The sequence below is a fragment of the Stenotrophomonas sp. 05N37 genome (assembly GCF_056397365.1).
In genome coordinates this window covers 849637-905864 of sequence record NZ_JBFTNG010000001.1, presented here as the reverse complement: position 1 = coordinate 905864, position 56228 = coordinate 849637, and the positions used below count along the sequence as shown (strand labels likewise).

The 56228-nt window shown below is 68.2% G+C and carries 52 protein-coding genes and 1 tRNA gene (2 of these 53 only partly in view); 32 read left to right on the top strand and 21 right to left on the bottom strand.

The annotated features are described in order from the left end of the window. The 3 genes from AC1DGC_RS03990 to AC1DGC_RS03980 form a co-directional block, all read right to left on the bottom strand. Positions 1-1487 carry the 5' portion of a secretin and TonB N-terminal domain-containing protein gene (locus tag AC1DGC_RS03990; RefSeq protein WP_478047259.1) on the bottom strand. 1282 nt of this gene lie to the left of the window's left edge, so the window shows 1487 of its 2769 coding nt (coding positions 1-1487); the start codon lies at positions 1485-1487; the stop codon falls past the left edge of the window. Between the two features lie 87 nt (positions 1488-1574). Beyond that, the gene (locus AC1DGC_RS03985; RefSeq protein ID WP_478047258.1) at positions 1575-2546 is read right to left on the bottom strand and encodes a FecR domain-containing protein; all 972 of its coding nucleotides are present in this window, start codon (positions 2544-2546) and stop codon (positions 1575-1577) included. Beyond that, a complete protein-coding gene (locus AC1DGC_RS03980) occupies positions 2536-3030 on the bottom strand; it encodes a sigma-70 family RNA polymerase sigma factor (protein ID WP_259206384.1) in 495 nt (164 codons plus the stop codon). Before AC1DGC_RS03980 ends, AC1DGC_RS03985 begins: the two co-directional genes overlap by 11 nt. A 182-nt stretch (positions 3031-3212) precedes the next feature. Here AC1DGC_RS03980 and clpB point away from each other — a divergent pair, with 182 nt between their 5' ends. Then, complete coding sequence (gene clpB, locus AC1DGC_RS03975; RefSeq protein WP_259206383.1) at positions 3213-5798, top strand: ATP-dependent chaperone ClpB; 2586 nt, start codon at positions 3213-3215, stop codon at positions 5796-5798. A 267-nt stretch (positions 5799-6065) separates the two neighbouring features. Here clpB and AC1DGC_RS03970 read toward each other — a convergent pair whose 3' ends face one another. Further along, positions 6066-6716 carry a hypothetical protein gene (locus AC1DGC_RS03970; protein ID WP_478047257.1) on the bottom strand — a complete coding sequence of 217 codons (651 nt, stop codon included), beginning with the start codon at positions 6714-6716 and terminating at the stop codon, positions 6066-6068. Between the two features lie 229 nt (positions 6717-6945). Between AC1DGC_RS03970 and AC1DGC_RS03965 the strand changes: the two genes are divergently transcribed. From AC1DGC_RS03965 to AC1DGC_RS03955, 3 genes are all read left to right on the top strand, one after another. Beyond that, complete coding sequence (locus AC1DGC_RS03965; RefSeq protein ID WP_478047256.1) at positions 6946-7518, top strand: hypothetical protein; 573 nt, start codon at positions 6946-6948, stop codon at positions 7516-7518. Between the two features lie 123 nt (positions 7519-7641). Then, positions 7642-8955: an O-acetylhomoserine aminocarboxypropyltransferase/cysteine synthase family protein gene (locus AC1DGC_RS03960; RefSeq protein ID WP_478047255.1), complete on the top strand. Its 1314-nt coding sequence runs from the start codon at positions 7642-7644 to the stop codon at positions 8953-8955. 252 nt (positions 8956-9207) lie between these two features. Further along, positions 9208-10101, top strand: a complete 894-nt coding sequence (locus AC1DGC_RS03955) for an AraC family transcriptional regulator (RefSeq protein ID WP_394161177.1) — start codon at positions 9208-9210, stop codon at positions 10099-10101. 83 nt (positions 10102-10184) lie between these two features. On the opposite strand, the gene ybaL is transcribed toward AC1DGC_RS03955, so the two are convergent. Both ybaL and AC1DGC_RS03945 read right to left on the bottom strand, forming a co-directional pair. Next, entirely contained in the window at positions 10185-11885 is a 1701-nt protein-coding gene (gene ybaL, locus AC1DGC_RS03950; RefSeq protein ID WP_259206378.1) for a YbaL family putative K(+) efflux transporter, read from the bottom strand. A 218-nt stretch (positions 11886-12103) separates the two neighbouring features. After that, positions 12104-14497 carry a TonB-dependent receptor plug domain-containing protein gene (locus tag AC1DGC_RS03945; protein ID WP_259206377.1) on the bottom strand — a complete coding sequence of 798 codons (2394 nt, stop codon included), beginning with the start codon at positions 14495-14497 and terminating at the stop codon, positions 12104-12106. A 356-nt stretch (positions 14498-14853) separates the two neighbouring features. Here AC1DGC_RS03945 and AC1DGC_RS03940 point away from each other — a divergent pair, with 356 nt between their 5' ends. Next, entirely contained in the window at positions 14854-16710 is a 1857-nt protein-coding gene (locus tag AC1DGC_RS03940) for an ABC-F family ATP-binding cassette domain-containing protein (RefSeq protein WP_259206376.1), read from the top strand. A 117-nt stretch (positions 16711-16827) separates the two neighbouring features. On the opposite strand, the gene AC1DGC_RS03935 is transcribed toward AC1DGC_RS03940, so the two are convergent. Further along, a complete protein-coding gene (locus tag AC1DGC_RS03935; RefSeq protein WP_478047254.1) occupies positions 16828-17700 on the bottom strand; it encodes a LysR family transcriptional regulator in 873 nt (290 codons plus the stop codon). A 206-nt stretch (positions 17701-17906) separates the two neighbouring features. Here AC1DGC_RS03935 and blaL2 point away from each other — a divergent pair, with 206 nt between their 5' ends. After that, positions 17907-18809, top strand: a complete 903-nt coding sequence (blaL2, locus tag AC1DGC_RS03930) for a L2 family extended-spectrum class A beta-lactamase (protein WP_478047253.1) — start codon at positions 17907-17909, stop codon at positions 18807-18809. 39 nt (positions 18810-18848) lie between these two features. On the opposite strand, the gene ggpS is transcribed toward blaL2, so the two are convergent. Next, the gene (gene ggpS / locus AC1DGC_RS03925; protein WP_478047473.1) at positions 18849-21134 is read right to left on the bottom strand and encodes a glucosylglycerol-phosphate synthase; all 2286 of its coding nucleotides are present in this window, start codon (positions 21132-21134) and stop codon (positions 18849-18851) included. A 23-nt stretch (positions 21135-21157) separates the two neighbouring features. Beyond that, a complete protein-coding gene (locus tag AC1DGC_RS03920; protein ID WP_478047252.1) occupies positions 21158-22423 on the bottom strand; it encodes an MFS transporter in 1266 nt (421 codons plus the stop codon). A gap of 222 nt (positions 22424-22645) precedes the next feature. Here AC1DGC_RS03920 and AC1DGC_RS03915 point away from each other — a divergent pair, with 222 nt between their 5' ends. Next, on the top strand, positions 22646-24217 hold the full coding sequence (locus AC1DGC_RS03915) for an ArnT family glycosyltransferase (RefSeq protein WP_478047251.1): 1572 nt from the start codon (positions 22646-22648) through the stop codon (positions 24215-24217). 61 nt (positions 24218-24278) lie between these two features. After that, on the top strand, positions 24279-24908 hold the full coding sequence (locus tag AC1DGC_RS03910; protein ID WP_478047250.1) for a hypothetical protein: 630 nt from the start codon (positions 24279-24281) through the stop codon (positions 24906-24908). 69 nt (positions 24909-24977) lie between these two features. On the opposite strand, the gene AC1DGC_RS03905 is transcribed toward AC1DGC_RS03910, so the two are convergent. After that, positions 24978-25931: a DUF3011 domain-containing protein gene (locus AC1DGC_RS03905; RefSeq protein WP_478047249.1), complete on the bottom strand. Its 954-nt coding sequence runs from the start codon at positions 25929-25931 to the stop codon at positions 24978-24980. 204 nt (positions 25932-26135) lie between these two features. Here AC1DGC_RS03905 and aspS point away from each other — a divergent pair, with 204 nt between their 5' ends. The 20 genes from aspS to AC1DGC_RS03805 all read left to right on the top strand — a co-directional run bounded on the left by aspS (position 26136) and on the right by AC1DGC_RS03805 (position 42962). After that, entirely contained in the window at positions 26136-27887 is a 1752-nt protein-coding gene (aspS, locus tag AC1DGC_RS03900) for an aspartate--tRNA ligase (RefSeq protein ID WP_478047248.1), read from the top strand. 30 nt (positions 27888-27917) lie between these two features. Next, positions 27918-28253, top strand: coding sequence for a DNA primase (locus AC1DGC_RS03895; RefSeq protein ID WP_259206364.1), 336 nt, complete (start codon positions 27918-27920; stop codon positions 28251-28253). Between the two features lie 19 nt (positions 28254-28272). Beyond that, positions 28273-28797 (top strand): GNAT family N-acetyltransferase, encoded by a 525-nt coding sequence (locus AC1DGC_RS03890; protein ID WP_259206363.1) that lies wholly within the window; start codon positions 28273-28275, stop codon positions 28795-28797. A gap of 142 nt (positions 28798-28939) precedes the next feature. Continuing rightward, a complete protein-coding gene (locus AC1DGC_RS03885; RefSeq protein ID WP_394161161.1) occupies positions 28940-29572 on the top strand; it encodes an esterase/lipase family protein in 633 nt (210 codons plus the stop codon). Between the two features lie 82 nt (positions 29573-29654). After that, entirely contained in the window at positions 29655-30386 is a 732-nt protein-coding gene (locus tag AC1DGC_RS03880) for a YebC/PmpR family DNA-binding transcriptional regulator (protein ID WP_478047247.1), read from the top strand. Positions 30387-30515: 129 nt separating this feature from the next. After that, the gene (ruvC, locus tag AC1DGC_RS03875; RefSeq protein ID WP_259206357.1) at positions 30516-31037 is read left to right on the top strand and encodes a crossover junction endodeoxyribonuclease RuvC; all 522 of its coding nucleotides are present in this window, start codon (positions 30516-30518) and stop codon (positions 31035-31037) included. 10 nt (positions 31038-31047) lie between these two features. After that, complete coding sequence (ruvA, locus tag AC1DGC_RS03870) at positions 31048-31638, top strand: Holliday junction branch migration protein RuvA (protein WP_259206356.1); 591 nt, start codon at positions 31048-31050, stop codon at positions 31636-31638. Between the two features lie 49 nt (positions 31639-31687). Next, positions 31688-33607, top strand: coding sequence for a potassium transporter Kup (locus tag AC1DGC_RS03865; protein ID WP_449334629.1), 1920 nt, complete (start codon positions 31688-31690; stop codon positions 33605-33607). A 550-nt stretch (positions 33608-34157) separates the two neighbouring features. Further along, a complete protein-coding gene (gene ruvB / locus AC1DGC_RS03860) occupies positions 34158-35198 on the top strand; it encodes a Holliday junction branch migration DNA helicase RuvB (protein ID WP_478047246.1) in 1041 nt (346 codons plus the stop codon). Continuing rightward, complete coding sequence (gene ybgC, locus AC1DGC_RS03855) at positions 35188-35619, top strand: tol-pal system-associated acyl-CoA thioesterase (protein WP_478047245.1); 432 nt, start codon at positions 35188-35190, stop codon at positions 35617-35619. The genes ruvB and ybgC overlap by 11 nt, the downstream gene beginning before the upstream one ends. 10 nt (positions 35620-35629) lie before the next feature. After that, positions 35630-36409 (top strand): protein TolQ, encoded by a 780-nt coding sequence (gene tolQ / locus AC1DGC_RS03850; RefSeq protein WP_259206347.1) that lies wholly within the window; start codon positions 35630-35632, stop codon positions 36407-36409. 24 nt (positions 36410-36433) lie between these two features. Further along, complete coding sequence (gene tolR, locus AC1DGC_RS03845; RefSeq protein ID WP_259206344.1) at positions 36434-36862, top strand: protein TolR; 429 nt, start codon at positions 36434-36436, stop codon at positions 36860-36862. Beyond that, complete coding sequence (gene tolA, locus AC1DGC_RS03840) at positions 36852-37913, top strand: cell envelope integrity protein TolA (RefSeq protein ID WP_394161152.1); 1062 nt, start codon at positions 36852-36854, stop codon at positions 37911-37913. The genes tolR and tolA overlap by 11 nt, the downstream gene beginning before the upstream one ends. A gap of 45 nt (positions 37914-37958) precedes the next feature. Next, complete coding sequence (locus AC1DGC_RS03835; protein ID WP_478047244.1) at positions 37959-38381, top strand: hypothetical protein; 423 nt, start codon at positions 37959-37961, stop codon at positions 38379-38381. Positions 38382-38501: 120 nt separating this feature from the next. Then, positions 38502-39821, top strand: a complete 1320-nt coding sequence (gene tolB / locus AC1DGC_RS03830; RefSeq protein WP_259206339.1) for a Tol-Pal system beta propeller repeat protein TolB — start codon at positions 38502-38504, stop codon at positions 39819-39821. Between the two features lie 65 nt (positions 39822-39886). Then, positions 39887-40405 (top strand): peptidoglycan-associated lipoprotein Pal, encoded by a 519-nt coding sequence (pal, locus tag AC1DGC_RS03825; protein WP_259206338.1) that lies wholly within the window; start codon positions 39887-39889, stop codon positions 40403-40405. A gap of 3 nt (positions 40406-40408) precedes the next feature. Continuing rightward, the gene (gene ybgF, locus AC1DGC_RS03820; protein ID WP_259206337.1) at positions 40409-41218 is read left to right on the top strand and encodes a tol-pal system protein YbgF; all 810 of its coding nucleotides are present in this window, start codon (positions 40409-40411) and stop codon (positions 41216-41218) included. Between the two features lie 132 nt (positions 41219-41350). Continuing rightward, complete coding sequence (queE, locus tag AC1DGC_RS03815) at positions 41351-42049, top strand: 7-carboxy-7-deazaguanine synthase QueE (RefSeq protein ID WP_259206336.1); 699 nt, start codon at positions 41351-41353, stop codon at positions 42047-42049. 96 nt (positions 42050-42145) lie between these two features. Continuing rightward, positions 42146-42811 carry a 7-cyano-7-deazaguanine synthase QueC gene (gene queC, locus AC1DGC_RS03810; RefSeq protein WP_259206335.1) on the top strand — a complete coding sequence of 222 codons (666 nt, stop codon included), beginning with the start codon at positions 42146-42148 and terminating at the stop codon, positions 42809-42811. A gap of 75 nt (positions 42812-42886) precedes the next feature. After that, positions 42887-42962: transfer RNA gene (locus AC1DGC_RS03805), tRNA-Lys, on the top strand. Between the two features lie 91 nt (positions 42963-43053). On the opposite strand, the gene AC1DGC_RS03800 is transcribed toward AC1DGC_RS03805, so the two are convergent. Both AC1DGC_RS03800 and AC1DGC_RS03795 read right to left on the bottom strand, forming a co-directional pair. Further along, on the bottom strand, positions 43054-43881 hold the full coding sequence (locus AC1DGC_RS03800; RefSeq protein WP_478047243.1) for a hypothetical protein: 828 nt from the start codon (positions 43879-43881) through the stop codon (positions 43054-43056). 282 nt (positions 43882-44163) lie between these two features. Beyond that, a complete protein-coding gene (locus AC1DGC_RS03795) occupies positions 44164-45036 on the bottom strand; it encodes a hypothetical protein (RefSeq protein ID WP_478047242.1) in 873 nt (290 codons plus the stop codon). 138 nt (positions 45037-45174) lie between these two features. Here AC1DGC_RS03795 and AC1DGC_RS03790 point away from each other — a divergent pair, with 138 nt between their 5' ends. Then, on the top strand, positions 45175-45612 hold the full coding sequence (locus tag AC1DGC_RS03790) for a hypothetical protein (RefSeq protein ID WP_478047241.1): 438 nt from the start codon (positions 45175-45177) through the stop codon (positions 45610-45612). Positions 45613-45706: 94 nt separating this feature from the next. After that, positions 45707-46597 (top strand): NAD-dependent epimerase/dehydratase family protein, encoded by an 891-nt coding sequence (locus AC1DGC_RS03785; protein ID WP_259206324.1) that lies wholly within the window; start codon positions 45707-45709, stop codon positions 46595-46597. Positions 46598-46608: 11 nt separating this feature from the next. Here the strand turns inward: AC1DGC_RS03785 and AC1DGC_RS03780 are convergent, their stop codons facing one another. Then, on the bottom strand, positions 46609-48051 hold the full coding sequence (locus AC1DGC_RS03780; protein WP_478047240.1) for a S41 family peptidase: 1443 nt from the start codon (positions 48049-48051) through the stop codon (positions 46609-46611). Positions 48052-48344: 293 nt separating this feature from the next. Further along, entirely contained in the window at positions 48345-48500 is a 156-nt protein-coding gene (locus AC1DGC_RS03775) for a hypothetical protein (RefSeq protein WP_259206320.1), read from the bottom strand. Between the two features lie 279 nt (positions 48501-48779). On the opposite strand from AC1DGC_RS03775, the gene AC1DGC_RS03770 reads away from it, so the two are divergent. Further along, complete coding sequence (locus AC1DGC_RS03770) at positions 48780-49454, top strand: MliC family protein (RefSeq protein WP_394161135.1); 675 nt, start codon at positions 48780-48782, stop codon at positions 49452-49454. A gap of 28 nt (positions 49455-49482) precedes the next feature. On the opposite strand, the gene AC1DGC_RS03765 is transcribed toward AC1DGC_RS03770, so the two are convergent. The 3 genes from AC1DGC_RS03765 to AC1DGC_RS03755 all read right to left on the bottom strand — a co-directional run bounded on the left by AC1DGC_RS03765 (position 49483) and on the right by AC1DGC_RS03755 (position 51859). Beyond that, positions 49483-50145, bottom strand: a complete 663-nt coding sequence (locus tag AC1DGC_RS03765) for a DUF3011 domain-containing protein (RefSeq protein WP_478047239.1) — start codon at positions 50143-50145, stop codon at positions 49483-49485. A 462-nt stretch (positions 50146-50607) separates the two neighbouring features. Then, positions 50608-51009 (bottom strand): response regulator, encoded by a 402-nt coding sequence (locus tag AC1DGC_RS03760; protein WP_394161131.1) that lies wholly within the window; start codon positions 51007-51009, stop codon positions 50608-50610. 85 nt (positions 51010-51094) lie between these two features. Then, positions 51095-51859, bottom strand: coding sequence for a CPBP family glutamic-type intramembrane protease (locus AC1DGC_RS03755; RefSeq protein WP_478047472.1), 765 nt, complete (start codon positions 51857-51859; stop codon positions 51095-51097). A 161-nt stretch (positions 51860-52020) separates the two neighbouring features. Between AC1DGC_RS03755 and AC1DGC_RS03750 the strand changes: the two genes are divergently transcribed. Further along, positions 52021-52320, top strand: a complete 300-nt coding sequence (locus tag AC1DGC_RS03750) for a TFIIB-type zinc ribbon-containing protein (protein ID WP_259206312.1) — start codon at positions 52021-52023, stop codon at positions 52318-52320. A 21-nt stretch (positions 52321-52341) separates the two neighbouring features. Here the strand turns inward: AC1DGC_RS03750 and AC1DGC_RS03745 are convergent, their stop codons facing one another. From AC1DGC_RS03745 to AC1DGC_RS03730, 4 genes are all read right to left on the bottom strand, one after another. After that, positions 52342-52854 (bottom strand): N-acetyltransferase family protein, encoded by a 513-nt coding sequence (locus AC1DGC_RS03745; protein WP_478047238.1) that lies wholly within the window; start codon positions 52852-52854, stop codon positions 52342-52344. A gap of 269 nt (positions 52855-53123) precedes the next feature. Further along, on the bottom strand, positions 53124-54299 hold the full coding sequence (locus AC1DGC_RS03740; RefSeq protein ID WP_478047471.1) for a copper resistance protein B: 1176 nt from the start codon (positions 54297-54299) through the stop codon (positions 53124-53126). Between the two features lie 20 nt (positions 54300-54319). Next, complete coding sequence (locus tag AC1DGC_RS03735) at positions 54320-56119, bottom strand: copper resistance system multicopper oxidase (RefSeq protein WP_394161125.1); 1800 nt, start codon at positions 56117-56119, stop codon at positions 54320-54322. A 96-nt stretch (positions 56120-56215) separates the two neighbouring features. Beyond that, positions 56216-56228: the end of a CopL family metal-binding regulatory protein gene (locus tag AC1DGC_RS03730; RefSeq protein ID WP_449334618.1), read on the bottom strand. 380 nt of this gene lie beyond the right edge of the window; only the last 13 of its 393 coding nucleotides appear in the window; its start codon lies beyond the right edge, outside the window; its stop codon occupies positions 56216-56218.

The window sequence follows — 56228 nt, the reverse complement described above, 5'->3', positions numbered from 1 at the left end:
AACACGCCGGCACCGAGGCGATGCTCCCCGCCGAATGCCTGGAGGGCATCGGTCTTGAGGTCGAGCTTGTACTGGAGTCGCTTCTGGCGCTGTTCGATATCACCGAATTCACCTTCGAGGGTAAGCGCGGTGGTTCCCCAGTCCTTGCTGGTCGAGCGCGACCAGGTCATGTAGTCGTCCTGCTCGGCATCGCGCGATTGTTCGGTGTCCGACCAGCCCAGTTGCTGTGTCACGGTGCCCCAATCCGTGGTCCATGCCGCGCGCAACGACGCCAGGGTGCCGCCTGTCTCGATCCGGATGCCGGCATGGCGGATGTTGGAGCGGAAGAACTGGTTCTCCGTTGGCGTGTGGGTCAGCGTGGCATCCACGGTCAGCCGTTCGTTGACGTCCCATACGCCTTTCAGCAGCGATTGGGTGGTTTCGCGCCGCTGCATCGCCTTCTCGCGACCGTAGTCGTCCACGAGGTGGGACGAATAGAAGTACGTCGGGATGGTGGAGCGCTTGCGGGTGACATTGGCGAGCAGGCCGACACGCTCGCTCGGGTGGCCTTCCAGCGTGATGCGGGTGATGGCCTTGTCGAACTCGGGCTGGCCGTCGCCCCACGACGAGGCGTTGGCATAGTTCTCCGCGTCCGCTTCGGCGATGTGGTAACGCGTCCATGCCGACCGCGTGATCTGATGCGAAATGCTGCCCGACAACGCGTCGCTGGGGCGGCGCAGCCTGGCGTCGACCACGCCCCCGGAGAAGCCGCCATAGGCGGCCGGGACGTTGCTGTCCAGCACCGTCAGCGTGTCGAGCAGGTCGGTATCGAGGGCCAGCGCCTGGCTGCCACCGGGCGCGGCGAACAGGCGGTAGGGCGACCCTTCCTGGCCAGGATCGATGTCGTTGTTGAAGCTCATGCCATCCACCAGGAAGCTGTTCTGGTAGAACTGCGCTCCGTTGATGCTGATCTCGGCCGGGCTGATGTCGCCCGGCGTATAGCTGCTCAGCTGGGCGTTGTCGAACTGCACGGCGGGGTTGATGCGCAGCATGCTGCCGATGTCGCCGTTGCCCGCGACCTGCGCCTGCAGGTAATCCGCTTCCAGGGCCAGGCCCTCGCTGTAGCGGAACGCCGGCTGGGTGAGTCCGCCGACCTTGAGCGCCGGCATCCGTCCGCGCGGCGCTGGCACTGCGGCGGCAGGCTCCAGGGCGTAGCTGCCATCACGCCGCCGTACCGCCTGCAGGCCGGTGCCATCGAGAAGGCGGGCGAAGCCTTCCTCCAGCGTCGTCCCCGCGGTCAGCGCGGGCGCCTGCCGCCCGGCGGTCAGTCCCGGGTCGAACGCGAGCGCCACGCCGTGCTGGCCGGCCCACCCGGACAGGGCGCGGCCCAGCGGCACCGCGGCGTGGGCCTGGCCAGGCGGCGTGGCCTGGGCATGGACGAAGATCGGGGTGGCCATCAGGGCCAAGGACAGGGCGCTGCGGGCAATCAGGGCAGGACGGGAGGTCATGGAGGGCGATGGAATGAGAAGGATTCCCCTACTTGCCCCGCGAACACGGAAAAAGTGTCACCCGGCGCAGGAACCAGCCGCGAACCCTCAACGCGGTGCGAACATGACCCACCACCCGCCGGCGCTGCGGTGTATCCGCACGGGGTAGGTGGCTTCGAGCAGGCCGAGGCTGCGCTCGCTGTCGTCCAGCGGGTAGGCGCCGGAAACCGGCATCGCCGCAATCCGGGGGTCGCAGCGCAGGACGCCCCGGCGGTATCGGGACAGCGCGGCGAGCACCTCGCCCAGCGGCCGGGCATCGACCTCGAGCATGCCTTTGGTCCAGGCGGCGACGCTGGCATCCAGCGCCTCGCTGGCGTGGCGGCCCGCGGTGTCGAACCAGGCTTGCTGCCCGGATGCCAGCCGCCACGCAGGACGGGTACCTGCGTGGATTTCAAGCACGCCGTCGAACAGGGCAAGGCGGGTGCGGTGTGGCGACAGGCGAACGTTGAAGCGCGTGCCGAGTGCACGTACCCGACCGTGTACGGTAACCACCTCGAACGGACGCGCGGGCGCATGACGATCCACGGCGGTGTCCACCTGCAGCTGGCCGCGCTCGAGCCGGAGCCGACGGTGGAGCGGATCGACCTCCACGCGCACCTCGGTGTCGGTGTCCAGCCATAGCGCGCTTCCGTCGGGCAGGATCACGCGACGCCGCTCGCCGATGGCGGTCCGTTCGGCCTGCCCGGGCGAGGGCCGCGCAACCATCTGCCACCCGAGCCAGGCGCCCGGCACCAGCGTCATCCACAGGCCAATGCGCTTGATCGCTGCGCGACGCTGCCGATCCTGCGGCCGGCCCAGTACCGGCAATGCCCAGTCGCCGGGTACCTGCGCCACCAGCGCTTGCAGGCGCCGTGCGCGCTGCCAGGCACGCGCATGGTCGGGGTGTTGCGCACACCAGCGTTCGCAGGCGGCGCGCGTGCCCGGGCTGTCATCGTCATGCAGGCGCAGCAGCCAGTCGGCGGCCTGTTCGAGCGCCTCGCGCGGGAGGGGCTCGCCGCTGCCAAGGTGTTCAGCCGGCATGGGCAAGGCAGCCGACCAACGCCCGCTTCATGTGCCGCTTTACCGTGCTCAGCGACAGGTGCAGCCGCTGTGCGATGGCCTCGTAGCGCAGTCCCTCGAACTGGGCCAGCAGGAAGACCTGGCGCGCCGCCACGGGCAGGCCATCGAGCATCGCATCGATCTGCTGCAGCGCTTCACGCACCAGCGCCTGGTCTTCCAGCGACGGCACCACCCCCTCCGGCAGGGCGGCCAGTTGGTCCAGGTAGGCGCGCTCCAGCGATTGCCGGCGGAACCAGTTGGCGGCCAGTCCGCGTGCCACGGTGGTGAGGAACGCGCGGGGTTCGCGCAGGGCGGCCAGGTCGCGGTCCTGGAGCAGGCGGATGAAGGTGTCCTGGGTGAGATCGGCGGCGGTCTCGCGGCAGCCCACGCGCCCGCTCAGCCAGCCATGCAACCAACTGCGGTGGTCCCGGTAAAGGGTGACCAGGTGCTCGCGCTGTGCCTGCATGGGAGTGCCTTGGGAGCGCGGACGGCGCCGCACCCGTATTGATGGGAATGAGAATGATTCGCAAGTATGGCAATACCGACGCTGTATTGCCAGTGCCGATTTGTCTTGAATCACTGCGCGACAACCGCATATCCGTTACATCTGCCAGCCACGCTGGCCATGACACGAAAGAGGAACTCCCCATGCGGATGGACAAACTCACCTCGCGTTTCCAGCAGGCGCTGGCCGACGCGCAGTCGCTGGCCGTGGGCCGCGACCACAACATCATCGAGCCGGTGCACGTGTTCACCGCCTTGCTGGACCAGCAGGGCGGCAGCACGCGCCCGCTGCTGTCCCAGGCCGGCGTCAACGTGCCGGTGCTGCGCGAACGCCTCAACGAGGCGCTCGATGCGCTGCCGAAGGTCTCCGGGCAGGAAGGCAACCTGTCCATCGGCAACGACCTCAACCGCCTGCTCAACAACACCGACAAGCTGGCCCAGCAGCACGGCGATGCCTTCATCGCCAGCGAGTGGTTCGTGCTGGCCGCACTGGACGACAGCGGCACGCTGGGCATGGCGCTGCGCGCCGCCGGTGCCGACAAGACCCGCATCGACGCGGCGATCGACAAGATCCGCGGCGGTGAAAGCGTGCAGTCGGAAAACGCCGAAGAACAGCGCCAGGCGCTGGAGAAGTACACCATCGACCTGACCGCGCGCGCCGAGAGCGGCAAGCTGGACCCGGTGATCGGCCGCGACGAAGAGATCCGCCGCACCATCCAGGTGCTGCAGCGCCGGACCAAGAACAACCCGGTGTTGATCGGCGAACCCGGCGTGGGCAAGACCGCGATCGTGGAAGGCCTGGCCCAGCGCATCATCAACGACGAAGTGCCCGAAGGCCTGCGCGGCAAGCGCGTGCTGTCGCTGGACATGGGCGCGCTGATCGCCGGCGCCAAGTTCCGCGGCGAATTCGAAGAGCGCCTCAAGGCCGTGCTCAACGACCTGGCCAAGAGCGAAGGGCAGGTGATCCTGTTCATCGACGAGCTGCACACCATGGTCGGCGCGGGCAAGGCCGATGGCGCGATGGATGCCGGCAACATGCTCAAGCCGGCGCTGGCCCGTGGCGAACTGCACTGCGTGGGTGCGACCACCCTGGACGAGTACCGCAAGTACATCGAGAAGGATGCCGCGCTGGAGCGCCGCTTCCAGAAGGTGCTGGTGGGCGAGCCCAGCGTGGAGGACACCATTGCGATCCTGCGCGGGCTCAAGGAAAAGTACGCCGTGCACCATGGCGTGGAAATCACCGACCCGGCGATCGTCGCGGCCGCCACGCTGTCGCATCGTTACATCGCCGACCGCCAGCTGCCGGACAAGGCCATCGACCTGATGGACGAAGCCGCCTCGCGCATCCGCATGGAAATCGACTCCAAGCCGGAAGAGCTTGATCGCCTGGAGCGTCGCGTGATCCAGCTGAAGATCCAGCGCGAGATGCTCAGGAAGGAAAAGGACGAGGCCTCGCGCCAGCGCCTGGCCGACCTGGAAAGCGATATTGATGCGCTGGAGCGCGAGTTCTCTGACCTCAACGAAATCTGGAAGTCGGAGAAGGCCACGTTGCAGGGCGCCACCCGGATCAAGGAGCAGATCGAGCAGGCCAGGCTGGAGCTGGAATCGGCCCAGCGTCGGCAGGATTTTGGCCGCATGAGCGAGATCCAGTACGGGCAGTTGCCGCAGCTGGAGAAGCAGTTGGCCGCGGCGCAGCAAGTGGAGACCACCGAGTTCAAGCTGGTCCAGGACCGGGTCACCGCCGAGGAGATTGCCGAAGTGGTCTCGCGCTGGACCGGCATCCCGGTCAACCGCATGCTGGAAGGCGAGCGCGACAAGCTGCTGCGCATGGAAGACATGCTGCATGACCGCGTGGTGGGCCAGGAAGAGGCGATCAAGGTGGTGTCCGATGCCGTGCGTCGTTCGCGCGCCGGGCTCTCCGATCCGGATCGTCCCAGCGGCTCGTTCCTGTTCCTGGGCCCCACCGGCGTGGGCAAGACCGAGCTGTGCAAGGCGCTGGCCGAGTTCCTGTTCGACAGCACCGACGCGATGATCCGCATCGACATGAGCGAGTTCATGGAGAAGCACAGCGTGGCCCGCCTGATCGGTGCACCCCCGGGCTACGTGGGCTACGAAGAGGGCGGCTACCTCACCGAGGCGGTGCGCCGTCGCCCGTATTCGCTGATCCTGCTGGATGAGGTGGAGAAGGCGCACCCGGACGTGTTCAACATCCTGCTGCAGGTGCTCGACGATGGCCGCCTCACCGACGGTCAGGGCCGCACCGTGGACTTCCGCAACACCGTCATCGTGATGACGTCCAACCTGGGCTCGCACCAGATCCAGGACATGAGCGGCGATGACAGCCCGGAGGCCTACACGCAGATGAAGGCCGCGGTGATGGGCGTGGTCCAGGCGCACTTCCGCCCGGAGTTCATCAACCGCCTGGACGACATCGTGGTGTTCCACCCGCTGGACAAGGTGCAGATCAAGCAGATCGCCCGCATCCAGATGCAGGGCCTGGAGAAGCGGCTGGCCGAGCGCAACCTGCGCATCGAGGTGAGCGATGCGGCGTTCCAGCTGCTGGGCAACGTCGGCTTCGATCCGGTCTACGGCGCGCGCCCGCTCAAGCGTGCGATCCAGTCGCAGCTGGAAAACCCGCTGGCGCAGAAGATCCTGTCCGGCGAGTTCCTCAGCGGCGACGTGATCCAGGTCGATGCGGCCGAGGGCAAGCTGGTGTTCGTGAAGGGCTGAGCCCGGCGCCCGTGAACAAGCCCCTGCCTACGGGCGGGGGCGTACTTCGCGGTACGGGCCCTCGGTGCCGAATCCGCGCCCGCGCGACCATGAATGTCTTTGTTGCGGCGCTCTGATCTCTCGCTCCCTTTTCTCCGCAGCAGGTGTCTCTGCGTGCGATGGCTTTCTACGTGATGCCATCCACTTTGACGGGAGCGTTTTTCCCATCGTGGCCCATGGTCGGTGAGGTATGTGCGACGTCGGATAGTTTGACGTGGGTCCTTGGATTCATTTCAGGCGTGCTTTGCTGGCTGCAGCCATGTGAATGCTGAAGGCTTCTTGCTTGAGCGCTTGTGCAAGCGAATCGAGCTCGTCTTCGCTGATGCTGTTCGCCAGGTAGGGCCTTCCATTGTCCTGTGCATGGACATGCCTTGGCAGGTAGCGTGTCACCACGCCTTGCTCCAGCGCTTCACTTGTGGAGCTCGCGCGGAAGTAGACGCGCTCATTGACATCGGGTAACTCGAAATCGGCCCAGGCCAGCGCCAGCTCCCAGCGGCAGGGGCCACGCCCGTAGTAATCCTTCTCGGACATCCGATCGAGAAACAGGACGAAAGAATACTTGCCATCACCCAGGTCCCTGACCGGCAAGGTGACCGCGTAAGTTGCTGGCGCCCGCTGCACACCTTGAAGGTTGGTGACCTCCGGCAGACAGTTCTGGTTGGCCACGTGGTAAGAGGCGCGTGCTTGATGTGCCTCCAGGCCGTTGGGCCCGTTATCCACGTTGATGAGGATTTCAACCGCATCCTTCGGGAGCGGATCAAGCGCATAGGGTGGATACGTTGGCTCAGAGCAGCCTGCTAGCAGAAGAGCGGCCAACACGACTGCGCCCGTGCTCAGGCGGCGCCGCACTCTTTGAACCACTGGGGCAGTTGCGTTCATTGCCACTCCGGGACGGGGCTGTGCCCACCCTGTTCGATGTCAGGCTTGTCGAGAGAATTGTGCGCGATTCCAAGCCGGCAGAAGGGTAGGGAATCTCTGAAATTGCGCCCTGCGAGACGCGGTTTCCCCTGCATCCCCCCTTGCCGCGCTACGCTTCCTTCGCCCCACTGGCCCGTGGTTTCCAGGCCGCTGAGGATCAGCACGGATATTCACTCCACAAGGATTGCCCATGTCTCGCACGTTGCCCCTCGCCGGCTGCCTTGCCACTCTCTTGTCGATGCTGGCAACGGCCCACGCACAGGAGGCCGCCACCGCAGCAAGTTCCGAAGTGTTGTTGCGCCCCACCACCGCGGACTATGTGCAGGGCTATGAGGCGACCCAGCCCGGCTCCGGCAACCGGATCCTCGAGTTCGTTCCCAAGGGGGAGGACGTGCAGCACTGGACGGAATTGCTCACCGTGCAGCAGTTCCGCGACTCGGCGCACGTGCCGCCGCGCGAATTTCTGGACATCATCGGCAAGGGCTGGATGCAGGCCTGCCCGGAGGCCAGCGTGACCTTGATCCTTGAGGACGTGGAGAACGGCTATCCGATTGCGGTGGCGCAGATGATCTGCCCCAACAACGCGCAGACAGGCAAGCCGGAGTACACCTGGCTCAAGGGCATCCAGGGCCAGGCCAGTCTGTACGTGGTGCAGAAGGCCTTCCGTTTCGTCCCGGATCGCGAGCAGATGACCACCTGGGTGCGTTACCTCGGCCAGGTGAAGGTCTGCAATGAGAAGGAAGCGCAGCACCCCTGTCCCTGATGCAGCGGTGCCGGCCGGAGCGTAGATCACCGCCGCTTACAAGCCCATGCGTAATCGGCATGAGCCGACGCGTGCGGCGGTGCTGTGCTGCGCTATCGTCCGCATTCAACCGGAGGAGGCGTGATGGCAGAGCACGGTAGTCAAGGGCAGGCCCCAGCACCGCAGTGGAAGGCGGAAACCATCGCCGTCCACGGCGGCTACACCCCGGACCCCACCACCCGCGCGGTGGCGGTGCCGATCTACCAGACCGTGGCCTATGCCTTCGACGATACCCAGCACGGTGCGGACCTGTTCGATCTGAAGGTGCCGGGCAATATCTACACGCGCATCATGAACCCCACCACCGACGTGCTGGAGCAGCGCATCGCCGCGCTCGAAGGCGGTATCGGCGCACTCGCGCTGGCCTCGGGGCAGGCCGCCATCACCTACGCGATCCAGACCATCGCCGAAGCCGGTGACAACATCGTCTCCTCCAGCGCGCTGTATGGCGGCACCTACAACCTGTTCGCGCATACCCTGCCGCAGTTCGGCATCCAGACCCGCTTCGCCGCCTACGACGACCCGGACGCCTTCGCCGCGCTGATCGACGAACGCACCAAGGCGGTGTTCGTCGAGTCGATCGGCAATCCGCGCGGCAACATCACCGATATCGAAGCGGTGGCCAGGATCGCCCATGCGCATGGGGTGCCGGTGATCGTCGACAACACCGTGGCCACCCCGTACCTGCAGCGCTCGTTCGACTTCGGTGCCGACATCGTGGTGCATTCGCTGACCAAGTACCTGGGCGGCCATGGCACCAGCCTGGGCGGGGCGATCGTCGACTCCGGACGCTTTCCGTGGGCTGAGCACAAGCAGCGCTTCCCGCGCTTGAACGAGCCCGACGTGAGTTACCACGGCGTGGTCTACACCGAGGCGCTTGGCCCGGCGGCGTACATCGGGCGCGCACGTGTGGTGCCGCTGCGCAACACCGGTGCGGCGATCTCGCCCTTCAATGCCTTCCTGATCCTGCAAGGCATCGAGACGCTGGCGCTGCGCATGGACCGGATCAACGCCAACACGCTGGCGGTGGCCGCGTTCCTGCGCGACCACGCCAAGGTCGACTGGGTGAACTACGCGGCGCTGCCCGATCACCCTGAGCATGCCTTGGTGCAGAAGTACCTGCGCGGCCACGGCTCCGGCGTGCTCACCTTTGGCCTGCCCGGCGGGCGTGCGGCCGGCGCGCGCTTCCTGGATGCACTGCAGTTGTTCACCCGGCTGGTGAACCTTGGCGATGCCAAGTCGCTGGCCACGCATCCGGCCTCCACCACGCACCGGCAACTGGATGCGGCCGAGCTGCAGAGAGCCGGCGTGAGTGAAGACACCGTTCGCCTGTCCATCGGCATCGAACACATCGACGACCTGCTGGCCGACCTGGCCCAGGCCCTGTCCAAGGCGTAGAGGCGGGACCCACGGCGGCCGGTGCGGGCCGGCCGTCGTGGGGTTTTTCCCTCCAAACCGTGCCGTTCCTGCAATGGGGGTATCGCCACGCCACGCGTGGCTGGGCGGTGACGGACGAAGGTGCAGCCACGCATGGCGTGGCGCTACCGGCGGGGTTAGCATCGGCTGGCGTTCCCCCAACTCCGCAAGATCGGCCACGCGGCGGCCCATGGGATGACGCACCCTGAGCGTCACCTTGAGAGGGAGCCCGCCATGAGCCGCATCGCCCAGGTCCGCCAACGCCACGGTATCGACCGCGTCATCGCCCATCTGCAAGCGTGCCTGCGTGCGGGCGATCCCTTGCCGGATCTGGAGACACTGGCCGCGATCGCGCACCAGTCACCGTTCCACTTCCATCGACTGTACCGCGCGCTGACCGGCGAGACGCCCGGGCGCACGGTGGCCCGCCTGCGGTTGCTGCAGGCGCTGCAGCTGCTCGGCCACGCGGAGAGCCGGGTGACCGAGGTCGCCTTGAACGTCGGCTATGAAAGTCCGCAGGCGCTGGCCCGTGCCTGTCGCCAGGCGCTGGATGCCACGCCGAGTGCGCTGCGCGAGGATGCCGGGCTGCGCAGCCATTGGCAGCAGCAGCTGTCGCTGCCGGTCGGCGACCAGGCTGACGAGCGGGTGCCGTTGCGGGTGACGGTGACCACGCTGGAACCCTTCGATGTGGTGGCGCTGCGCCGGAAAGGTGCGTTCGAGGATCTGGACCAGGCATTTGGCGAGGTCTTTGCCTGGGCGGCGGAGCAGGGCTGGGCCGAGCAGCTGCAGCACCTGGTGGGCATTGCGCGCACCGATCACCGCGATGTGCCGGCGGGCGAGTGCGTGTTCGATTGCGGCATGGGCTTTGGGCGCACGCCGCAGGCGCTACCGGACCCGCTGCAGACACTGACGCTGGGTGGGGGCGCGTATGCAGTGCTGCGCCACGTGGGCCGCTACGCACGCCTGGAGGTGGCTACGGACACACTGCTGCGGGACTGGCTGCCCGACAGCGGCCACGTGCTCCGCGATGCGGAGCTTTACTACCACTACCTGGATGACCCGGAAGAGGTGCCCGAGGCCATCCTGCGTGCCGATATCTGCGTGCCGGTGGAGCGCCCTGGCACCTGAGAAAACGGCATCCACGCACGGCGCGGATCCATGCGCGGGCGTAGACACGCCACGCGTGGACGGGGCATTGCCTTGGTGATCCCTCACACCACCGGGATGCTGTGCTTGCCCAGAGTGCGGTACGGCGGGGTGGCCATCACCATCTCGGCCAGCGAATACGCCAGTTCGCGTTCGGCCATCACCGTGCCGTCGGCGCCGTGCTCGAGCAGATGCTTCACTTCGGCATCGCTGTGCGCGCGGGCCAGCAGGGTCAGCCCCGGGTTGAGCGCGCGCAGCTTGGCCAGGGTTTCGCCCGCTTCCAGCGGCTGCGGGATGGCCAGCACCGCGATCTTGGCGCGCTCGGGATGGGCCTCGGCCAGCACCTTGTCCGAGGCGGCACTGCCGCGGATGCCGGGCAGGCCGGCCGCGTGCGCCTCGGCCACGTGTTCCTTGTTGTCGTCGATCACCAGCACCGGTACCCCGCGATCGCGCAGTACCTGGGCCAGCGCACTGCCGACACGGCCGTAGCCGATCACGATGGCGTGGTCGTGCAGGTCCAGCGACGGCCCGGGCGGCAGTTCGATCTCGACGGCGGTCGGGGTGGTTTCCTGGTGCTTGGCCAGCCAACGGTCGAGCAGCCCGAACACCAGCGGGTTGAGCATGATCGAGATCAGCGCACCGGCCAGCACCAGCGCCTGGCCGGTGGGCGGCAGGATCTTCAGGGTCACGCCGAGGCCGGCGATGATGAAGGCGAATTCGCCGATCTGCGCCAGGCTGGCCGAAATGGTCAGCGCGGTGCCGGTGGGGTGCCCGAACGCGCGCACGATCACGAACGCGGCGGCGGACTTGCCGAACATGATGATCGCCGCGGTCGCCAGTACCTGCCACGGGTGCTCGATCAGGATCGCCGGATTGAACAGCATGCCCACCGAGACGAAGAACAGCACCGCGAACGCATCGCGCAGCGGCAGCGAATCATTGGCCGCCTTGTGGCTCAGCTCCGATTCGTTGAGCAGCATGCCGGCGAAGAATGCACCGAGCGCAAACGACACCCCGAACAGCATCGCCGAGCCGAAGGCCACGCCCAGCGCGATCGCCAGCACGGCCAGGGTGAACAGCTCGCGCGAGCCGGTACCGGCGATGCGCTCGAGGATCCACGGGATCACCCGGCGCCCGACCACCAGCATCACCGCCACGAACAGGCCCAGCTGCACGAATGTCCAGCCGATGCTGGCCAGCACGCTGCCGACGGTATGGGTTTCATTGGCCGCATCCGGGCCGAACACGCCGGCCAGGACCGGCATCATCACCAGGGCCAGGACGCAGGCCAGGTCTTCCACGATCAGCCAGCCGATCGCGATCTTGCCGCGCGTGGTTTCCAGCAGGCGCCGTTCTTCCATCGCGCGCAGCAGCACCACGGTACTGGCGGTGGCCAGCGAGAAACCGAACACCACGCCGTAGATCACCGGCCAGCCCATCAACGCGGCCAAGCCCCAGCCGAGCAGGGTGGCGACCAGGATCTGGCCGATCGCACCCGGGATGGCGATCGCCTTGACCTCCATCAGGTCCTTCAGCGAGAAATGCAGGCCGACGCCGAACATCAGCAGCATCACCCCGATCTCGGCCAGCTGGTTGGCCAGCGCCTGGTCGGCCACGAAGCCAGGGGTGAACGGCCCTACGCAGATGCCCGCAACCAGATAACCGACCAGGGGAGACAAACGCAGCTTGTTGGCCAGCGCGCCCAGGATGAAGGCGAGCCCAAGGCCAACGGCGACGATGTTGATCAGGTCGGTGTCATGGTGCATCGGGGCTCGCAGAAATAGGGGATGTCCCGATTTTCACCGATGCGGCCGATCCGGGCAAACACTGCGTGCGGCGATGCTGGTATGTCCCCATGGTCAGGTGATGCGCTGTCCCGGACAAAGGACGGGCGGAGCGATGAATGCGCAGATCCCCGTATTTGCACGGCCCAAACGCACATGCCCCGGCGTACCGGGGCATGGTGGTCATCAGGCAGAGGTACTTACCACTTGTAGGTCACGCGGCCATACACGTACGCGCCATTGAACCCGTACGGCGAGTAGTTGCTGTACGGCAACATGCCCCAGGTGGAGTTCTGCAGGTCCACGGTGCGGTCGGGGTACTCGTCCAGCAGGTTGTCCGCGCCCAGGGTCAGTGCCCAGTTCTCGCTCGGCTTGTAGCTGACCGACGCGTCCAGCACCCACGAGGCGTCGTAGGTCTGGTCACGCAGTGCGGTGGCCGAGTTGCGCACGGTGAAGCTGCCGTAGCGCGTGGCGGCCAGGTTCAGGTCCCAATGGTCGCTGCGCCAGGTGCCGCTGAGGATGGTCTTGTCGCGCGGGTAGCTGTCCTCGATGCGGCCGATCTCATCGCGACCGATCAGCGACTGGGTGATGCCCAGCGTGCCGAACACCGGCGGCGAGGCGATGAACTTCTTCACCTCGGTTTCGTTGTAGCTGTAGGCCGCGGTCAGTTCCAGGGTGCTGGCGCTGAAGGGAATGCTGTAGCTGGACACCGCATCCACGCCACGGGTGCGGGTATCCACGCCGTTGGTGAAGTAGGAGAACGCGGTGACGCCCGGCAGGCCCAGCCCGCTGAGCAGCGAGTTGGCCGCCGCATTGGTGGTGATGTTGGTGGACAGCACGATGCGGTCGTCGATGTCGATCTGGTACGCATCCACCGTCAGGTACAGACGCTCGACCGGCTGCAGCACCAGGCCCAGGCTGTAGGACGTGGAACTTTCGGCCTTGAGCGGGCTGGCCCCCAATGCCTGCGCGGCCTGGCTGGTGGTGGGGAAGGTGCCGCGTTCGACGAAGGCGCCGTTGACGATCGTGCTGGTTACCGCCTGGTAGCTCTGCTGGGCCAGCGACGGCGCGCGGAAGCCGGAGGACGCGGTGGCGCGCAGGGCGACCTTGTCGGTGAACGCGTAGCGCGCCGACAGCTTGCCGGAGAACTTGTCGCCGAAGTCCGAGTAGTCTTCGTAGCGACCGGTCAGGCCGGCCGAGAACTTGTCGGTGAGGTCTGCCTCCAGCCCGGCATACACCGCGTAGTTGTGGCGATCGTTGGACACTGCGTTGAGCGGGGTGAATCCACCGAAGCCCTGCGCGCCGCTGCCGAAGTACGAATTGGCTTCACCGGCGGACTGTTCCCACTTCTCGCGGCGGTACTCACCGCCGAAGGACAGCGTGACCGGGTAGGCCAGGCCCCAGTCCAGCGACTTGGTCAGATCGGCGTTGACGATGTCCTGGGTGTACTTCAGCGCACCGTCGTAGAACGAACGCGGACTGGTCAGGCCGAGGCTGTAGTTGATGCTGTTGCGGGTGTGGAAGTCGATCGTGTTCTCGCCGTGGTTGGCGCTCACGTCCCAGGTCCAGCCGTTGTCGGTGTCGCCCTTGACCCCGGCCACCAGCGAGCGGTCCTTGGAGTACTGGTTGATCTGCGGCACGAAGCCGTCCGGATAGGTCTGCGCCAGCAGCGCGCCCTGGCCACTGTTGGTGCGCGAGCGGTAGAACGCGAACGAGGTGATGTCGCGGTTGCTGGCCATCGCCGTGGCATAGGCCGAGACATGGTCGTTGAACTGGAAGCTGGCGTTGACCGACGCGGCGGTGGCGTCCACCTGCGGGTCGCCCACGACGAAGGTCTTCTGGCCGATATCGGGGAAGTTGCCGGTGTTGGGCGTGGTGCCCAGGTACGGACCGGCGCGGTTGCTTTCATCCTGCTGCAGGATCTGCCCGGCCACGTGCACGCTGCCGCGACCGTCGGCGAAACCGATCCCGGCATCGCCGGAGATCTGGTACTTGTTGCCGTCGCCGGCCGAGTACTGGCCCGCATCCACGGCCAGGCTGCCGCCGGAGGCGGAGCCCTTGAGCACGATGTTGACCACGCCGGCGATGGCGTCCGAGCCGTACTGGGCCGAGGCGCCGTCGCGCAGCACTTCCACGCGCTCGATGGCCGCGATCGGGATCGCATTGATGTCCACTGCCGACGAGCCGCGGCCGATGCTGCCGTTGACGTTGATCTGCGCCGAGGTATGCCGGCGCTTGCCGTTGACCAGCACCAGCACCTGGTCCGGGGAGAGGCCGCGCAACTGGGCCGGGCGGATGCCGCTGGTGCCGTCGGTCAGCGCCGGGCGCGGGAAGTTCAGCGAGGGCAGGGCACGCGCCAGTGCGGTGGCCAGCTCGGTGGTGCCGGTGGACTGCAGGGCTTCGGGGGTGATGATGTCGATCGGGGACTGCGACTCGGCCACGGTGCGGTCGGCCACCCGGGTGCCGGTGACGATGATGGTGTCCAGCGTATTGGCCGCGGTGCGCGCGGGCGCGTCCTGGGCCAGGGCGGCGAAGCTGGACGCGCCGAGGACGACAGCGACGGCGGCGGCGAGCGTACTGGTCTTGCGGTTCATCAGGGTGGGGCTCCGGTAGGAATGGCGCGGCACCGGAACGACATCGCGACGGGGTGGGGCGGGGTCGGCGAAGGCGGGTGTTGCGGTGCGCAATAAACGAATTAACGGGATATTCATCGCTTGTCAAATGCCTGCCATAATCCAAAAAACGTTGCAGCAGCAACCATTTACGTGAATATGCAGGTCAGTTGGCGGGTTCAACGGGAGGGTCCCGGGGAAGCGCGGGCAGGGTCGTGGGAGAGAGAACGAGACCTGCCGCGCATCCCGGGGCGCGTCAAGTATTCGTTAACGTTAGAATTACGTCGCAGGAAGGGTGCTTACCAGCACATTCCATTCCGTTATATGGACCCCCCAAGATGATTTCCCTTCGTAACTTCGCCTTGCGCCGTGGCGAGCGGCTGCTGTTGTCCAATGTCGACCTGACCCTGCACGCGGGGTACCGCGTCGGCGTGGTCGGCCGCAACGGGGCCGGCAAGTCCAGCCTGTTCGCCGCCGTGAAGGGTGAGCTGGAGGCGGACAAGGGTGATGTCGACCTGCCCGGCAAGGTCCGCATCGCCAGCGTCGCCCAGGAAACCCCGTCGCTGCCCGATCCGGCGCTGCAGTTCGTGCTGGAGGGCGACACCGAGGTGGCCGCCGTCATGCGCATGGAGGCCGATGCGGCCGCGCGCGAAGATTGGGAGGCGGTCGCCACCGCGCACCAGAAGATGGCCGAGATCGGCGCCTATGACGCCGAAGCGCGGGCGGGCAAGCTGCTGCACGGCCTGGGCTTCCCGGCCGAGACGCACTCGCGGGCCGTGTCCTCGTTCTCCGGCGGCTGGCGCGTGCGCCTGAACCTGGCGCGCGCGCTGATGATGCCCAGCGACCTGCTGCTGCTCGACGAACCGACCAACCACCTCGATCTGGACGCGGTGTTCTGGCTGGAACAGTGGTTGCTCAAGTACCCGGGCACCCTGTTGCTGATCTCGCATGACCGCGAGTTCCTCGACAACGTGGCCACCCACACGCTGCACCTGCATGGCGGTGGCGCCAAGCTGTACCCGGGCGGCTATACCGACTTCGAGCGCCAGCGCGCCGAGCAGCTGCGCCAGCAGCAGATCGCGCACGACAAGGAACAGGCCGAGCGCGCCCACCTGCAGAGCTTCATCGACCGCTTCAAGGCGCAGGCCAGCAAGGCCGCCCAGGCGCAGAGCCGCATGAAGCGCCTGGCCAAGCTGGCCGGTACCGAGGCGGTGCGCGCCGAGCGCGAGTTCCGCATCGAGTTCTCGCCGCCGGCCAAGCTGCCGTTCTCGCTGATCCGCCTCAACCACGTCGACGCCGGTTACGGCGCCGATTCGGTGATCCTGCACAACGTGGGCTTCGGCCTGGAAGCCGGCCAGCGCATCGGCCTGCTGGGCCCGAACGGCGCGGGCAAGACCACGCTGGTGAAGACGCTTGTCGGTGAGCTGGCCCCGCTGAGTGGCGAGCGCGCCGCGCACCCGGACCTGCGCATCGGCTACTTCGCCCAGCACACGGTGGAGTCGCTGCACGAAGGCCAGTCGCCGATGGAGCACTTCCGCGACCTGGACCGGGATGCACCGAACCAGACCTTCCGCGATTTCCTCGGCAAGTGGAATTTCGCCGGGGATCGTGCGTTCGAACCGGTGGATGGCTTCTCCGGCGGCGAGCGTGCGCGCCTGGCCCTGTCGCTGATCGCCTACCAGCAGCCCAACGTACTGCTGCTCGACGAACCGACCAACCACCTTGACCTGGAAATGCGCGAAGCGCTGGCCGAAGCGCTGGCCGACTTCGAGGGCGCGATCGTGATGGTCTCGCATGACCGCCACCTGATCGGCCTGGTCTGCGACACCTTCTGGCGCGTGGCCGATGGCGTGGTCGAGCCGTTCGACGGCGACCTGGACGCGTATGCGGCGTGGCTGCGCTCGCGGCCCGCCGCACAGGGCACCAAGCAAAAGATGGCCGCCGCCGCGCCGGAACCGGCGCCGCCGACGCCGCCGCTGCCGGCCCGGAAGCCGGCCAACCCGCACAAGCTGGCCGCTGCCGAAGCCAAGGTGGGCGAACTGGAAGCCCTGTTGGCCGACCTGGACCGCCAGCTGGCCGACCCCGCCAATTACGCCGATGCGACCCGCATGGCCGTGCTTGGCCGTGACCGCGAAGCGACCGCCACCCTGCTCGGCAAGGCCGAGCAGGCGTGGATGGAATTGCTGGACGCCTGATCGCGGTGGGTGATGCGGCACGTGGGGACGTGCCGCATCCTGCGTAGATCCACGCCATGCGTGGATGCGCCGGGCGGCGGCGTTGCGCCGGCCACGCATGGCGTGGCCCTGCGCGGTTCAGCGCGTGGGATCCTGTGTTTCCAACCATGCCCGGAACCGACGCGCGGCGTCGCTCTCGGCGCGTGAGCGCAAGCGCGTCAGCCAGTACCGCCCCAGCTCGAGCGTCGGCGTAAACGGCTGCACCAGCCGCCCCTGCGCCAGGTCCTGCTCGAACATCTTCAGCGGCAGCAGGGCCACGCCAGCCCCGGACGCCGCCGCGCTGGCCAGGGTCAACGAGGAATCGAACACCGGCCCGCGCGCCTCCAGTTCGGCCACCCCCGCGACCTGCAGCCAACGCGGCCACTCGTCGCTGCGATAGGACCGCAGCAGCGTCACGTTGGCCAGGTCACGCGGATGCCGCAGCGCGCGCGCGACCGCGGGTGCGCACAGCGGCGCGAACGGTGCGTCCAGCACGGGCGTGCAGACCTGGCCCTGCCAGTCGCCATCGCCGAAGCGGATGGCCATGTCCAGGCCCTCGCCGGCCAGGTCGATGCGGTTGTTGTGGGTCTGCACGCGCAGCTCGATGTCCGGGTGCAGGGCGGCAAAGCCCGCCAGGCGTGGCAGCAGCCAACCGGTGGCAAACGTGCCGACTACGCCCACCCCGAGGACCTCGCGGAAGTGCCCGCCGACGAACCGGTCCAGGCTCACGGCGATGCGGTCGAACGCCTCGTTGAGCACCGGATACAGTCGCGCGCCTTCGTCGGTGAGCGCCACCCCGCGTGGCAGCCGGTTGAACAGCGACACCCCGAGGCGGTCCTCCAGCGCCCGGATCTGGTGGCTCAGCGCCGCCTGGCTGACGCACAGCTCGAGCGCGGCTCGGGTGAAGTTCTGGTGGCGCGCGGCCGCCTCGAAGGCACGCAGTGCGTTGAGTGGCAGCTGGGGGCGGATCATGGGCGAGCCGTGAGAAGGGATGATGGATGATCGCATTGATTCGGCGACCTGCACCCGCCCGGGGGCGATAGGGTCACGCTCTCGATCCAGCGCCGCCGCGTCCACTGCGGCAAGACATTATCCTGGCTAATGGCTCTCCCTGAAAATGCTCGCTGGTTCGTCGCGGCCACGGCGTGAATACTTCCGCCTCCCCTTGGAGATCCCACATGCTCGCTCGACGACAGTTCCTGCATTGGACCGGGGCCGCCGCTGCCTCGGCGCTGGCCGCATCCGCGCTCGCCAAGGTGCCGCCCGTCGCGCCCGCGCCGGTGGCGGCCGCCAAGGACTTCGCGGCGCTGGAGGCCGCCAGCGGCGGTCGCCTCGGCGTGACCCTGCTGGATACCGGCAGCGGGCAGCGCATCGGCCACCGCCAGGACGAGCGCTTCCCGATGTGCAGCACCTTCAAGTTCGCGTTGTGCGCGACCGTCCTGCACCAGGCGGATGCCGGTGCGCTGGCGCTGGATCGGCGGGTGCCGGTGCGCCAGCAGGACATGCTCTCGCATGCACCGGTCACCACCCGGCATATCGGCAAGGACCTGAGCGTGCGCGACCTGTGCCGGGCCACGATGGTCACCAGCGACAATCCGGCGGCCAACCTGCTGCTCGGCGTGGTCGGTGGGCCACCGGCGGTGACCCGCTTCCTGCGGGACACAGGCGATGCGGTGACCCGCAACGATCGGCTGGAGCCGGACATGAATCGCTTTGCGCCGGGCGATCCGCGCGACACCACCAGCCCGGCGGCGATGGCCGCCAGCCTGCACCGCCTGGTACTGGGGCCGGTGCTGGCGCCGGCCTCCCGCCAGCAACTGGCCGATTGGCTGATCGACAACGAAACCGGTGACGCGCGCTTTCGCGCCGGCCTGTCCAAGGCGTGGCGGGTGGGTGACAAGACCGGGAGCAATGGCGAAGACACCACCAACGACATCGCGATCCTGTGGCCCGTGGCCGGCGGCGCACCGTGGGTGCTGACCAGCTACCTGCAGGGCGCCACCGTGGACGATGCCGGCCGCAACGACGTGCTGCGCCAGGTGGCCGTGCTCGCCGAGCAACGCATCCGCGCAGGGGGCTGATGCCCGCCGCAGGCCGGCGTCAGCCACGCCCGGGCCGGGTTACGCCTCGGCGTGGCTGGTGCGTACCGCCTCCAGGAAATCGCGGCCCCAGCGGTCCACGTCGTAATACTCCACGCTGCCGAACAGCTGGCGCATGCGACCGGTGGCTTCCTCGTCGGGCATCGACAGCGCCTGCAGCAGCCCGGCGGTGAGGTCGGCCGGATCGTGCGGATTGGTCAGCACCGCGCCCTTGAGTTCGGCCGCCGCGCCGGCAAATTCGCTCAGCACCAGCACGCCGCTGCTGCCTTCGATGCCGTGGGTGGCGACGAATTCCTTGGCCACCAGGTTGAGCCCATCGCGCAGCGGGGTGATCCACATCACCTGCGCGGCCGCGTAATGCGCCACCACCTGCTCGAACGGCAATGCCTGGGCGAAGAACCGCACCGGGGTCCAGTCCAGGCGTGAAAAACGGCCGTTGATGCGGCCCACCGCCTGTTCGATCTGGTTCTGCAGCGTGCGATACACGGTCATTTCGCGGGCCGCCGGCACGCATACCATCAGCAGGGTGACCTTGCCCTGGCGCTCGGGGTGCTGTTCGAGCAGGCGCTCGAACGCTTCCAGCTTGGCCAGCGTGCCCTTGGTGTAATCCAGCCGCTCCACCGACAGCACCAGCTTGCGCGCGCCGATCTCACGTCGCAGCTTGAAGATGTCGTTGCGCACATCGCTGCGGGCCAGCACGCTATGGATGCGGCGCAGGTCGGTGCCGACCGGGTGCGCGCCCAGCGCGATCTCGCGGTCGCCCACGCGCAGGCGCGTGGTCATGGTGTCCAGGCCCACCGCGCAGCCGTAGGTGAGGAAGCGCGGCGCGCAGCTTTCCCAGGCCAGTCGCTCCGTCGGTACCGCACCGCGCACCACGTCCACGAAGTTCTCCACCTGGCGCGGGATGTGGAACCCGATGTAGTCGCACGACAACAGGCTGCCGATGATCTCGCGCCGCCACGGCACCACGTTGAACACGTCGGCCGAAGGGAAGTAGGTATGGTGGAAGAAGGCGATTTTCAGGTCCGGGCGCAGCTCGCGCAGCGTGGCCGGCACCATCCACAGGTTGTAGTCGTGGATCCATACGGTGGCCCCGTGCGCGGCTTCGGCGGCGGTGGCCTCGGCGAACTTGCGGTTGACCTTGAGGAACACCTGCCAGTCGTCTTCGCGGAAGCGCGCACGTTCCCAGAACACATGCAGCATCGGCCAGAACGCTTCCTTGGAGAAGCGCTTGTAGAAGATGTCCACCTCCTGCTTGCTCAGCGGCACGCGTGCGGCGGTCAGGGTGGGGTAGCGCTCGGCGTCCACGGCCATGTGGGTCTGGAACGGGCCGCGCTTGGGCTCGTCGATCCCCCACGCAACCCACGAGCCTTTCTGACCGCCTTCGAAAAAGCTCAGCAGCGAGGGAATGATGCCGTTCGGCGAGCGCGGCGGGCGTTGCACCAGCACGCCGTCTTCCATGACTTCATCGAACGGCATGCGGTGGTAGACCATCACCAGGTCGGCACCGTCGGCACGCGCCTGCACCGGTGGGTACAGGAAGGCATCGTCGGCGGCTAGCAGGCCGAAGTGTTCGATCGCTTCGAGAATGCCGCCGCAGCCGGGCGCCTGCGCGTGGAAGGTGTGCGTGAGGTCGGCGGTCGCCGCGGTCAGTGCCGGCTCCGAATCGCCCACGCATACGCCGCGGAAACCGGAGGTATACATCGACAGGTCGTTGAGGGTGTCGCCGGCCACCAGGATGCGGTGGCGCGGCAGTTCCAGCAGGCGCGCAAGCGCGGCCAGGGTGCGGCCCTTGTCGGTGTCCGGCGGCAGGATGTCCAGGTAGCGGTCGGCCGAATACAGCACATCGCAGCCCAGCGCCTGTGCGGCCGCCTGGATCTGCGAGCGCAGGGGCGCCAGCGTCTGTGGATCGCAGAAATACGAGCAGCGGCGTTCCTGCGGCACATCCTGGCGCTGCAGCGCAGTGAACGGCCGCATCGCCGCCGCGACGGCCTGTTCGCCGGGCCAGTGCGCGTCGATCATCGATTGCAGGGGCTGCAGCGGCTGCAGGGTGCGGCCGTCGACCACCGTGGCGCCGACATCGCAGACCACGTAGTCCGGGCGCGGAATGGCCGGGTCGGAGAGCAGCGGCATCACCGCTTCCAGGCCGCGGCCGGTGATGAAGATCAGGGCGATACCGGGATGCTGGTCGACCAGCCGGTACAGGCGATGACGCGCGGCGGCATCGCCGGCGAGAAAGGTGCCATCCAGGTCGGTGGCGAGGATGAGGTGCGGTGCCGGCCGGGCCGGCGGTGTACGGGTGGGAATCGCAGGGGTCGGTGTCGATACAGTCAATGCACTTCCTTATCGGAACGGAGGGGAGAGGGGGTGTCCGGCGGTGGGCCGGCATCGGTTTCGGGCATCATTTCCAGCGCCGAGGGCGTGGTGCGCAGCATCAGCCGGAACCCGACCGGGTGCGTGCGCAGGCGCTGGAAGCGCAGCAGGCGGGCGGTGGTGAACGCGGCCAGCGCCACCAGCACCAGCGCGAAATACAGCGGCAGCGCGGCCGGCCCGAAGCGCTGCATCGCCGCGCCGGCCAGCGCCGGGCCAAGCGCGGCGCCCACGCCGTGCACCAGCAGCAGGCTGGAGCAACCCGACAGCAGGTGCGCGCGCGGCAGGTAGTCGAGCATGTGCGCCACCGCGAACGGATACAGCGCGAAGGCGAGCCCGCCATACAGGAAGAACAACCCGAACAGCAGGTGGGTCTGCACTTGGATCATCGGCAGCGAGGCGACCACGGCGATGCCGGCGGCGGCAAGGCTGAGCGCCACCAGCCCGCTGCGGCGGTCGTGGCCGTTGCTGATGTGGCCCAGTGGCCATTGCAGCAACGCGCCGCCCAGGATCGCGGTGAGCATGAACAAGGCCACGCCGTTGCGGTCCAGGCCCACCGCGCCTGCATACACCGGCAGCAGCCCCCAGAACGCCCCCATCGCCAGCCCGGACAGGCCCGCCGCGACGGTGGCCACCGGCGCCATCGCATACAACCGGCGCAGCGCCAGGCGGGTGACCACCGGCACCTCCGGTTGCCGCAGCCGGGTCGCGGTCACCGGCAACACCGCCGCGCAGATCAGGATCGCGGTCAGCATGAACATGGCCATCGCGCTGGCGTCGCCCAGCATCAACAGCACCTGGCCCAGCGCCAACGCCGACAGGTTGACCACCATGTACAGCGAGAACGCACGGCTGCGCCGGGCCGGCTCCGGTTCGGCGTTGAGCCAGCTCTCGATGACGGTGTACAACCCGACCAGCGCGATGCCGGTGGCAACGCGCAGCACGCCCCAACCGAGCGGATTGATCCACAGCGGATGCAGCAGCACCGCGATCGCGGCAAGGGCGGCGAAGAAGGCGAAGGCGCGGATATGCCCGATCCGGCCGATCAGCGAGGGCGCAAAGAAGGTGCCGACGAAAAACCCGGCGAAGTAGCCGGACATCACCAGCCCCAGCGTGCCGGCGCCGAACCCGGCCTGGCCGCCGCGTACCGCCAGAAGGGTGCCCAGAAGCCCGCTGCCCGTGAGGAGCAACGCGACGCCGCAGAGCAGGGCGGTCAGCCGCCACATGCGGGCAGCCTCGGTGGAAATGAAAAAGCGAACACCTGATCCACCCTACCACAGCCCACTTGAAGGCTGCGCCAGCGTGGGGCGACGCACGCGTCGCGTGCGGGTTGCGCTGCCGGGATGAACGCTGGAAACTCCGCGGGCCCCGCGCGGCCGTTGCCTGCGTGCCGGCCTTTGTCATTTTCTTCTCCCGGCCTGCCGGGTGGTTCAACAGGAGTAGCAGGTGTGATCCAGGACATCGATTCGAAGCGCAGCCACGTGCCGGGCAAGATCCTGCTGTACTTCGCCGCGGTCATGCTGGTGGCGCTGCTCGTCTACGGCTGGTCGATGCCGCCGGTGGACGCGTCCGGTTTCCGCCAGACCCAGACGGCGCTGTCCATCGATTGGATCGCGCGTGGCTTCCCGGTGTTGAGCTACATCACCCCGGTGATCGGCGCGCCATGGTCGATTCCCTTCGAGTTCCCGTTGTACCAGTGGCTGGCCGCGATCCTGGCCAACGCCACTGGCATGGGGATCGACAACAGCGCGCGGCTGGTGTCGGCGGTGTTCCACGTTGGCTGCGTGGTCATGGTGTACCGCGTCGTGCTGGCGATCCGCGCCGATCGCGCGTTGGCGCTGTGCATCGCCGGCGCCTTCGCCGCCTCGCCGTACGCGCTTTTCTGGGGTCGATCGGTGATGATCGAGTCCACCGCGGTGTTCTTCGGCCTGGTCTTCGTCTGGGCGCTGGCGCGGCTGCGCGAAGCGCCGCTGGGGTATCCGCGCATGCTCGGGCTGGGCCTGGTCGCGGTGCTGTCGGCGGTACTGTCGGCGCTGGTCAAGGTCACCACGTTCTTCGGGTTTGCCGCGTTTGTTGCCCTGGCCTTCGCCTGGCTGGCGTTGCGCGAGCACGGCTGGCGCCCGCAGTGGCTGGCCCGGCAGTGGCCGCTGTTGGCCTGGGGCGCGTTGTCGGCGCTGGCGGTGGTGGCGGTGATGACCCAGTGGCTCACGCATGCCGACGCGCTCAAGGCGCAATCACCGTTGGGCCATGAGATCACCTCCAGCGCGCTGTCGGCCTGGAATTACGGCACGCTGCAGCAGAAGCTGGACCCGGCCACCTGGTGGGGAACGGTGTTCAAGAAGCGCTTCTCCGGCGCGGTCGGCTCGAACTGGGTGTTCCTGGTGTTCCTGGTCGTCGGCCTGTGCGCGCGCCCGATCCGGGCGGCGGTGCTGGTGCTGCTGGTGGCCTACCTGGCGCCGGTGGCGGTGTTCACCAACCTGCACATCGCCCATCCGTACTACCAGGCCGCCACCATCGTGTTCGCCACCTCCATCGTCGGCCTGGTGGTGTGGTGGAGCATCCTGCGCGCCCAGGCCAGCGGCAAGACGACGCGCCCGATCTGGCTGGTCGGCTTCCTGTGCCTGCTGTCGTTGGGCACCCTGGGGGGCAGCTACTTCAAGCGCATGAAGGAGGCCCGCGAGCCGGGCCAGGTGGCGCAGATCGCCGCCGTGGTCAAGGCGGCAACGCCCGAGGACAGCGTCATCGTCGGCTTCGGCCAGGACTGGTCCTCCGAGCTGCCGTACCTGGCCGGCCGGCGTGCGGTGATGGTGCCCGACTGGGCCCCGACCACCGCGCTGGCCTCGATGGCCGCGTCGGATGCGGCGCTGGGGGGTCTCCCGCTCGGCGCGCTGGTGGAGTGCCCCAACGCCATCGGCAGCGATCCGGCGCGCAGCGCGCACCTGCAGCAGATCATCGCCAGGTACAGCGCTGGCGTCAGCGTGCAGACCGTGGGGCAGTGCCAGGTCTGGCTGCACCGCTGAGCGCATGCGCTGGCCGGCGCCGTGGTTTGCGCCGGCCGTCCTGCGCCGTTAGGGTGGGGGCATGAATGTTTCCGACGTCGCTCCCGCTGTTCTCCTGCTGGCGCTGGCCGCCTGTTCCCGCCACCCCGATGCGGTGCCGCACGACATCGCCAATGCGCCGGCCGATGCCTTCCTGGCCGCGGTCGCCGCGCATTGCGGCAAGGCCTACGAAGGCCGGGTGATCGCCAACGAACCGCGCACCGATGCGCCCGATCCCTTCGACGGCAAGCGCCTGGTCATGCACGTGCGGGGCTGCGAGGACACCGCGCATGAGCTGCGCATCCCGTTCCACGTGGGCGACGACCACTCGCGCACCTGGGTGATCAGCCGCACCGAGCACGGCCTGCGCCTGAAGCACGACCATCGGCATGCCGACGGCAGCCCGGACGCCGTAACGATGTACGGCGGCGACAGCGCACCACCCGGCACCGCGCAGCGCCAGTCCTTCCCGGTCGATGCCGACTCGGTGGCGATGTTCCGCAAGGCCGACATGCTGCCGTCGGTACACAACACCTGGGCGATGGAGATCGAGCCGGACCAGCGCTTCGTCTACGAGCTGACCCGGCCCGGCGGGCGGCGTTTCCAGGTCGAGTTCGACCTGCGCAAACCCGTCGCGCTGCCCCCGCCACCGTGGGGCAGCGCCGCACGCTAGTGCCGGCCGCTGGCCGGCTCCTGGCCTGGCTGCCGGTTGGCTGCTGCCCAACCGGCCCGTTTCAACCGCTCAACGCACCCCGAATCGCGCACGGCAGCCGTTGCTGACCCACAGGCTGCCATTGGTGTAGCCCCAGCTGCGGCCTTCCACGCAGGCACTGCCGGACAACTGCTGCAGCAGCACCGGGCGGCCCTGGCGGGCTTCCCAGGCACAGGTCTGCTGGCGGTTGCTGTTGCTGCTGCAGGTCACGCTGTAGTTGCTGTTGCCGCCGCCATTGCCGCCACCATTGCCGCCACCCCAGCCACCGCGGGCCTCGGCGAACTCGCCGCGGCACCCGCGATTGACCCAGATCGCGCCATTGCGCACGCCCCAGGTCTGGCCCTCCACGCAGGCCGAGCCGGACACCTGCCGCACCAGCGTCGCATTGCGCCAGCCGGTGTTGCAGGTGCGTTCGCGATTGTCCTGGCTTTCGCAGCGGATGGTGCCGCCGGTGCTGCCACCGTTGCCACCGCCCCAGTTGCCGCCGTTGCCACGGCCTTCGACGAAGTCGGCCCGACAGCCGCCGCTCACCCACACCGTGCCGTTGCGCGAGCCCCAGGTGCGGCCCTCCTGGCAGGCGGTGCCGGAGATCTGCCGCGACAGCCGGGCGCTGCGCCAGCCGGTGTTGCAGACGCGCTCGCGGTTGTTCTGGCTTTCGCAGCGCACCGTGCCGTTGTTGCCGCCACTGCCGCCGCCGTTCCAGCCACCGCCACCGGTCAGCGAGGTGGCGATGTCCTGCTTGATCCGCGAGAAGCCCCAGCCGGAATTGACCTGGGCCAGGTAGAAGCGCAGCTGGTCGTCGGGGATGCGCCGGCCGTTGGACTGGTCGGCGTACTCCTGGGTGATCACCCGCGAACGGTCGCTGGAGGACAACTGCGCCAGGTTCTCGGGCGCGTAGGCGCGGGTGCTCATCTGGGCCTGTACGGCCGGGGCGCTGCAGCCCAGTGCGAGGGCCAGGCAGGCAATCGTGAGGCGACGGTTCATGGCGACATCCCCTTGCGGTCGTTGGTGCGCGGACTATAGGAAGGGGGCGGGTTCACGGGGCGTGATGCCCGCCAGCCCCCGGCCCGGCCCCAGGCGGGGCAGGGGGCGGCGCCGGCCGATTTGCCCCGGCGCAGGCTACGCCGCAGAATAAAGGGCTGTCCGGCGCAACCTGGTGCCGGCATTCTCCTGCGGAGCTTTACCCCCATGCGTACCCACTTCTGTGGCCTGGTCGACGAGACCCTGATTGGCCAAACCGTTACCCTCGCCGGCTGGACCGACGTTGCCCGCAACCAGGGCGGCGTGTGCTTCATCGATCTGCGCGATCATGAAGGCATCGTGCAGGTGACGGTGGAAGTCGACAACGCGGCCGTGTTCGCCGTGGCCGCCAGCCTGGGCTACGAGGACGTGCTGCAGGTGGAAGGCGTGGTGCGTGCGCGCCATGCGGTCAACGACAAGATCCGCACCGGCAAGGTGGAAGTGATCGCCACGGCCATCACCGTCCTCAACAAGGCCGAGCCGCTGCCGTTCCACGCCCACGAGAACCCGGGCGAGGAAACCCGCCTGAAGTACCGTTACCTGGACCTGCGCCGCCCGGAAATGCAGCGCATGCAGCGCACCCGCATCAAGCTGGTGCAGGCCCTGCGCCGCCATCTGGACGCCACCGGCTTCCAGGACATCGAAACCCCGATCCTGACCAAGGCCACCCCGGAAGGCGCGCGCGACTTCCTGGTCCCCGCGCGCATGCACCCGGGCGAGTTCTACGCCCTGCCGCAGAGCCCGCAGCTGTTCAAGCAGATCCTGATGGTGGCCGGCTTCGACCGCTACTACCAGATCGCGCGCTGCTTCCGCGACGAGGCCCTGCGCGCCGACCGCCAGCTGGAATTCACCCAGCTGGACATGGAATTCGCCTTCGTCCGCGAGCAGGATGTGCAGGACTTCGTGGAAGGCATGATCCGCGCCATCTTCAAGGAAGTGGTCGACGTGGAGCTGGCCGCCAGCTTCCCGCGCATGACCTGGGCCGAGGCGATGCGTCGCTACGGGTCGGACAAGCCGGACCTGCGCATCGCGCTGGAACTGGTGGACGTGGCCGAGCTGGTCAAGACCAGCGAGTTCCCGGTGTTCACCGCCGCCGCCAATGATGCCGACGGCCGTGTCGCCGCGCTGCGCATCCCGGGCGGGGCCACGCTGAGCCGCAAGCAGATCGACGAGTACGCCGCGCATGCCGCCAAGTACGGCGCCAAGGGCCTGGCGTACATCAAGATCGCCGACAACGGCGAAGTCAGCTCGCCGATCGCCAAGTTCTTCAGCGAAGACGCCTTCGCCGCGCTGGTCGCCCACGTCGGGGCCGGCAACGGCGACATCGTGTTCTTCGGCGCCGGTGGCTACAACAAGGTGTCCGACTTCATGGGCGCGCTGCGCCTGAAGGCCGGCAAGGACTTCAACCAGGTCGCCGACGGCTGGGCACCGCTGTGGGTCACCGACTTCCCGATGTTCGAGTACGACGACGAAGCCCAGCGCTACGTCGCCCTGCATCACCCCTTCACCGCTCCGGCGGTGGACGACATCGCCGACCTGCGCGCCAATGCGAAGACCGCCGTGTCGCGCGGCTATGACATGGTGCTCAACGGCAACGAGATCGGCGGCGGCTCGATCCGTATCCACCGCTCGGACATGCAGAGCGCGGTGTTCGAACTGCTGGGCATCGGCGCCGAAGAGGCCGAGGGCAAGTTCGGCTTCCTGTTGGATGCCCTGCGTTTCGGCGCGCCGCCGCACGGTGGCATCGCCTTCGGCATCGACCGCATCGCCGCGCTGATGGCCGGCACCGAGTCGATCCGCGACGTCATCCCGTTCCCCAAGACCACCGGTGCGCAGTGCCTGATGACCGGCGCCCCGTCGCCGATCCCGGACGAGCAACTGGCCGAAGTGCACGTCCAGGTTCGCCCGCGCAAGAACTGATCCACACCTACCGACCCGGAGAGCCAGGCAATGAGCGAGTTCGCGTTTTCGCTGGAGTGGGAAAAGCTGGGCAATGAAGGCGCCGACGCCAACCTGATCACCGAACGCGCCCGCGTGTTCGGTGGCTGGCTGGTGCGCGTGGGCACCAACCCCGCCGCCATGGCCTTGACCTTCGTGCAGGACGGCGAAGGCCGTTGGGATGGCGAGGACTTCGGCGTGGAAGATTACGAAGAAGACGAGGAAGACGACCTCGACGAGGACGAAGAGGACGAGGACGAAGAAGAAGGCGACGAGGACGAGTACGAGGACGAAGAAGAAGAGGAGGGCGACGAGGAAGACGACGCCCCCCACGGAGCGCAGGCCTGAGGCCTGCCCGGACCTGACCGTGTACGCCATCCGCCGCGCCACCGTCGACGATGCACCGACCCTGTCGGTGCTCGCTACGCGGACCTTCGTGGAGACCTTCGGGCATCTCTACCCTGCGCAGGACCTGCAGGATTTCCTGGACGAGGCCTATGCGGTCGACCGCCAGCACACCATCCTGGCCCACCCGGACTATGCGGTGTGGCTGCTGGAGCGGGACGGGGTGGCCGTGGGCCATGCCGCGGCCGGCCCCTGCGGCCTGCCGCACCCGGACGTGCAGCCGGGCGATCGCGAACTCAAGCGCCTGTACCTGATCAAGGACGAGCAGAGCTGTGGCTGGGGCAGCCGGTTGCTGGAAACCGCGCTGGACTGGCTCGAACGCGACGGCCCGCGCACGCTGTGGCTGGGCGTGTGGTCGGAGAACTTCGGCGCGCAGCGGTTCTACGCGCGCTATGGGTTCAGCAAGGTGGGCACCTATGAATTCCCGGTCGGCAGCGTCCGCGACCTGGAGTTCATCCTGCGCCGCCCGCCCGGCCCGGCGCGCTGACCCCCGGCGTTCAGCACCACAACCGAATGGACCGCAACGGCTTCACTTGCCGTTGGCCGGTCCATTCGTCTAATGGGGGCATCGCGCCGAATCGACGCATCATGCTCCCTGCCTTGCACGTCCCCCCTTCCAGGCCCGCCCCATGACTCCCCCCGTTTTACTGCTGCACGGCATCTGGAACGCCCGCGCGTGGGTCGGCCCGCTGGCGTGGCGCCTGCGCGCCCGCGGCTTCAGCGTCGATACCTTCGGCTACTCCAGCGTCTTCGGCGGGCCCGACGTGGCCGTGCCGCAACTGCTCGAGCGCCTCAAGGGCTCCGGCCCGGTCTCGCTGGTCGGGCACAGCCTGGGCGGGCTGGTGGCGCTGGAAGCGTTGCGGCAGCAGCCGGACCTGCCGGTCTCGCGGGTGGTCTGCCTCGGCTCGCCCCTGCGCGGCAGTGGCACCGCCCGCTCGCTGGCCGAACACGGCTGGTCGCTGGCGCTGGGTCGCAGCAGCGACCTGCTGCTGGATGGCCTGCCGGCCTGGGAGGGCCGGGCCAAGGTGGGCCTGATCGCCGGCTCCGTGCCGCACGGGCTGGGCAGCCTGCTGGGCGCGATCAGCACCGCCTCCGACGGCACCGTGGCCCTGGACGAGACCCAGCTGCCGGGCCTGGCCGACCATTGCGTGGTCGCCGCCAGCCACAGCGGCCTGGTGTTCTCCCCGGACGCAGCGCGCCAGACCGCCGCCTTCCTGCGCGATGGCCAGTTCCGCCACGACCGGGCCGCCCACGCCGCCTGAGCCCGGTGCCGGGCTAACACGGTACAGGCGGGGGATCAGGTAGAATCCGCGCCCTGTTCCTCACGCAAGCACGGAAACACCCATGGGTAGAGGCCCCTCGATCGAGAACCGCAAAAACGCGTCTGACGCGAAGCGCGGCAAGATTTTCACCAAGATCATCCGCGAGATCGGCGTTGCCGCGCGCGGCGGTGGAGGCGACCCCAACAACAACCCGCGGCTGCGGGTTGCCATGGACAAGGGCCTGGCCTCGAACATGTCCAAGGACGTGATCGAACGCGCCATCAAGAAGGCCACCGGCGAGCTGGAAGGCGTGGAATACGAGGAGATCCGCTACGAGGGCTATGCCCCCGGTGGCGTGGCCGTGATCGTGGACTGCCTGACCGACAACCGCGTGCGCACCGTGGCCGATGTCCGCCACGCGTTCAGCAAGTGCGGCGGCAACATGGGCACCGAAGGCTCTGTGTCCTTCATGTTCAAGCGCGTGGGCGTGCTGCATTTCGCCTCGGGCGCCAATGAAGACGCCATCACCGAAGCGGCCATCGAGGCCGGCGCCGACGACATCGTGGTCTATCCGGAGGATGGCGCGATCGACGTGCTCACCGCCGCCGACAGCTACCACGCGGTCAAGGATGCGATGGACGCGGCCAAGCTGACCCCGGACCACGCCGAACTGACCTTCCGTGCCGACAACGACATCAAGGTCGAGGGCGACACCGCCCTGCAGGTCAAGAAGCTGCTGGACATGCTCGAAGACCTGGACGACGTGCAGGACGTGTTTTCCAACGCCGATCTCGGCGTGGACGCCTACGCCTGAACGGACGCCCCACCGGTCGCTTTGCGCGACCGGTGAGCGGACAATGCGGACCATGATGACTCCAGCCGTTTCCTGCCATCGCCGCCGCAGCCGTTCGTCCCGGGCCATGCCCGGCCGCGTGCGTGCCGCATGACCCGCATCCTCGGCATCGACCCCGGTTCGCAGCGCACCGGGGTGGGCATCATTGATGTCGACGCCACCGGCAAGGTGGTGCACGTGCACCACCTGCCGCTGGTCCTGCTGGGCGCCGACGATTTTCCCCAGCGCATGAAGCTGCTGGTGCTGGGCCTGAACGCCCTGGTCGAGGAATACCGGCCGGACGAGGTGGCGATCGAGCGGGTGTTCATGGCCCGCAACCCCGATTCGGCGCTCAAGCTGGGCCAGGCGCGCGGCGCGGCGATCTCCGCCGTGGTCATGCGCGACCTGCCGGTGAGCGAGTACGCCGCCACCGAGATCAAGCTGGCCGTGGTCGGTCGCGGCGGCGCGGAAAAGCAACAGGTCCAACACATGGTCGGGCTTATGCTCAACCTCAAAACCAAGCTGCAGGCCGACGCCGCCGATGCGTTGGCCGTGGCCATCACCCACGCCCACGTACGGGCCACGGCGCAGCGCCTGGGCGTCAACGCCCGCATGGCCTGGAGCCGCAAATGAGGAACACTGCATGATTGGTCGTCTGCGCGGGATCGTGGCCTACAAGGCGCCGCCGTGGCTGCTGGTCGACGTCAATGGCGTCGGTTACGAGCTGGAGGCGCCGATGAGCACCTTCTACGACCTGCCCGAGCTGGGCCGCGAGGTCACGCTGTTCACCCATTACGCGCAGAAGGAAGACAGCGTCTCGCTGTACGGCTTCCTGCGCGAGGGCGAACGGCGGCTGTTCCGCGACGTGCAGAAGGTCAGCGGGATCGGCGCCAAGATCGCGCTGGCGGTGCTGTCCGGGGTGAGCGTGGACGAGTTCGCGCGCATGCTGCAGGCCGGTGACATCACTGCGCTGACCCGCATCCCCGGCATCGGCAAGAAGACCGCCGAGCGCATGGTGCTGGAGCTGCGCGACCGCGCGGCCAATTTCGGTGGCGGCGGAGCGCCGATCGCCGGGGCCGCGCCGGCCACCGACCCGGTGTCCGAGGCGACCGTGGCGCTGCAGCAGCTGGGCTACAAGCCGGCCGAGGCCGCGCGCATGGCGCGCGATGCCAACGCCGAGGGCGACGATGTCGCCACCGTCATCCGTAAGGCCCTGCAGGCCGCGCTGCGCTGAGCCGCGCGCCGCCTCTTCCCTGATCCCGACCGCGCCCGCCCGGAGCCCCATGTCCCCCTCTCCCACCCAGCACGACAGCGGCCACGCCGCGCACGGCCACGCGCCGGCGGCCGGCGGCATGGCGCTGATGATCGGCGCCATCGGCGTGGTCTTCGGCGACATCGGCACCAGCCCGCTGTACACGCTCAAGGAAGCGTTCTCGCCGCACTACGGCCTCAACAGCGACCACGACACGGTGCTGGGCGTGCTGTCGCTGGCGTTCTGGGCGTTGAACATCGTGGTCACGCTCAAGTACGTCACCATCATCATGCGGGCCGACAACGAGGGCGAGGGCGGCATCATGGCCCTGATGGCGCTGACCCAGCGCACCCTGCGCAACGGCTCGCGCTCGGCCTACGTGGTCGGCATCCTGGGCATCTTCGGCGCCTCGCTGTTCTTCGGCGACGGGGTGATCACCCCGGCCATCTCGGTGCTGGGCGCGGTGGAAGGCCTGGAGGTGGCCGCGCCCGGGCTGCATGCGTTCATCGTGCCGATCACCGTGGTGGTGCTGCTGGCGGTGTTCGCCGTGCAGCGCTTTGGTACCGAGAAGATCGGCAAGCTGTTCGGCCCGATCACCTCGATCTGGTTCATTTCGCTGGCCGCCATCGGCATCTGGAACATCGTCGATGCGCCCGAAGTGCTCAAGGCGTTCAACCCGATGTGGGCGCTGCGCTTCTTCATGGAGCACGGCTGGCACGGCATCTTCATCCTCGGCGCGGTGGTGCTGGCGGTGACCGGTGGCGAGGCGCTGTATGCGGACATGGGCCACTTCGGGGCCAAGCCGATCCGCCACGCCTGGTACTTCTTCGTGCTGCCGTGCCTGGTGCTGAACTACCTGGGGCAGGGCGCGCTGGTGCTCAACAACCCGGAGGCGGTCAAGAACCCGTTCTTCGAGGCGGTACCGGACTGGGCGCTGTACCCGATGATCATCCTGGCCACCATGGCCGCGGTGATCGCCTCGCAGTCGGTGATCACCGGGGCGTTTTCGGTGTCGCGGCAGGCCATGCAGCTGGGCTACATCCCGCGCATGCGCATCACCCACACCTCGCACGACACCATCGGCCAGATCTACATCCCCGGCATCAACTGGGGCATCGCGGTGATGGTGATCGGGCTGGTGCTGGCCTTCCGCAGCTCGTCCAACCTGGCGGTGGCCTACGGCATCTCGGTGTCGGCGACCATGCTCATCGACACCCTGCTGCTGGCGCTGGTGGCGCGCGCGCTGTGGCCGACCTCGCGGTACTGGATCATCCCGCTGTGCGTGATCTTCTTCGCCATCGACCTGGGCTTCGTGATCGCCAACGGCGCCAAGCTGCTGCAGGGGGCGTGGTTCCCGGTGGTGCTGGGCATCGTGCTGTTCACCATGATGCGCACCTGGCGGCGTGGCCGCGAGCTGCTGCGCGATGAGATCCGCAAGGACGGCATCCGCATCGATACCTTCCTGCCCGGGCTGATGCTGGCCCCGCCGGTACGCGTGCCGGGCACCGCGGTGTTCCTCACCGCCGACCCCACCGTGGCCCCGCATGCGCTGATGCACAACCTCAAGCACAACAAGGTGCTGCACGAGCGGAACGTGTTCCTGCACGTGGTGACGCTGCCGGTGCCGTATGCGCCGGAGGGCCAGCGCCTGAAGATCGAGTCCGTGGGCGATGAGTTCTACCGCATCTACGTGCGCTTCGGCTTCATGGAGACCCCGGACGTGCCGCTGGCCCTGATGCGCTCGTGCGACCACGGCGGCATCTACTTCGATCCGATGGACACCACCTTCTTCGCCAGCCGCGAGACCATCGTGGCCACCGCCAACCGCGGCATGCCGATCTGGCGCGACAAGCTGTTCGCGCTGATGCACCGGAACGCGGCCCCGGCGACCGGCTTCTTCCGGATTCCCGGCAACCGGCTCGTCGAGCTGGGGGCGCAGGTGGAGATCTGACGTCGTCAGATCGCCACCTGCGTCCCAAGGTTTGCTTCGCAAACCTTGGGACCCGGGCGCATTCCACCTGATCCCCGCGCCTTCGGCGCGCCCCCTTGAAACGCAGTCGCCGTTGGCGCCGGCGTTCCGCGCATTCCACCTGATCCCCGCGCCCTCGGCGCGTCCCCTTGAAACGCAGTCGCCGTTGGCGCCGACGTTCCGCGCATGCCACCTGATCCCCGCGCCTTCGGCGCGCCCCCTTGAACACCAAGGGGGCTCTCCTCCAGGCGCTTGGCGCGAGCTGTGACGAAGAGCCTTTGGGTTGCCTGCCTGGCGGCGCGCGGCGTGGTGGCGAAGGCGGGGTGGGTCCGCTTGCAGGGGCGTGGAGCGCCATGGATAGCGCGACCGAGGCTACAAGGACGTACGTGCGCCGTCCCCCGCAAGCGGGCCCATCCCGCTGTCCCTCAGTACACCGGCTGTTGCCTTGGCTCTTGCCGGGCAGAGCCCGGCGCTACGCACGGCGCCGGACGCAGCCCGGCCGAACCTCCCTCTTTTGCCGCATAATTGCCGAATGACAGACGACCGCATCATCGGTGCCGGTGCCACCCGCGAAGACGAGGGCACCGACGCCAGCATCCGCCCCAAGCGCATGGCCGATTACCTGGGCCAGGCGCCGGTGCGCGAGCAGCTGTCGATCTACATCGAGGCGACCAAGGCCCGCGGCGACGCGCTCGACCACGTGCTGATCTTCGGGCCGCCGGGGCTGGGCAAGACCACCCTGAGCCATGTGATCGCCAACGAGCTGGGCGTGGCCCTGCGGGTCACCTCGGGGCCGGTCATCGAAAAGGCCGGCGACCTGGCCGCCCTGCTGACCAACCTGCAGCCGCACGACGTGCTGTTCATCGACGAGATCCACCGCCTCTCGCCCGTGGTCGAGGAAGTGCTGTACCCGGCGATGGAAGACTTCCAGATCGACATCATGATCGGCGAGGGCCCCGCGGCCCGCTCGATCAAGATCGACCTGCCGCCGTTCACCCTGATCGGGGCCACCACCCGTGCCGGCCTGCTCACCGCGCCATTGCGCGACCGCTTCGGCATCGTGCACCGGCTCGAGTTCTACACCCCGGACGAGCTGACCAAGATCGTGCGGCGCTCGGCGGCCATCCTCAACATCGACTGCACCGCCGACGGCGCCGCCGAGATCGCGCGGCGCTCGCGCGGTACCCCGCGCATCGCCAACCGGCTGCTGCGCCGGGTCCGCGACTATGCCCAGGTCAAGGCCGCCGGCCACATCGACCAGGACGTGGCGCAGGCGGCCATGCAGATGCTCAAGGTCGACCCGGAAGGCTTCGACGAACTGGACCGGCGCATGCTGCGGACCATGGTCGACTACTTCGATGGTGGCCCGGTCGGCATCGAATCACTGGCCGCGGCGCTGTCCGAGGAACGCGGCACCCTGGAAGACGTGGTCGAACCCTACCTGATCCAGCAGGGCTTCCTGATCCGTACCGCGCGCGGCCGCATGTGCACGCACAAGGCCTACCGGCACATGGGGTTGAAGCCCAAGAACCCGCCTGCGGACCTGTTTGCCGAGGCGATCGATGGCAGTTGATCCCCGGTTCAGTTGGCCGACACGCATATATTGGGAAGATACCGACGCTGGCGGGGTGGTCTACCACGCCCGCTACGTGGCCTTCATGGAACGCGCTCGGACCGAATGGATGCGGGCGCTGGGCTTCGGCCAGGAGCGCACGCGCACCGAGCATGGCCTGGTGTTCGCGGTCCGCGCGATGACCATGGACTTCCTCAAGCCGGCGCGCCTGGACGATGCGCTGGAGGTGACCGCCACGCTGGTGCAGTGCAAACGCGCCAGCATGGTGTTCGACCAGCGCGTGTGTCGCGGCGATGAAACGCTGCTGACCGCCCAGGTCAGGATTGCGGCATTGGATGCCTCCACCTTCAAACCACGCGGCATGGACGATGCACTCCTGGCCGCGTTGAAACCCTACGAACTTCAAGTATCCGCACAGTGAGGAACAACGGATGATCGCAATGCTCCTGGCCCTGCAGGCCACGGTGACCGAGGCGCTGCCGCAGGAAGTGACCAGTGCTGCGGCGCAGACGGTCGCGCAGGCCGCGCACGGCGGTGGCATCAACTACCTGGACCTGATGGTCAAGGCCAGCATCCCGGTGAAAATCATCGTGCTGCTGCTGCTGGCCGGCTCGTTCATCAGCTGGGTGATCATCTTCCGCAAGGCGCGCGTGTTCAACGCCGCCAACCGCGAGGCCGACGAGTTCGAAAGCCGCTTCTGGTCCGGCGCGGACCTGGGCAAGCTGTACAGCTCGGCCACCGACCGCAACCGCAAGGTGGGCGGCCTGGAGGCGATCTTCGAAGCCGGCTTCCGCGAGTTCACCCGCCTGCGCGACAAGCGCCGGCTGGATGGACGGGCCCAGCTCGAAGGTGCCCAGCGCGCCATGCGCACCACCTACACCCGCGAAGTGGACCAGCTCGAGCGCAGCCTGGAGCTGCTGGCCAACATCGGCTCGACCGCCCCGTACGTGGGCCTGGTCGGCACCGTGTTCGGCATCATGGTGACCATGCACGACATGATCAACAGCGGTGAGCAGGCCGGTATCGCCTCGGTGGCCCCGGGCATTTCCGAAGCGTTGTTCGCCACCGCCATCGGCCTGTTCGTGGCGATCCCGGCGGTGTGGGCCTACAACCGCTTCACCACCCGCGTGGAGCGCATGTCGGTCCGCTTTGAAACCTTCGCAGAAGAGTTCAGCTCGATCCTGCAGCGCCAGAGCGCCGGCGACGAGTAAGCGCCCCGCACCAAGGACCCTGCCATGACTGCTGCCATCGGCCGCCGCAAGCGGCGCAAGCTCAAATCCGAAATCAACGTGGTGCCCTACATCGACGTGATGCTGGTGCTGCTGATCATCTTCATGGTCACCGCGCCGCTGCTCACCCTGAGCTTCGATGTGGACCTGCCCAACTCCCAGGCCAAGGCCCTGGAAAGCAAGCAGGACCCGGTGATCGTCTCGGTCCGCCTGGACGGCCAGCTCAGCCTGAAACTGCCCGACGCCAAGGAACCGGCCCCGATGGAGGCCGGCCAGCTGCAGGCGCAGCTGGGCGCACTCGCCGCGCAGGACAAGAACCTGCGCGTGATCGTGGCCGCCGACAAGGCCGTGGCCTATGAAAAAGTGATCGCGGCCATGGACGTGATCAAGCGCGCCAACGTGGAAAAGGTGGGCCTGGCGACCGATGCACGCTGAAGCCCTGCCACCGCAGCGCCCTTCCGAGGAGAAGTGGGGTCTGCCGATCGCGCTGGCGCTTGGCGTGCACCTGCTGCTGGCGCTGGTGTTCATTGCCGCCTGGCTGTGGTCGCCGCAGCGCACCACCGAGGCCGCCGCCGGCGATCCGGCGATCGAAGCCAGCATGCAGTTGTCCGCCTCCGAGGCGGCTGCCGCGCGCCAGGCGCTGCGTGCCTCGGAAAAGCTGCCGGACCTGCCCGAACCGGTGCTGCCGCCCGAGCCGATCCCCGAAGACACCGTGCCGCCGCCGCAGCCGATCGAGGAGCCGCGTCCGCAGGATGCACCCACGCCGCAGCAGCAGCAGGCGCAGGAGCGCGTGGCCCAGCCCGACACCGTCGACCAGGACGCGGTCAACGCCCTGGCGATCTCGGCTGAAAAGGCCAAGCAGGAGCAGGAGGCCAAGCGCCGCCAGGAACAGATCGACCTGACCGAGCGCAAGCGCCAGGAGCAGGCCGAGCAGAAGCTGCGCCTGGCCAAGCAGCAGGAAGAGGCCGATCAGAAGAAGAAGCTGGCCGAGCAGGAGCAGAAGGCCAACGACGCCAAGGCCGACGCCGAACGCGACAAGAAGCTGGCCGAGATCCGCCGCAAGCGCGCCCAGGCCGAAAACGAAGCCAAGCTGGCCGAGCAGAAGCTGCGCCAGGTGACCGCCGCGCGCGCGGCGACCGGCACGGCCGCCACCACCGGCGCCACCGGCGTGGCCAAGCCGGCCTCCGGCGCCGGCGGTACCAGTGATGATCTGTCGGCCAAGTACGCCGCGGCCATCCAGCAGAAGGTGAAGGGGCAGTGGACCCGTCCCGATTCGGTCCCGCTGGGCCAGCGCTGCCAGGTCTCGATCACCCAGATCCCGGGCGGGCAGGTCATCCAGGCCAAGGTCGTGGGCAACTGCGCGTTCGACGAGGCTGGCAAGCGCTCGATCGAGGCGGCGGTGCTCAACGCCCAGCCGCTGCCGTACCGCGGCTTCGAGTCGGTGTTCCAGCGCACGATCAACTTCAACTTCACCGCGCAGGATTGATCCCGCGCGGTCCGTGACCGTCCTGCGACCATCGAGGCCTTCCCGATGAAACCAACCTCCCTGCTTGTGACCCTGGTGGCGCTGGCGTTGCCGTTGCTTTCCCGGGCAGGCACCGCGCCTGCGGGCGCAGATGCCGCCGCCGCCGGGCGCCCCGCGGCCAGCCGCCTCGTGGCTCCGGCCGACGACCAGGCGCTGCGCGCCCGGTACGCCGCTGCGATCCGCGATGCGATCATCGCGCAGTGGTCGATCGGCGCGTCGATGCCCTCCGGTGCGCGCTGCCGGCTGGCGATCAGGCAGCTGCCGGGTGGGGCGGTGGGCTCGGTCCAGGCCGATCCTGACTGTGAGTTCGACGCGGCCGGGCGGGCCGGGCTCGAGCGTGCCGTCATGCGCGCCCAGCCGTTGCCCTACCGGGGCTTCGAGCGGGTGTTCGAGCGCAGCCTGAACCTCCAGTTCACCGCCCCGCGTTAACGGATGGTGAGTTTCGGGGGCGCGGTGACTCTGCTTTCACGCACCTTTGGTTCATGATTGCGAAACGGTTCACTGCCGCCCTGTTATCCCTCGTTGCTGTTTCCCCCTATTGAGCGATCCATGAAGAAGATGCCTCGCTGGCTTGCCGTATTCGCGGCCCTGTTGTTGCCCTTTGCTGCCGTGGCGCAGCAGAAGGGGCTGGATATCGACATCATCGGCGGCAACGCCTCCGCTACCCCGATCACCGTCGTGCCCATGCCGTACCAGGGCTCGGCCGGTGCGCCGCAGACCGATGTGGCGGCCGTGGTCCGGGCCGATCTGGAGCGCTCAGGCCAGTTCCGCACCCTTCCCGAAGCGCAGATCGTCGAAAAACCCACCCGTGGCAGCGAGATCCAGTTCGCCACCTGGCGCGCGCTGAAGCAGAACTACATCGTGGTCGGCCGCGTCATGGACGCCGGCGCCGGCGCCTACCGGGTCGAGTACGAGCTGTACGACGTGCCCAAGGGCGAGCGCCTGCTGGGCCTGGCGATGACCGCCCGTGGCAATGCCATGCGCGATGTCGCCCACCAGATGGCCGACGCCATCTACGAGAAGATCACCGGGGTGCGTGGCGCCTTCTGGACCCGCATTGCCTATGTCACCGCCAGCGGCAAGGGCGATGCCATGCGCTATGCGCTGATGGTGGCCGATTCGGACGGCTTCAACCCGCAGACCATCGTCCGCTCGGCCGAGCCGCTGCTGTCCCCGTCGTGGAGCCCGGACGGCAACCGTCTGGCCTACGTCAGCTTCGAGCGGGGCAATTCGGCGATCTACATCCAGAACATCTCCACCGGCGCCCGGGAACTGGTCACCAGCTTCCGCGGCATCAACAGCGCCCCGTCGTTCTCCCCGGACGGCCGTCGCCTGGCCCTGTCGCTGTCGCGCAGCGGCAATCCGGAAATCTACGTGATGGACCTGGGCAGCAAGCAGCTGACCCAGCTGACCAACCACTTCGCCATCGACACCGAGCCGACCTGGAGCGCAGACGGTTCCAGCGTCTATTTCACCTCCGACCGTGGCGGCCGCCCGCAGATCTACCAGGTGCCCTCCAGCGGTGGCAGCGCCTCGCGCGTGACCTTCCAGGGCAACTACAACGCCACCCCGAGCCTGTCCTTCGACGGCAAGAAGCTCGTGGTGGCCCAGGGCAGCGGCAATACCTACAAGATCGCGATGATGGACAGCAGCCTGGGCTCGGCGCGCTGGAGCACGCTGTCGCCGGGGTCGCTGGATGAATCGCCGAGCTTTGCGCCCAACGCAAGCATGGTGTTGTACGCCGCCCGCGAGGGTGGTCGTGGCGTGTTGTATGCCGTTTCGGCCGATGCGCGCGTGCGCCAGCGGCTGGTGCTGGCGGACGGTGATGTTCGTGAGCCTTCTTGGTCGCCATACCGTACAAAGCGCTAACAGAGTGTTAAGATTTCCACCGTATTCATCCCACATCCGGCTTTAGGAGCCTCAAAGGTATCGCCATGAACAAGACCACCCGAGTTCTGCTTGTCTCCCTGCTGTCCGTGGCCGCCCTGGCCGGTTGCTCCAAGAAGGTGAAGGAACAGCCGGCAGCCGCGGTTGATACCGGCTCCTCGTCCACCAGCCCGACCGGCCCGTCGACCTCCGGCCTGTACGGCCCGGGCGACCTGGATACCGATTCCTGCCTGCGCCAGCGCGTGGTGTACTTCGACCTGGACAAGGAAGAAGTGAAGCCGGAATTCCAGGCCATCATGGCTTGCCACGCCAAGTACCTGCGTGACCGTCCGTCCTCGCGCATCACCCTGCAGGGCCACACCGACGAGCGCGGTTCGCGCGCGTACAACCAGGCCCTGGGCGAGCGTCGTGGCAATGGCGTCAACTCCGCCCTGCAGGCCAACGGTGGCTCGGCGTCGCAGCTGACCGTCGTGTCCTACGGCGAAGAGCGTCCGGTCTGCACCGAGTCGGGCGAGTCCTGCTGGTCGCAGAACCGTCGCGTCGAGATCGTGTACACGGCTCAGTAATAGATGCGCTTTCGATTTCTATCGATGATCGTTGCGGCAGCCCTCGTGGCTGCCGCTCCGGCCAATGCGCAGCGGCAGAGCCTGGCCGACCGCGTCGGCTCGCTCGAGCAGCAGGTGCAGAACAACCAGTCCAACATGGACATGCTCAACCAGCTCAACCAGCTCCGCACCCAGGTGCAGGCGCTGCAGTCGCAGGTCGAGCAGTTGCAGCATGACAACGAACAGCTCAAGCAGTCTGCCAAGGACCAGTACCTGGACCTGGACAGCCGCCTGAACCGTCTCGAAGGCGGCGCCCCCGTGCTCCCCGCCGCACCCGCCGCCGCCGCGCCCAAGCCGGCAGCAGCAGCCCCCACTCCGGCAACGGCCGCTTCCGAGCGGCCGCCATCCGTGCATGGCGATGCTGGCAGCCTGGCCGCCAGTGGCGATGAGCGTACCGCGTACAACGTGGCGTTCAATTCGCTCAAGGCCGGCAACTACGACGACTCGGCCCAGCTCTTCCTGAGCTTCCTCGAGTTGTACCCCAACGGCGTCTACACCCCCAATGCCCTGTATTGGCTGGGTGAGAGCTATTACGCCACCCGCAATTTCCCGCTGGCTGAGGCGCAGTTCCGCGACCTCATCTCGCGCTACCCGACCCATGACAAGGCGTCCGGTGGCCTGCTCAAGATCGGCCTGTCGCAGTATGGCGAAGGCAAGGTCGACCAGGCCCAGGCGACGCTGGAACAGGTCGTGTCCACCTATCCGGGCTCGGACGCCGCGCGTACCGCGCAGGACCGCCTGCAGTCGATCCGGCTGGGCCAGCAGATCCGCTGAACGGCGCCGGGTCGCTCCACGCGGCCGTGCCGGTATAATCACCGGTTGCATCCCCCGATATCGGGGCTCCCGTAGAGCCGAGCCATGCTCGGCTATAGCCGTTTCCGCAGCCGTCCCCCAAGAATCACCGCCATGACCGTTTCCTTGTCCGCCGCCGCCGCGCTCCCCAGCGAGATCGTGCAGTCGCCGTTGCCGCGCCTGAAGATCACCGAGATCTTCACCTCGCTGCAGGGCGAAGCCGATACCGCCGGCTGGCCGACCGTGTTCGTGCGTCTGACCGGCTGCCCGCTGCGCTGCAGCTACTGCGACACCGCCTATGCCTTCCACGGCGGCACCTGGTGGGACATCGACGCGATCGTGGCCGAGGTGCTGGCCCAGGGCGTCCACCACGTCTGCGTGACCGGTGGCGAACCGCTGGCGCAGAAGCGCTGCCTGGTGCTGCTGGAAAAGCTGTGCGACGCCGGCCTGGACGTGTCGCTGGAGACCTCCGGTGCGCTGGACGTCAGCGCGGTCGATCCGCGCGTGTCGCGCGTGGTCGACCTCAAGACCCCCGGCTCCGGGGAGATGGCCCGCAACCTGCTGGACAACCTGCCGCTGCTGACCCGCCGCGACCAGATCAAGTTCGTGCTGTGCAGCCGCGAGGACTACGACTGGGCACGCGGCATGGTGGCCGAGCACCGGCTCAACGAGCGCTCGATGGTGTTGTTCTCGCCGAGCAAGGGCCAGGTCAGCCCGCGCGAGCTGGCCGACTGGATCGTCGCCGACCGCCTGCCGGTGCGTTTCCAGATGCAGCTGCACAAAATCCTCTGGGACGACGAACCCGGCCGTTGATCCCGGCGAGCGAGCGGTCGCGCGCTACGCCTTTTTTTGAAGTCATCCCGGCGCGGGACAGCGTGCTGGCTCCCGCAACCCACCGGAAACACCCCCATGAAGAAAGCAGTCGTCCTCCTGTCCGGCGGCATGGACTCCGCCGCCGTCATCGCCATCGCCCAGGAACAGGGCTTTGCGGTGCATGCCCTGAGCGTGCGCTATGGCCAGCGCCACACCTCCGAACTCGATGCCGCCGCCGCGGTCGCCAAGGCGCTTGGCGTGGTCGCGCACAAGACCGTCAACGTGGACCTGCGCAGCATCGGCGGTTCGGCGCTGACCGACGACATCGATGTGCCCGACGCGGGCGGCGAGGGCATCCCGGTCACCTACGTGCCGGCACGCAACACGATCATGCTCTCGGTCGCGCTCGGCTGGGCCGAAGTGCTGGGCGCCAACGACATCTTCTGCGGCGTCAACGCAGTCGACTATTCCGGGTATCCGGATTGCCGGCCCGAATTCATCGCCGCCTTCGAGGCGCTGGCCAACCTGGCCACCAAGGCCGGCGTGGAAGGGGCGGGGATTAAGGTCCACGCACCGCTGCAGTTCCTGAGCAAGGCCGACATCGTGCGTGAAGGCGTCCGCCTGGGCGTGGACTTCGGCCTGACCGTGTCCTGCTACAGCGCCGACGACAGCGGCGCGGCCTGCGGCCACTGCGACGCCTGCCGCCTGCGCGCGCAGGGCTTCACCGAGGCCGGCGTGCCCGACCCGACCCGCTACGCCTGATCGCCGCACGGGTACGCCTGGGCGCCAAGATAGGTTAGAATGCGCACCCCCGGCAGCGATGGCGGGGCAAGCAATGGGCCGTTAGCTCAGTCGGTAGAGCAGAAGACTTTTAATCTTTTGGTCGATGGTTCGAATCCATCACGGCCCACCAATTGCGGTATCAAAAAAGCGCCCATGTGGCGCTTTTTTCGTAGGCGCAGGCAGTAGCTCCCCAGCCGACCGGGCGGTGCGGATCGCGTCCGCTAGTTCGCGGCCTGTTCCCTGGCAAGCCGTTCGCGCGAGCGCGCGTCGCCGAGTGCCGCGCCGCGCTCCAGCAGCAACAGGGCCGCGGCGCGGTCGCCGCCGTGGCCGCGTTCCAGCCGCATCAACGCGGCGTTGTAGGCGGCAATCGCACTGCCTTTGGCGGCGGCGTCCTCGAAGCCGGCCAGGGCCTTGTCCGGGCAGAGGAAGAACACATCGACGCCGGCGGCGGCGCGCATGAGCAGGTCGGGGTCGTCGGCCGGAATACGCGCCTGCACGAAGGCCGGCCAGCCGGCGGCAAGGGCGACCAGCACGTCGGCGCCCCGCGGCAGGAAGTACGGCCCATCGCCCTCGCGGAGGGTGAACGCCTGACGGGTGGTGCGGCGGGTGCCGTCCTGGGCCAGCCAGAGGAAGCCGTCCTCGCCGCTCACCGGGACGCCGCCGAGCGCCGTGGAGACGCGGCTGGCGAGCGATGGCGTGCCCGGGGCGGGCGATACGCCGGTCCATGAGCCGAGAAGCTCGACGCGTTGCACCTTGCCGACCAGCTGCGGCCTGGCCGCGGCGGCAACGTCCTCGACCGACAGGATGCGCATCTGCGCGTCGTACATGCGCCATGGGCTGGCCTGCAGGGCGATCGTGAGCACCGTATCGCGGTCGGGCACCGCCTGGGTGTACGCATACACGGTGCTGCCGGCGGGCACGCAGCCGGTGGGGTCCTGCGCCGGGGAACAGCTCGGCACGGTGACCGTGCCCGACAGCGGCAAGTGGTGGGTGGTGCAGGCCAGCGCGGCGGGGCTGAGCAGGCAGAGCGCGAGCAGCAGGGGCTTCATCGGCTACATTCCATGTAGAGAGTGTCCAGCCGTCATTAAACTCCGCTTTTCGTGCCCGCGCCCGTCGCGGGTCTCCCGCGTCGACCAAACGGACGTTGGTTTGCTGCGCATGATCAACCCCGGTTGCACGGGCATGCATCGAATCGGAAGACAGTCAGGCGTCGTAGCGCGGCGGCAACGTTTCCGCTGCGGAGATGCCCCCGGAGGGGCTGCGCAACCTCGCGCCGGAAGGCCAGCACAGCCACGGCGCACGCTATCGGCCGCCAGTGTGGCCGGCCCGCGTCACATCTGGCACAGCGCGTTGCAGGGCGCGGCGTGGAAGATGGCCGCGGCCTTGCGCAGGTGCGCCTGCTGCGCCACCTCGGCTGCAGCCGCGCTGGCGTCCAGGCGCTCGGCGATGGCCTGGCGCTGCGGCACGCTCAGCATGCGTGCGGTGGCGTCGGCGGTATCGGCCAGTGCCGTCGCCAATGCCTGCTTCAGGTCGGGGCCGTAGCCGGGGACATCGATCATGCGTAGCACCCCCAGGTACCCGCGCTGGACGCCGGCCCGCATCGGGGCCGGGTCGATGCGCTCGCTCTCCGCGAGGTCCTGTTTCGCCCGGGCGTCGAGAACCTGCTCCAACAGTCGCGGCATGATCGCAGAGCAGCGCATCACGAACGGCAGCGTCACGGTGAGCTGCGGCTGGAAGCGCAGCCGGTTGCGTTCCATCTGCTCTTCCACGCGGACCGCGAATGCCTCATGCAGTTGCCCGGGGGCGGGTGCCGTCGGTACCCCAAGCTGGAACAGCTGGTTGTTGGCGTCCTGGGCGCGTCGGCATATGCCCATCAAGCGGTCGAGGTCTTCCGGCCGATACGTGACCTGCTCCAGCAGGCCGCGCTGGTCGGCGATGCGTGCCAGCAGGTCCATCGCGTCCTGGCGGGCCAGCCGCGCCACGGCACCTGCATCCCCGGCCTCCAGCACCAGCAGCCGGAACTGCAGCAGCGCGCGTTCCTGGGCCACACCGGCATCGTCGAGTGCGTCCGCGGCCGCCGGGCCGGCGAGCAGGGCCAGCGCGCCGGATACGACCCAGCCGGCGATGCGACGGCGCCAGCGCTGCGCGCCTGGTCGAGCAACCGGGAGGGCGCGCGGCGCGGTCCCGGGCAAGCGTCCTTGCATGGTCGAGAGGTTCCTGGAGGAAAGCGAGTCGGGAGCGTAGGCGAGCTGCTCCCGCAGGGCAATGTGGGGCTTGGTCGATCGCCCGCGACGATGGTGCTAGTCTGCTGCCTCAACCAAACGGACGTTGGTTCACAGACCATGATCAGAATCGGCCGCACGCATACGCGACTGGAATCCGAGGATGGCGAGACGCTCTGCCGGCTTGGCAACGTTCTTGTCCTGGACACGCGCAGGGAGGGCGTGACCATCGCGGCGGTCGGGAACAGTGATGACTGGGAACCCGATCAACTGCCGCTGCCTGCCCATCTGGTCCAGATCGACCTGGTGGCCGCCGCGCTGGAAAAGCATGAGCACGCGGCGACGCTGTGGGAAGGATTCGTCCGGTTTTTCATCACGGCCGGCAGGTTCAAGCGCCCAGTGCCGTTTCGCACGCGGCTCAAGCACCTGTTCGTCAAGCCGGTCATCGAGGTCCGTGTTGCCATTGGCGACGTGAACGCCCGGGCGGCGGTGTGTGCTGCCATCGAGAATGCCGGCTCCAGGCATGTGCTCCGGGTAACCGGCACCGACGGCGACTGACCGCGGGGCGCGGCGTGGCGTACTCCCTGGCCGCCGACTATGGCTACAATCGAGCCATCCCGGTAGCTCCCGGGCGCTGACCAAGTGCCACACAGTGAAGATTCTGCTGACAGGAAGTTCAGGCCGGGTCGGGCGCGCAATCTTCGGCGCGCTGGCCGCACGGCACGAGGTGGTGGGGGTCGACCGCAACCCCTTCAACACCACCCGGCACGTGGCCGACATCACCGACGCGCGGGCACTGCGCAGCGCGCTGGTCGGGGTGGACGCGGTGATCCACTCGGCGGCGCTGCATGCGCCGCACGTCGGGCTGGTCCCGGACAGCGAATTCCAACGCGTCAATGTCGAAGGCACGCGCTCGCTGGCGATGTTGGCGCGCGAGGCCGGGGTGTCGCGCTTCGTCTTCACCAGCACCACCGCGTTGTATGGCCATGCCATCGTGCCGGGGCGCTGCACCTGGATCGACGAACGCACGACGCCGCTGCCGCGCACGGTGTACCACCGTTCCAAGTTGGCGGCCGAGCAGTGGTTGCAGGAGGCGGCCAGCCCGGGGTTCCAGGTGCGGGTGATCCGCATGTCGCGCTGCTTCCCGGAAACGGCCGAGCGCCTGCTGCTGTACCGGCTGCACCGCGGCATCGACGTGCGCGACGTGGCCGACGCGCATGCGGCGGCGCTGCACAACACCGGCCCGATGTTCCAGCGCTATATCGTCAGCGGCGCCACGCCGTTTGGCCCGGAAGACTGCGAACGGCTGGTGACTGAGCCGCGCGTGGTGCTGGCGCGACGCTGCCCGCAGTGGCTGGCCGAGTACGATCGCCGCGGCTGGGCGCTGCCGGTGATCGACCGCATCCACGATGCCACCGCGGCCAGCATCGGCCTGGGCTGGCGAAGCCAGCGTGGCCCGGAAGCGGTGTTGGCGCAGTTGGCCGAGCATTCCATCGAAGTGCTGCCGCATCCGATGCGCGACGCACCCTGCACGGTGGACTGATACGCCGCGCGTCAGTGCCGGGCCAGGTCCACGCTTACCGCATCCAGCACCCGCTGCGCGCGGGCGCGGGCCGATTCATCGGTGCGCATGTCGATGGGCAGGTCCGGTGAGATGCCGGCCACTTCGTCGCTGCCATCGGCGCGCAGCCGCACGCAGTTCGGGATGCGTATGCGCAGCTTCGAGTGCGGCAAGGTGCGGGCTGGTGGTGGACTCATGAAGCCGCAGCCGTAGCCGCCGGTCGTGCTCCCGACCACGCGTGCGATGTGGTTGTCCTGCAGCCGTGCGGCGAACATTTCCGCCGAGGAGACGGTCTTCGCATCGGTGAGCACATACACCGGCCCTTGCCAGGCTGCCCAGTGCCGGCGCAGGTCCTGGGCCCAGTCCAGCCGGTGGGCAATCAGGAAATCATTGATGCGGTCCACCGCCGGGGTGGCAAGGGGACCGCCCGAGCTGCCGGCGGCGACCAGGCGCCGGCAGGGCAGGGCCTGCCAGTCGCGCGATGACTGCCACACCCACGTCATGTCGCAGGGCGGCGCCTGCGTGGCGCGCAGGGACGCGGCGAAGCGGTCGCGCTGCTGGACCAGCAGCGGACGCGCGCCTGCGTCGGGATGATGGCGGCGCAGGGCATCGTCGATGCGCTCGTACTGCTCCTGCAGGTAGTCGCGCCCGGCCGCGGACTGGCTGACCCAAAGCGGCGCCGACTGCACCGGCGAGCCGCTGAACAGGCGCGTGAGCGTGTCGCCGGTGTCGTCGCCGCCCGGGTTGGTGCCCACATCCACCAGCACCGCATCCACGCCCTGCTGCTGGAAGCGCCGCAGCGTCGCGGCGATCTCGGCCACCCACGCGTCACTCAACGTGGCCCGCATGTCGTTCACTGCGTCGGCATGCCGCAGTTGCCCCCAGAGGCGGTGGCACAGGCCGGGGTAACGCAGCGCATCGAATTCATGCAGGCGCAGCAGGCCGAGGCGGTGGCCTTCCGGCAGCGCGACGATCCCACTGCGCAATGCCGGGTCGGCGCCGCCGGCCGTAGGGTGGTAGCCGGGCAGGGTCTGTAGCGGCACGCTGTAGTCGTGCCGACCTTCGTCCAGTACGCCCAGCGCCGCGCAGCCTGTGGAGGCCTCCAGCGTGCGCGGGTCCACTGCGGCGGGGGCCGATGCGGGCGCCTCGGTTGCCTGCCGATCCAGCAGTTTCAGGTGGCCATCGTGAAACCCGGCCAGGAACGCGCGCAGTGACTGTTCCGCCTGCGCATCGCTGCCGGCCGTGGTGATGGCCTGCTGTGCATCGCGCTCGAGGGCGGGCAGGTCAACGCCGCTCTGCCCGGACGCCATCCAGGCCAGGTGTGCATAGTCGTTCTGCAGGGTCTGCTTCAGTACCGCCAGATCGCCGCGCCAGGCGTCGCGATCAATCGCGGGGGCGGCGTGGCTGGCAAACGCCATCGACAGCGCCACGGCCATCACCGCTCCTGGCCTCGAGAAGTGTCCTGCCGACATCGCCGCGCTCCCTGCCAAGGCGCTGCATGCGCCTGCGAACCTCGATCCTAGCCAACGCGGCACGGTGGCGAAAGGGCCACGCATGGCAGGTCCTGGAGGCAACGGTGCATTACGCAGCACGCCTGGCTGCAACAGCGGTATCCACTGCACGCTGTTCGCCCGTGGGCACTGTTGAACGGCTTCCACCACAGAGTGCCGGGAAGAAACACCGACAGCATGAGGCTGCGCGTAGCGCAGCCCCACTCTCTACGCCGCAGTTACTTCTGCTGCTGGTTCTTGCTGGCGTCCTTGGTGTCCTGTTCCTGCTTCTGCTGCCTGGCCAGCGTGTCCTTGCGCTCCTGCTCCTTCTGCTGGTCGGTCTGGGCGGCGGCATTCTTCTGGACGTTGTTTTCGTTGTTCTGCATGTTGGACATTGCATACTCCACTACGACGTTATGTCGTGATATCGATGCTGCGCGCATCGCTGTTACGCAGCGGTCGCATGCGGATGAGGGTGGGGTCAGGGTGGTGCGCAGGCCGTCCTGCCATTAATGTTCACGCTGGATCGCGTCGTCCCGCTCCGCCTGTCCGCCGCAGGCCCGACGGCGCCGTCGCGCATGCACGCCACCGTTGAACTGGCTTGGCCTGCACACGTTGCTGGCACGATTCGGCGCACAATAGCGGGTCTTTCGTCGATCGCTGTTGGAGGTGCCATGAACCGTTTCGTCCTGCTGGGGGTGGGGGCGCTTGCGCTCGCGGCCTGTTCCAAACCTGCGCCGTCCGATACCGACACGCCCGCACCGGCGCCAGGCACCGCCACGACGACGCCTGTGCCGACCCCCGCGCCCCCCGCCACGGCGGCCGAGCCGACCCTGCAGCCGCCGTCATTCGATTGCGCCAAGGCGCAGTCCGAATCAGAAAAACTGGTCTGTGGTGACGCCCGCCTGGCCGCGCTGGACCGGCAGTTGGCCGCTCTTTACAAGCGCGTGCAGACCAGCCCGGATGAGCTGGATATCGCTGCCGAACAGCGCGGCTGGGTGAAAGGGCGAGATGCCTGCTGGCAGGCCGTGGACCGTCACCGCTGCCTGGTCGAGTCCTACCAGACCCGGATCGTCGAACTGAACATCGGCAGTGGCGGCGTGTCCGCACCGACGCCGGTGAGGTACCAGTGCGATGACGCCAGCAAGCCGGTCAGCGTGGTGTTCTACAACGAACTGGACCCGCAGGCGGCCGTGGTCAGCTGGGGCAAGGACCAGGCGATCGTGTTCCCGGCCCAGGCCGCCAGCGGCAGCCGTTATACCCGCGAGGGCGTGGAGTTCTGGGAGCACCAGGGCGAGGCCACGCTGGACTTCTACGGCACCACGATGAGCTGCAAGGCCGCCGGCTGAGCAGGCCCGGCGGACGTCGCGTGCGCGCTCAGCGCACGCGACGGTAGCGCACCTCGTTCTGGCGATCGCCGACTTCGGTGGTGACGAAGCCGTCGCGGCTCTGGTTGATGTCGAACACGTTGCCGCCCACATTGAGCTGGCCGCCGTTGACCCAGCCGCTCAGGTTCTGCCCGCGCGCCTGTGCGCTCATGCGGCCGTCGCTGTCGATGCGCATGCGGATGTCGGCCCCGTAGATGGGGTTGTAGCCCTCGAACTCGCCGACCATCCAACCGGGCACGTAGGACGTGTGCCGCGGGCCCTGGTAGTTGTCGTCGGTGTAGCGGTCATCCTGCTTGCTCGCGTTGTGGGCCAGCGCGCCGAGGATGGCCGCGCCGATCAGGACGCCGGCGGCGACCTTGGCATCATGGTTGTCGCTGTGGTCATCGTCGCGGGAACCGCCACCGTGCACCCGGAAGGAGGCGCGGCAGCCATCATCGACCCAGACCTCGCGGCGATCGTAGTCCCAGCTGCGGCCCTGGCGGCAGTCGGCGCCGGAGAGTTTGCGGTCCAGGCTGACGTAGCCGGCGCGCGGCAGCGGGCAGGACTGGTAGCGGTTGTCGCGGCTTTCGCAGGTGACGAAATCGTCGGCACGGGCGTCCGACAACGACGCGGCCAGCAGCAGGGGGGCGGTAAGCAGAAGGCGGGTCTGCATGGTGCGGTTCCGGCAGGAGAGGGCACAGGCGAACGATGCCATCCATGGATGAAAACCGGATGAAGGCGTAGGCTTTCCCCGCGGCACAACGCTGCGGTGGCCACAGGGGGCCAGGATGCGCGGTCACGGACGACGAGGCGGGATGGCCTGGCTGCTGCTGGCGGCGTGCATGATGGCGAGCGCGGTTGCGGACGCGGGCAACACGCCATGCTCCGGTCGCAAGGGTGGGGTCTCGCACTGCGCCGCAGGCCGGTTCGTCTGCAACGATGGCTCGGTCAGTGCGTCGAAAAAGGTCTGCAGCGCCCCAAGCAATAGCGCGTGGGTCGCCCCGCCTGCCGCGACTGCGGCGGGCAGCTGTCCGTGCAGCGCGGGCGCGCTGTGCACGGGCCCACGGGGTGGCCGCTACTGCCTGACGCCGTCAGGCAACAAGCGCTACACGCCACGCAACTGAGCGCACGCGCCTCACGCGGCCTGGTCGGTTTCCACGGCGCCGAAGCAGGCGCGGATGGCGTCCAGCAGCTCGCTCATCGAGTATGGCTTGGGCAGGAAATGGATGCCTGGGCGCAGCTGGGCGGTGACGTCGGCCGGGTCCAGCCCGGAGGTGACCAGCACCGGCAGGCTGGGCTGGAACGCCTTGATGCGCTCGGCAGCCTCGATCCCGCTCAGGCCGCCCAGGCAGACATCGGTGAACACCAGGTCGAACCGCTCGCCGGCCAGCAGCAGCCCCAGCGCGGCTTCGGCCGAACTCACCGCAGCCACATCGCAGGCCTGGCTTTCCAGTGCCATCCGGCTCAATTCACGGGTGTCTTCGGTGTCTTCAATCAACAGCACGCGCGGTGCAACGTGGCGCTTGGACAACAACATGACGCGGTGTTCCTTGGGGCTGGGGCGGAAAGGGCGCGCAATTATGCGGGGGCCCGTGGTGAGGAGGTCGTGCACGCGGCGCCGGCTACCGCGGCGCGTCCGGTGACGGCCGCGGCCAGCAGGCCAGGGTGAGCACGGCCATTGCCGCAGCGGCGAGGCGCAGCGCAGTGACCTTCCCGTCCAGGGCCATTGCCTCATCGAGGATGAACAGGTTCCAGGCCAGGTTGAGCGACACATGCAGGGCCAGACCGCTCCACAACGTGAGCCGGTCGAGGTGGTTCAACCAGGCGAACGCCAGGCCCCCGACGGCGATCAGGACCAGGATCTGCACGGCGCTGGCGCCCCCGTCGATGCCGCCCGCCCCGAGCCAATGCACGGCGCCGAACATCACGGCCTGGGGCAGGGCGGCCAGCCACGCGGGCCAGTGCAGTACGCGGACCAGGAAAACAAAGCCGAGGCCGCGATACAGGATTTCTTCGGCGAGGGGGAACAGCACGGCAAGCAGCAGCAATGCCAACGGCTCGGGCGCCGTATTCAACCGGCCAAGCGCGGCCAGGCCGACCCAGCAGGGCAGGGTGGCCAGCAGCACGAGCAGGGGACCGCGCGCGCCGTGCCAGCGCAGGCCGAGGCTGTCCGCCAGCGCCAGGTCACGTGGCTTCAGCAGCCAGGCCAGCAGCACCGCGGTCAGCACCGCCAGCAGGTTGTCGAGCAGGCTGCCGCCGAACGGGATCGGCAGGCGCGGGATGGGCACGCCGATCGCGGCGCTGAGGTCGCGCAGGTTCAGGCCGATTGCCACGCCCAGCAGGGCCAGTAGCGATGCCCACCAACGGGTTTGTCCTGGGAAGGGCATGACGGCATTCCTTGCGGGGAGCAGGCAGTCTGCCGCGTGGACGCCCAGCGAGCGCGCGCCGGAAGTCCCCGTGCCGATGGTCATGGCCGCGGCACGCGTTGCGTTGCAGTCATCCGCGCGCAGGTACAGTCGGGGTTGGAACAGGATGAGGATGCGCGACGATGCAATGCCCCGTATGCAAGACCCAGGCGCTGGTGATGTCCGAGCGCCAGGGCATCGAGATCGATTACTGCCCGCAGTGCCGTGGCGTGTGGCTGGACCGCGGCGAGCTGGACAAGATCATCGAGCGTTCGGCCGGTGCCGCTGCACCCGCGCCGGTGCGCGCCGCGCCGCCACCGCCGCCGACGGCCGTGCAGCACCGTGACACGCGCCACCTGGGCCAGCAGCAGCCCTATGGCGACCAGCACGGCTACCGCAAGAAGAAGAAAGAGAGCTTCCTGTCGGACCTGTTCGACTTCTGAGCCGCGCGCCGGTCCTGCCGATCAGGGCCGGCGCAGGATGAATTCCAGGTCGCGGCTGTCGCCGACCACGAAATCGTAGGTGCCGACCTGGACGCAGCCGTAGCGCGCATAGAAGCGTTGCGCCCCGTTGTTTTCCGACCACACGCCCACCCACAGGGTGCGGCGTACCGGCTGGTCGAGCCACGCCAGGAACGCCGCCATCAGCCGCGCGCCGTGGCCGCCGCCCTGGTGGCTGGCCAGGACGTACAGGCGTTTGAGTTCGATGTCGCCCTCACGGGCATCGGCGTGCGGCAGGCCGTTGGCCCCCGCCGCCAGGTAGCCGACCGCACGGCCGGCATCCTCCAGCAACCACACCGCGCTGCGCGGGTCGTCCAGCTCGGCGCGTTGCGGGGCGACGCTGTAGTGATCCTCGAGGAACGCCTGCAGGTCCTGCGGCGGGTAGGAGTCGCCGAAGGTTTCGGTGTAGGTGGCGATGGCGATCGCCGACAGGGTCTGCGCATCGGCCGGGGTGGCGCGTCGGATCTGCAGGGGCATGGCGGCAGTGAGCGGGCGGGCCGGGACGGGGCGCAAAGCGTACGCGATAAACCCTTGATCGCACGAAAACGGCGCGGCCGATGGCGGAAGTTTCCCGCCGGGGCATCACATCAGTACCCGGGTCGCCAACGAGCAAGGCCCCGGGTGTCGGACAGGTCGCAACCGCGCCAGGCGCGGCGGCCTGTGACGCCCCGCCTGGGCCCGTCGGATCCGGCATGCACGACCCCTGTTATCCCGGGCGCCCGCCGCGCCCGGGATCTTTTTTTACCTCAGAACCAGACGCGCACGCCGGCCACCCAGCGGGTGTCGCGGGCGCGTTCGCCAGCGGCCTGATGGTACTCGGCGGTGTCGCCGAACAGGCGTTCGTGGCTGATGCCGATGTACGGGGCGAAGCGACGGTTGACCTCGTAGCGCAGGCGCAGCCCGGCCTCGACCTTGTTCAAGCCGCTGCCATTGCCGTAGCGCGGATCGTCCTTGGCCGTGAACGTGGCTTCCACCAGCGGCTGCAGGATCAAGCGGTTGGTCAGCAGCAGCTCGTACTCCACTTCCACGGTGGCGGCGACCTGGCCGCCTTCGCCGACGTAGGCGGTCGCCGAGGTCTCAAACTTGTACGGGGCCAGGCCCTGGACGCCGAATGCCGCCCAGGTGCGCGAATCGCCGCGGCCCAGGTCCTGTTTGACGCCCACCAGTACATCCCACCACGGCGATACGCTGCGGCCGTACAGCACTTCCACGTCGGCCGCCTCGGTCCGCCCGCCGCTGCGTTCGCCTTCGCTGCGCAGCCAGACCCGGTGGATGTTGCCGCCGATCCAGCCGCTGGCCTCCCAGGCCTGCCCGTTGCCGTGCTGGCCATCCCAGTGTTCCAGACGGTTGACCAGCAACAGGCTGTGGAGGTCGGGGGCGTGCTCCATCGCGCCGTGATCGATCGGCGGGAAGGCGGCGATGCGGTCGGCATCGGTCACCGCCGGGATCGGTTCGCGCGGGTCACTGCGGGCAGGCGGCTTGGTCGGGCCGTGGCCCATGGCGGCGTGGTCCATCGTCGAATGGTCGGGGGCACCGTGGTCTGTCCGGGCATGATCCGTCGGGCTGTGATCCACGCTGCCGTGATCCATCTTCGCGTGGTCCATCTGGCCGTGATCCACGCTGCCGTGATCCATCTTCGCGCGATCCATCTGGCCGTGATCCATCTTCGCGTGATTCATCTGGCCGTGGTCCATGGCGCTGCGATCCATCTTCGCGTGATCCATCTGGCTGTGATCCATGGCGCCGTGATCCATCTTCGAGTGATCCATTTCGCCGTGGTCCATGGTGGCGTGGTCCACCGTGTCTGCAGCGACCGTGGGCGCATCGGCGCTGGGCGGCGGGGTCATCGCATGGCCGGCGTGCGACTGCGCCCACGCCGGGGCGGAGATCGCCAGCAGCAACGCGCTGCTCAGGATCGACATCGTGAACATCGGAGAACGGCTCATTCGTCGATCCTCACTTCGCGCATCATCCCCGCTTCCATGTGGTACAGCAGGTGGCAGTGGTACGCCCAGCGGCCGAGGGCATCGGCGCGCACGCGGTAGCTGCGGCGCGTGCCCGGGGGCATGTCGATGGTGTGCTTGCGAAGCTGGAAGTCACCGTCGGCGTTTTCCAGGTCGCTCCACACGCCGTGCAGGTGGATCGGGTGCTGCATCATGGTGTCGTTGACCAGCACGATGCGCATGCGCTCGCCGTAGTTCAGCCGCAGCGGTTCGGCGCTGGCGAAGGGGATGCCGTCGAAGGACCAGCTGAACTTTTCCATGTGGCCGGTCAGGTGCAGCTCGACCTCGCGGCCGGGTTCGCGGCCATCGGGATCGTCGAAGAGGCTGTGCATCGCGGCATAGGTGAGCACGTGGCGGCCGTTGTCGCGCAGGCCGATGCCGGGATCATCGAGCTTGGGTTCGGTCGCCATGCTCTGCATGTCCACCAGCGGGTTGCCCTGTTCACTGGGCGGATGCCGTGGCGCCCTGGCCGTGCCGCCGTGGGCCGCGTGGCCCATGTGCGCGCCGCAGCCGCCTTCCATGCCCTTCATCTGGTGCCCCATGCCGGGCATGTCGTGGCCCATCGTGCCCATGTCATGACCCATGTCGCCCATGGTCAGCAGCGGACGCGGGTCACGTGCGGGAATCGGCGCCTGCAGGCCATGGCGCACGGCCAGGGTGCCGGCGGCGTAGCCGGTGCGGCCCATGTCCTGGCAGAAGAGGGTGAACGCATCCTGGCCGCTGGGTTCGACGATCACATCGAAGGTCTCGGCCGGGGCGATGCGGAATTCATCGATGCTGACCGGATGGATGTACTGGCCGTCGGCGGCGACCACGGTCATCTTCAGGCCGGGGATGCGCACGTCGAAGTAGGTCATCGAGCCGCCGTTGATGAAGCGCAGCAGCACCTTCTCGCCGCTGCGGAACAGCCCGGTCCAGTTGCCGGCCGGGGCGGTGCCGTTGAGCAGGTAGGTGTAGGTGTGGGCGTTGATGTCGGAGATGTCGGTCGGGGTCATCCGCATCCGGCCCCACATGCCGCGATCGGCGGTGGCGGCCGCCCAACCGTCCTTGCGTACGTCACGCAGGAAGTCGGGCAGGGTGCGCTTGTAGTAGTTGTCGAACTCGGCCAGCTTCTTCATGCGCCGGAACAGCGCGCCGGGGTCCAGGTCGGTCCAGTCCGACAGCAGGATCACGTGTTCGCGGTCGAAGCGGTACGGGGCCGGCTGCAGCGGGTCGATGATCAACGCGCCGTACAGGCCGGCCTGTTCCTGGAACATCGAGTGGCTGTGGTACCAGTAGGTGCCGGACTGCTTGAGGGTGAAGCGGTACTGGTAGGCCTCGCCGGGCGCGATGCCGTTGAAGCTCAGCCCGGGCACGCCGTCCATGTTGGCCGGTAGCAGGATGCCGTGCCAATGGATCGAGGTGGGGTGGCCCTGCAGGGTATTGGCCACGCGCACGCTGACGGTGTCGCCCTCGCGCCAGCGCAGGATCGGCGCCGGCAGGCTGCCGTTGACGGTGATTGCCGGGCGGGTGCGGCCGGTGAAATTGGCCAGGGATTCACCGATGCTGAGCTGGACATCCGCGGCAGTGAGCACCTGCGGGGCGCTGGCGACGGCGGGGCCGGCGGCGGCAAAGGCGCGCGCGGGCAGGCCGCTGGCGACCAGGCCGGCGACCACGCCACCGGCGGCGGCGCCCTGCACGAACAGGCGGCGCGACGGCATGGGCGGGCTGCCCGTGCCGGGTTGGGTTGGGAACGACATTGCAACTCCGGATCGAATCGGACGGGCACGTGGGGTGCCGCGGAGCCGTGTGCGCAGGCACACGGGATCACATCGTTGGGCGCTCGCGGCGCGCGGTCAGCCGATCGGA

Coding starts and splice junctions, on each gene's coding strand:
- AC1DGC_RS03885 (WP_394161161.1), top strand. CDS start 28,940: ATGACTCCCCCCGTTTTACTGCTGCACGGCATCTGGAACGCCCGCGCG.
- AC1DGC_RS03945 (WP_259206377.1), bottom strand. CDS start 14,497: ATGAACCGCAAGACCAGTACGCTCGCCGCCGCCGTCGCTGTCGTCCTC.
- queC (WP_259206335.1), top strand. CDS start 42,146: ATGAAGAAAGCAGTCGTCCTCCTGTCCGGCGGCATGGACTCCGCCGCC.
- AC1DGC_RS03910 (WP_478047250.1), top strand. CDS start 24,279: ATGAATGTTTCCGACGTCGCTCCCGCTGTTCTCCTGCTGGCGCTGGCC.
- ybgF (WP_259206337.1), top strand. CDS start 40,409: ATGCGCTTTCGATTTCTATCGATGATCGTTGCGGCAGCCCTCGTGGCT.
- AC1DGC_RS03920 (WP_478047252.1), bottom strand. CDS start 22,423: ATGTGGCGGCTGACCGCCCTGCTCTGCGGCGTCGCGTTGCTCCTCACG.
- pal (WP_259206338.1), top strand. CDS start 39,887: ATGAACAAGACCACCCGAGTTCTGCTTGTCTCCCTGCTGTCCGTGGCC.
- ruvA (WP_259206356.1), top strand. CDS start 31,048: ATGATTGGTCGTCTGCGCGGGATCGTGGCCTACAAGGCGCCGCCGTGG.
- AC1DGC_RS03970 (WP_478047257.1), bottom strand. CDS start 6,716: ATGAACGCAACTGCCCCAGTGGTTCAAAGAGTGCGGCGCCGCCTGAGC.
- AC1DGC_RS03800 (WP_478047243.1), bottom strand. CDS start 43,881: ATGAAGCCCCTGCTGCTCGCGCTCTGCCTGCTCAGCCCCGCCGCGCTG.
- ybaL (WP_259206378.1), bottom strand. CDS start 11,885: ATGCACCATGACACCGACCTGATCAACATCGTCGCCGTTGGCCTTGGG.
- AC1DGC_RS03985 (WP_478047258.1), bottom strand. CDS start 2,546: ATGCCGGCTGAACACCTTGGCAGCGGCGAGCCCCTCCCGCGCGAGGCG.
- aspS (WP_478047248.1), top strand. CDS start 26,136: ATGCGTACCCACTTCTGTGGCCTGGTCGACGAGACCCTGATTGGCCAA.
- AC1DGC_RS03740 (WP_478047471.1), bottom strand. CDS start 54,299: ATGTCGATCCTGAGCAGCGCGTTGCTGCTGGCGATCTCCGCCCCGGCG.
- tolQ (WP_259206347.1), top strand. CDS start 35,630: ATGATCGCAATGCTCCTGGCCCTGCAGGCCACGGTGACCGAGGCGCTG.
- AC1DGC_RS03745 (WP_478047238.1), bottom strand. CDS start 52,854: ATGCCCCTGCAGATCCGACGCGCCACCCCGGCCGATGCGCAGACCCTG.
- AC1DGC_RS03775 (WP_259206320.1), bottom strand. CDS start 48,500: ATGTCCAACATGCAGAACAACGAAAACAACGTCCAGAAGAATGCCGCC.
- AC1DGC_RS03835 (WP_478047244.1), top strand. CDS start 37,959: ATGAAACCAACCTCCCTGCTTGTGACCCTGGTGGCGCTGGCGTTGCCG.
- AC1DGC_RS03905 (WP_478047249.1), bottom strand. CDS start 25,931: ATGAACCGTCGCCTCACGATTGCCTGCCTGGCCCTCGCACTGGGCTGC.
- AC1DGC_RS03880 (WP_478047247.1), top strand. CDS start 29,655: ATGGGTAGAGGCCCCTCGATCGAGAACCGCAAAAACGCGTCTGACGCG.
- AC1DGC_RS03735 (WP_394161125.1), bottom strand. CDS start 56,119: ATGTCGTTCCCAACCCAACCCGGCACGGGCAGCCCGCCCATGCCGTCG.
- ruvB (WP_478047246.1), top strand. CDS start 34,158: ATGACAGACGACCGCATCATCGGTGCCGGTGCCACCCGCGAAGACGAG.
- tolR (WP_259206344.1), top strand. CDS start 36,434: ATGACTGCTGCCATCGGCCGCCGCAAGCGGCGCAAGCTCAAATCCGAA.
- AC1DGC_RS03755 (WP_478047472.1), bottom strand. CDS start 51,859: ATGCCCTTCCCAGGACAAACCCGTTGGTGGGCATCGCTACTGGCCCTG.
- blaL2 (WP_478047253.1), top strand. CDS start 17,907: ATGCTCGCTCGACGACAGTTCCTGCATTGGACCGGGGCCGCCGCTGCC.
- AC1DGC_RS03960 (WP_478047255.1), top strand. CDS start 7,642: ATGGCAGAGCACGGTAGTCAAGGGCAGGCCCCAGCACCGCAGTGGAAG.
- AC1DGC_RS03865 (WP_449334629.1), top strand. CDS start 31,688: ATGTCCCCCTCTCCCACCCAGCACGACAGCGGCCACGCCGCGCACGGC.
- clpB (WP_259206383.1), top strand. CDS start 3,213: ATGCGGATGGACAAACTCACCTCGCGTTTCCAGCAGGCGCTGGCCGAC.
- AC1DGC_RS03780 (WP_478047240.1), bottom strand. CDS start 48,051: ATGGCCGTGGCGCTGTCGATGGCGTTTGCCAGCCACGCCGCCCCCGCG.
- AC1DGC_RS03750 (WP_259206312.1), top strand. CDS start 52,021: ATGCAATGCCCCGTATGCAAGACCCAGGCGCTGGTGATGTCCGAGCGC.
- AC1DGC_RS03895 (WP_259206364.1), top strand. CDS start 27,918: ATGAGCGAGTTCGCGTTTTCGCTGGAGTGGGAAAAGCTGGGCAATGAA.
- AC1DGC_RS03965 (WP_478047256.1), top strand. CDS start 6,946: ATGTCTCGCACGTTGCCCCTCGCCGGCTGCCTTGCCACTCTCTTGTCG.
- AC1DGC_RS03765 (WP_478047239.1), bottom strand. CDS start 50,145: ATGCAGACCCGCCTTCTGCTTACCGCCCCCCTGCTGCTGGCCGCGTCG.
- AC1DGC_RS03790 (WP_478047241.1), top strand. CDS start 45,175: ATGATCAGAATCGGCCGCACGCATACGCGACTGGAATCCGAGGATGGC.
- AC1DGC_RS03935 (WP_478047254.1), bottom strand. CDS start 17,700: ATGATCCGCCCCCAGCTGCCACTCAACGCACTGCGTGCCTTCGAGGCG.
- AC1DGC_RS03940 (WP_259206376.1), top strand. CDS start 14,854: ATGATTTCCCTTCGTAACTTCGCCTTGCGCCGTGGCGAGCGGCTGCTG.
- AC1DGC_RS03760 (WP_394161131.1), bottom strand. CDS start 51,009: ATGTTGTTGTCCAAGCGCCACGTTGCACCGCGCGTGCTGTTGATTGAA.
- AC1DGC_RS03955 (WP_394161177.1), top strand. CDS start 9,208: ATGAGCCGCATCGCCCAGGTCCGCCAACGCCACGGTATCGACCGCGTC.
- ruvC (WP_259206357.1), top strand. CDS start 30,516: ATGACCCGCATCCTCGGCATCGACCCCGGTTCGCAGCGCACCGGGGTG.
- AC1DGC_RS03795 (WP_478047242.1), bottom strand. CDS start 45,036: ATGCAAGGACGCTTGCCCGGGACCGCGCCGCGCGCCCTCCCGGTTGCT.
- AC1DGC_RS03770 (WP_394161135.1), top strand. CDS start 48,780: ATGAACCGTTTCGTCCTGCTGGGGGTGGGGGCGCTTGCGCTCGCGGCC.
- ybgC (WP_478047245.1), top strand. CDS start 35,188: ATGGCAGTTGATCCCCGGTTCAGTTGGCCGACACGCATATATTGGGAA.
- queE (WP_259206336.1), top strand. CDS start 41,351: ATGACCGTTTCCTTGTCCGCCGCCGCCGCGCTCCCCAGCGAGATCGTG.
- AC1DGC_RS03980 (WP_259206384.1), bottom strand. CDS start 3,030: ATGCAGGCACAGCGCGAGCACCTGGTCACCCTTTACCGGGACCACCGC.
- tolB (WP_259206339.1), top strand. CDS start 38,502: ATGAAGAAGATGCCTCGCTGGCTTGCCGTATTCGCGGCCCTGTTGTTG.
- tolA (WP_394161152.1), top strand. CDS start 36,852: ATGCACGCTGAAGCCCTGCCACCGCAGCGCCCTTCCGAGGAGAAGTGG.